The sequence below is a fragment of the Burkholderia sp. NLJ2 genome (assembly GCF_049487195.1).
In the GTDB taxonomy this organism is placed as follows: domain Bacteria; phylum Pseudomonadota; class Gammaproteobacteria; order Burkholderiales; family Burkholderiaceae; genus Burkholderia; species Burkholderia pyrrocinia.
The window spans coordinates 974,961-1,032,631 of sequence record NZ_CP137809.1 but is presented as its reverse complement, the minus strand read 5'-3'; the positions used below and the strand labels follow the sequence as shown (position 1 = coordinate 1,032,631).

Sequence of the window (57,671 nt, the reverse complement as noted above, 5' to 3'; positions counted from 1 at the left end):
TCGCTCCCATAAACGGTAACCATTTGATTTCCCCATAAAAGGTTACCTGTCTGCGGCTTCGAACCTGCCTATGGGAACAGGCAGCAGAGGGGCCTCTGTGAAATGCGAACGCTCGGGACAATTGCCCACCCATAAACGGGTACCTTCGAGATGCCCCATAAACGACTACCCGAAGAAAATCACTGTGCTGGCAGGCATTCATGAATCAAGAAAACCGCCCCATAAAAGGCTACCTGCCGGCGTTCCCATAGACGACTACCCAACGCGTTTCCGGGGGAATCTCCCATAACCGGGTACGGTTGCCCCATATCCACATCCCCGATTCCCCACAACACGGTACCCGAAACCCCAAATCCACAGACCTGAAACCCCAGACCCTTCCACCTGTGCTCCCATAAATGGGTACCGAACACCCCTCAAACCCTTGTCTGATAAGCCTGTGAGCCGTCTAAAAGTAGTTAAAGAAGTAAACGTGGTTTACCAAAGATGTAAACACACGTGTGCTGACACAGAAAAACAAGCCCCATAAACCGCTACCCATCGGATCCGTCTGAGGTCCGCCAGGCACCTCGATCCTCCGATTCATGCCTGCTGGACAGCAGCCTGGCGCCTCGTTCCACCAAGGTTTCAGGCCCGACAAGGCTTCCCGGAGAGGTGAGTACCTACTCACAAACACCTAAAAGTAGAAACCTATGGGAGGAAATCGGGCAGAACCCACCGGTTTCCACGTTCAGGTTCCCGTCTATGGGACCAAAAAGCCGGGGCTGCGACCACCCACGCTCCGGTGATCGACGGGCAAATCGGATCTACGACCGGGCGCGCGAACATCGTCGGTTTCACCCACAGCAGTTCGAAATCATCCTGGACTGCGCACGAGTGGATTTTTGTACTCATGCTTCCCGGTCTGTGGGCAAGTTTTTTGCCAATCGCCTATCGACGACACTCGTCATATTCAGCCTGCGAACTGTGCACAGCGGAAATAGATGCAACTTGCTCCGCCGCCCTGGGGTACCGCAACTTTCTACCTTTGGATCAACCGAAGAACAATGCTGTGCCCCTGGATGGCAACGAGACGCCAGCACAGCCTCCCGGAAACAAGCGTCGCAGCCTCCCCATCGTCGGCACAGGTCGCCGGTTCCTGGCCCGATCTCGTGGAAGTGACGAGCGAACGTGAGGATGCTGTCGTTGACGAAGCTCACCACAATCGAATTCGGGCAACGATCCCGAACATTCTCACCCTCGAAGGCTTCGCGATCCCGTAAAAGCTCACCGACAAGGCGCCCCCACAGGTATATGCAAGCTGTGAGGCCGTGGCACGCGCACGGGATACCCGACGGCCAAAATCGTCGAATGAAAAATCTGTGGCCCGTGTGCGCGTTGCCTGATGCATTCGTCAGCAGAGTGGGGCCGACCGCCAAGTGCTGCCGCAACGTCAACGCTATGCGCAACGTTCGTCGGGCGCGTGTCGCAACGCATGCCCGGCTCCCTCCGCGCATTCGTGAGGGAGTTCCGGTCAACGTCTTCACCCAACGCAAGACGTTTCTCGTTTTCGTCATACACACCGAACGACGATGAACTTCACCGGCCAAGGTAACCATGCACGTCACCGTGCAGCGACCGGTTCCCCGGCTGTTCACCACTCTGTGTGGCGATGCAAGACGACCGCATCGACCCGAACGAAGCGAATCGTGACCGTTTATGGGAGGAACCGTCGCTCGAGCCGCGTCGAATGGCAACGTGACGCACAGTTTGACAACTGCTGCGGTGACTGCGCTTCGCGTGATGAAGATCACGTCGAGCATGAGCGTGTCGCCAACACCACCTATGAAACTGCCATTGGCATGCGAGCACGACACGGCGAAACGAAGGTCATCGGAATCGGCATCTCTCATCTCACCGCGTGATCGATTCACTTTACCGACGCGCGCCGTACATCGGACGTTTCTACTGCCTCGACCACGCGATCTTCACGCGCGCGGCAACGGAGAAGCGACGCCCGCTTGTTCTCCCATACGTGTATCCCCAATTCCGTTTGCACGTTGGCGCCACATTTTTCGCGACGCGGTTATGATGCACTGGTCCCGATCGCGACATGACGACCGATCAGGACAGGGGCGGTATCTCGATGGTCTTTCAATCCGTGATAATCATCAGAAAAGAGAGTTCAGCGATGCAAATCCAGATCAAAAAACTCACGCTGGCTGCTACCGCAGCCGCGTTCCTGTTTGGCTCGGCAGTTCCTGCGTTTGCCCAGACCGACGCCAGCGCGCCCGCTGCACAGGACGCCAAGGCAGCGAAGAGCCAGGCACGCAAGGCGGCCAGGGCCCAACACAAAGCGGAGCGCAAGGCAGCGCGCGCGAAAAACAGCGCCGAGCTGAAGAAACTCGAAGACGCCGGTTACAAGCCGGCGGCCAACGACCCGAACTATCCGCAGAACCTGCAGAACGCGGAGAAGAAAGCTGCCGGCGCAAGCCAGTAAGCGCCGTTCGGCGGCAAGCCACGGTTCGATCCGCGGCTTGCCGCGTGTATCGCGATCACGCGATGCACATCAAAAGCAGAGTGCCCGTCATGAACGACCGCAAACCCGATCCGCGCGTTTGCGCCATTTGATTCGGAATCCTTCACTTCATGGCGGGCATGACCGACAGGTCGATCCGGTCAGTACCGCGCGCCCGATGCGGCTGCGTTCCCCGTCACCTTCAGCCAGTCCTTGAACGCGCGCACCGCATCGTCGTCCGCGCGCGCGGATGCCACGTACGTGAAGTAGCGCCATGGCGGCAGCGCCGGTTCGCTGAACGGCTGCACGAGCCGGCCTTCGGCGATGTCGTCCGCGACGAGCGCGATCGGTCCCATCGCGATGCCGAGCCCATCGAGTGCGCCTTGCAGCGTCAGGTAGAAATGCTCGAGCGTGAGCGAATGTCGCGGCGCGAGATTCGGATACCCGGCCGCCGTGAGCCATTCGGGCCACATGCCGGGATAGGTCGCCGCGTGCAGCAGCGTGAAACCGGTTAGATCGGCGGGCGTCAGCAACGTCCGGCCCTCCAGCAGCTTCGGCGCACACACCGGCAGCCGGACTTCGGACAGGAATTCCTCTGCGACGTAGCCGTCGATGGCCTGCGGGCCGCCTCGAACGATCAGGTCGACCTTGTCGCGCAGCTTCTCGATCGGCTCGTTCGACGTCGACAGCCGCACCTCGATCGTCGGATGGGCAACCTGGAACGACGACAGCTTCGGCACGAGCCAGCGCAACGAAAATGTCGCGGGTGCGCTGACGCGCAGCACGCGCTGCTGCGCGTGGCCGAAGTGCTGCGCGGTGGCGAGCGCGATCCGGTCGAACGATGCACCGACCTCGGCGAGATAGGCGCGGCCGGCGTCGGTCAGTTCGACCCGCCGGTTGTGGCGTTCGAATAGCGGCCGGCCGAGCCACGCCTCCAGTTGTTGCACGTGCCGGCTGATCGCGCCGTGCGTCACGCACAGCTCGTCGGCGGCAAGCGTGAAGCTGCCGAGTCGAGCGGCTGCTTCGAACGCGCGCAGCGAATTCAACGGGGGGAGACGTCGGGCCATTGCGTTGTTTCGCGTGATATTTACTCACGCGATAGTTCAGGTTTAATCGTTTGATCGGGCGGTCCAGCTCCGCCAATATGGCACACAAACGGCCGGCTCGGCCGAACGAGTGTCTGAATTTCTCACATGGAGTGCGGAGCATGCCGAACGTGGTGGTAGTGGGTGCCCAATGGGGCGACGAAGGCAAGGGGCGCGTCGTGGACTGGCTGGCGGCTCAGGCCGACCTCGTCGCTCGCTACAACGGCGGCCATAACGCGGGTCATACGCTGGTCGTCGGCGGCAAGACGTACAAGCTTGCGCTGCTGCCGAGCGGCATCGTGCGCGGCAAGCGCGGCGTGATCGGCAACGGCGTGGCGCTCGATCCGGAAGCGCTGCTCGCGGAGATCGCGCGGATGGCCGAACTCGGGCTGTCGGTGACGCCAGACAATCTGTCGATCGCCGAGAACGCGACGCTGGTGCTGCCGATTCACCACACGATCGACCAGGCGCAGGAGCGCCTGCGCCGCGAACCGATCGGTACCACGCTGCGCGGGATCGGGCCGGCCTACGAGGACAAGGTCGGGCGCCGCGGGCTGCGTGTCGGCGATCTCGCGGAACCCGGCCGGCTTGCCGACAAGCTCGACGTGCTCGTCGACCATCACAACGCGTGGTTCCGTGGCCTGGGGCTCGACGAATGTTCTCGCGACGCGATGCTGGCGACGCTCGTCGATATCGCACCGAAGATCCTGCCGTTCGTGCGCTCCGTCTGGGCCGACCTCAACGACGCGACCGAGCGCGGCGAACGCATCCTGTTCGAGGGTTCGCAGGCCGTGATGCTGGACATCGACTGGGGCACGTACCCGTTCGTGACGTCGTCGGGCACCGTCGCATCGGCGGCCGCGGCCGGTACTGGCCTCGGCGCGTCGAAGCTCGGCCACGTGCTGGGCGTGACCAAGGCGTATGCGACGCGTGTCGGCGGCGGCCCGTTCCTCACCGAGTTGACCGACGCGACCGGCGAAACGCTGCGTGCGCGCGGGCAGGAGTTCGGCGTCAACACCGGCCGGCCGCGACGCTGCGGATGGCTCGATGCAGCACAGTTGCGCCAGGCGGTCAGGATCTCGGGCATCGATTCGCTGGCGCTCACCAAGCTCGACGTACTCGACGGCTTCGAGTCGATCGAGCTGTGCGTCGGTTACGAACTCGACGGCGCGCGCGTCGACCATCTGCCCGCGAGCCTCGATGTGCAGTCGCGCGCAAAGCCGGTCTACGAACGGTTCGACGGCTGGCACGGCACCGTGAAGGGCGCGCGCGAACGTGCGGCGCTGCCGCGCGCCGCACAGGATTTCATCGCGCGCATCGAAGCGGTCGCGGGCGCGCCGGTATCGATGATCACGACCGGCGCGGAGCGCGACGACACGATCGTGTTGCGTAATCCGTTCGATGCGGCGGCTGCCGCGTAACGTGTCGTCGATGGCGTAAATTGCGGATCGGTATCGTGGTCGTTGGGTAGTTTTTGCCGACCCGATGCCGTTCGCGTGCCGGCGTGTTCGATCGCGTTCGCGCCCGGCCCGGACGCCGCGCGAAAGGCGGCTCCGCGACACGATTCGGCGTCCGGATCACGCCGCATACGGCGAACTGGACACGCCTGCAGCGCTGCTGTACTGTTCCGCACAATTCGCGCCAGACCGGCCTGCGCCGGAGCCGCCGGCACCACGGCCGCACGGCAGCGCGCCGTGATCTCAATCCCGGGGACAGGTCGATGGACACGTTACAGATGATGCGCATTTTCGTCCGGGTCGCGGAGGAGGGCAGCTTCACGAGCGCGGCCCAGCGCCTGGACATCACGACGGCGTACGCATCGCGTTCGGTCGCGCAGCTCGAAACGCATCTGCGCACGCGCCTGCTCAACCGCAGCACGCGCCGCATTGCGCTGACCGACGCCGGGCAGCGCTATCTTGATCGTTGTCAGCGCATCCTCGGGTATATCGACGAAGCGGAAGCCGAGGCAGCGGACGCACAGGCGAAGCCGTCCGGACGGCTGCATGTTCACGCGACGACGAGTTTCGGCCAGGCCTATGTGTTGCCCGCGGTCGTGCGCTATCGTCAGCGTTATCCGTCGGTCGCGGTCGAGCTGACGCTGTCGCAGCACGTGCCCGACATCATCGACGAAGGCTACGACGTGTCGCTGCAGTTGAGCACGACGGAGCTGCCCGATTCGGGGCTCGTGTCGCAGCGGCTCGGCGACGTGCACAGCGTACTGTGCGCGTCGCCCGCGTATCTGAAGGAGCGCGGCACGCCGCGCACGGTGCGCGAGCTCGAAGGGCATGCCTGCCTGCAGATGGTCACTTCGGTGTTCCCGCGCGATCGCTGGCATCTCGACGGCCCGGACGGCCACGAGACGTTTGCTCTGCCGTTGCCCGATTTCCAGGTGAACATCGCCGATGCGCTGGGCGGTGCATTGCGTGCCGGCCTCGGGATCGGCTCGCTGCCGATGTCGTCCGCACTGCCCGCGCTCGCGAGCGGTGCGCTGGTGCGCGTGCTGCCCGAATACCGGTTGCAGAAGCTGACGGTCTACACGCTGTATGCGTCGCGTCAGTACCTCGATGCGAAGATCCGTACGTTCGTCGATTTCCTGCGCGAATGCGTGCCCGAAATGCTGGCCGCCGACGAGGCCGCGCTGAACGCGTCCTGCAAATCCTGAGGCAGCACTGCCGCTGTACGAGTACTGCGCCTTGCTCTGAAAAACAAAATAATCCGTAGTCCTGCATTTAAGGCAGGCGTTGACGATGTGGTCGCGATCGACTCGGGAAGCGACGCCGTGCAACCGGCACGTCCGTATGAAAACGCTTGCTTTCGATATCGAACATCGTTGGTTCGATGCGCGGCGCCAACCTCCTAGAATCGGTTCGACCTGCTTCATCGCGTTCGCGCGGCGGTGTTTGCCTCCGCGCACCCGAAGCCCGCGTGCGCGAAGCCGCACCCTCTCCATCGAACCCGAAACGACATGGCAGATCGACTATTCACCACCCGCCGCCGGCTCCTTCATGCCGGCCTCGCGATCGCGGCGGGCGCCACCGCGCATCCCGGCTTCGCGCTGGCGAGCGCGGCCGGTGCGCGCACATTGCGCATCGGCTACCAGAAAGGGCCGCTCAGCCTGCTGAAGGCGCGCGGCACGCTGCAGGGCAAGCTCGCGACACTCGGCGTGAACGTTACGTGGACCGAGTTTCCGTCCGGGCCGCCGCAACTCGAAGCGCTGAACGCGGGATCGATCGACTTCGGCGATGTCGGCGAGGCGCCGCCGATCTTCGCGCTTGCGGCCGGCGCGCCGCTCGTCTACTACGCACAGACGCCGGCCGGCCCCGCGGCCGAGGCCGTGGTCGTCGCGAAGGATTCGCCGGTCAGGACTTTTGCGGACCTGCGCGGCAAGCGCATCGCGCTGGTGAAGGGATCGAACACGCACTTCCTGCTGGTCCGGCTGCTGCAGGCCGCGAAGCTCGACTATGCGGACGTCACGCCGGTCTGGCTGTCGCCGTCCGATGCGCGGGCCGCGTTCGAGAACCGATCGGTCGATGCGTGGATCATCTGGGATCCGTTTCTCGCGGTGGTCCAGCAGGCGTTCGATGCGCGCATCGTCGCGGACGGCACCGGGCTCGTCGAGAATCGCGGCTACTACTTCGCGTCGCGCACGTATGCGCAGCACAATGCCGACGTGCTGGATGCGGCCGTGTCGGAACTGACGACGGTTCAGCGATGGCTCGATGCGAACCGCGCGCAGGGCGCGGCCGAGTTCTCGAAGCTGTGGGGGATTCCGGAGCCGGCGGTGGCGCTCGCGTTTCGCCGCGCGCGCTTCGGCGTCGAGCCCGTCACGCGCGACACGCTCGCGTATCAACAGCGCATCGCGGACGTGTTCTATCGGGCCGGCATCCTGCCGAAACGCGTCGACGTCAGCCAGGCTGCGCCGCCCGCGCTTGCGTGACGGCGCAGCCGGCCCGGTGCGCGATCAACGGCGGAACCGCAGCGCGACGTCGTCCGGAATCGGGAACAGGTACGGCCGACCGCCGTGCCGCTCGCGGTACCCGGAAAACAAAAACGCCACGGAGGAAAGTCCGTGGCGTTTCTCATTGCGCAGGCTTGTCGCGAGCGCGCCGGCCGCGTATTACTGCGGCTTCGCCCAGAGCGTGCGGCCGAAGAACGTCAGCGTGCGATCCCACGCGATTTGCGACCACACCGGATCGAACTGCGTGGCGGAGATGCGGCCGGGGCCGACGGCCGTTTCGTTCGCAAATGCGTGATGCGCGAGATAGCGATGGAATTCGACACCGACCTTCGCATCGGTCAGCTTCTTTTCCAGCGCGTTGACCTGGTCGATCGCGAAGAATTCATCCTGCGTGGCCCAGTGGCCCATCAGCGGCACCTTGAGCTTCGCCGGATCGAGGTAGTCGAGCGGCGGGAAGCCGTACCATGTGACACCCGCGTCCGCGTCGGCGAACTGCAGCGACAGCAGCGTCAGTGCACCGCCCATGCAGAAGCCCGTCACCGCGACGCGCGGCGCCAGCGTCTTCAGATACGTGACGGCGCCGGGAATGTCCTGCGATGCAGCATCGCCGAAATCGAGGCCGGTCATCAGGTGGTGTGCCTCTTCTTCCTCGACTGTCGACTTGCCGCGATACAGGTCGGGCACGAGCGCGAAGTAGCCGCAGCGCGCGAGGCGATCCGCGACGCCGCGGATCTGGTCGTTCAGCCCCCACCATTCCTGGATGACGACGACCGCGGGCGCGCCTTCGGTCTTTTCCGGCCTGGCGAGATAGCCCTGCAGTTCCTGGCCGTCCGGGCGGCGAAACGTGATCATGGAACCGGATGCTTGAGACATGAAACCGCTCCTTTTCGAAAAATGCGATGAGTGCGGCATCGGGCCGGCCAGCGGGCGCGGTGACGATCCGGCATGCCGGGCGTCGTGGTTCCGCTCGCGTTAGTTTCGGCCGACGTCGACCACGCGGCCATTCTATGCGCAAACGCCGGCTGCCTGCGTGAACGGCACCGCGCGGCGCGCGATCGGCAGGTGTGCGTCGATCGACGGTCGCGATCCGGTCGCGGAGCGGATCGCCGAAAAACGAACACCCCGCCCCCGATGAACGGGATGAACTGACCCCACGAAGTTGGACGGTTAAAGGCTAAGCGCCGAAGGGCTGAGTCCTGTATTGCACGGGACTCAGCCCTTTCAGTTTGAGCTTGATACGTTCGTGGTTGTAGTAATGGATGTAGCGGGTCAGCGCATCGCGTAGCTGATCTACGCTGCTAAAGCGGCTGAGTCTGTAGCACTCGGACTTCAGCGTACCGAAGACGCTTTCCATCGCTGCATTATCAAGGCAATTTCCCCGACGGGACATGCTCTGAGTCAGCGCGTGCTGCGCGAGCAGTCGGCGGTAAGCGGGCATCTGATACTGCCATCCTTGATCGGAGTGCAATAGCGGCCGGTCCTTCTGCCCGAGTTTGGTCAGCGCCTTCTTCAACATGCCGCTGACCAATTCAAAGCTTGGCCGCTGATCCATTTGGTAGGCGACGATCTCCGCGTTGTACAGATCCATCACCGGCGACAGATATAACTTCTGGCCGCCGACGTTGAACTCGGTCACATCCGTTACCCACTTTTGATTCGGCCGCTCGGCATCGAACTGGCGCTGCAGCAGATTGGGCGCAACCCGGCCGACTTCACCTCGCCAGGAACGGTATTTCTTTGGACGTACCCGCGACTTCAACTGTAACTGCCCCATCAGCCGTTGCACCGTCTTGTGGTTGATGACGTGCCCTGCCTGCCGGATCGTGGCGGTGATCCGTCGATAGCCGTAGCGCCCTTGATGATGGTCGTACACGGTCCGGATCTTTGCTTTGAGCTCCGCATACCGATCACCGACGTCCAGCGCCTTGAGCTGGTAATAGAACGTGCTGCGTGCCAGACCTGCTGCCTTCAGAAGCGCGGCCACCGGATGGCGCTGCCTCAGCTCATGCACTATTTGCGCTTTTTCTTTGGCGCTGCCGCCTTCTTGGATTGCAGCAGCGCATCGAGTTTTTTTAGGTACGCCACCTCCGCGCGCAGATACTCGATCTCCTTGAGCAATTCCTCGCGGGGCCGCTCGTCCGGCGTGGGTTCTTCACTGGCAGATTGGGGCGGCAGAGATTCGTGCATGTTCCTGGGACGCCCGCGCGGACGGGGCGCCAAAGCGGCTAGACCGCCGTCATGATACAGGCGCTCCCATTGCCCGATGCACCCCGGGCTGCGGATGTCGAAGACGGCTGCCACCTGCCTGTACGACAACTCTGTCCGCCACATATGGAGCAGCACCGAGAGCTTGAACTGTGCATCGTACCGACTTGTCTTCCTGCGCAATCCGGCATCGCCATGCACATGGTAGGCCGTGATCCATTGGCGTATCGCCGATCGGCCAATACCGTGACGCTTCGCCAGTCGGATCGAGCCAAGCCCCTCCGCCAGATGCTCTTGAACAACTTGCCGTCGAAGCTCTTCGCTGTACTTCGTCATGAAAAAACACCCCAAAGGTCGGATCAGAATCCAACTTTTGGGGTGCAGTTCAGGAGCGGGGTGTTTCGTTTGCCGCGCGCGGATCGGAATGCGCGCGTGTGCGTCCGGCTTACTGGCCGAAATACACGGAGTCGCGGCCGTCCTGCTTGACTGCGATCGCACGGCCGGCACGCACGCCGGCCGCGGCTTGTGCGCCGTAACCGGCTTCATCGGCGTTCGTCACGCGGGCCTGCGCCGTCTGCAGCGCGCGCGGGTAGTACTGATCGGAGACTTCGGGCTTGTAGCCGGCCTGTTCGAGCTGGACGAGCTCAGCGCGCACCTGGGCACGCGTCAACTGGCCCGACGGGTTCGATTGTGCGAATGCGCCGTACGAGGCGGACAGGGCGGTTGCGGCGACGACAGCGTAGATGAACGACTTCATGATGACCTCCGGTTTCGTTGATTTCGCGCTTCGCTTGTTGCGTTCAGCGGTTGATTGCATCGTAGCGATCGCGTTACCGGTCGGAAATACGCGTTCCAGCGAATAATTATTGCAACTGGGTAAACGATCCGTGGGGATTCTCGGCTTTGTCTGATGATTGTCGGCGTGCCGGATGGCCGGACAGCCATGTCGACTCACGCTCCATGGGGACGTCAGGTGCAGCCATTCCGGCCTCGATGTGGTCGATCGGCCGGCGGTCGCGCGACGATCAATTGAATCGTATTCCGAAGCATTTGAACGGGATGGTCGGCGTTGCTCGTGCGGCATCGCGCATGCCCGCCCGCGTCACTCGGCCAGGATTGCCTGCCGCTTCCGGTATTCGGCGGGCGTGATCCCGACGTGCCGCGTGAATGACCGCCTGAGCGTATCGACGTTCGCGAAGCCGCATTTCGCGGCGACCTGTTTCGGCGTGTCGTGTCCGTTCTCGAGCAAGTGGCGGGCTGCCGAGATGCGGGTCGCTTCGACCCACGCGGCCGGCGTCATGCCGACTTCCGCGCGGAACAGCCGCGCGAAGTGGCGCGGGCTCATGCCCGCATGCTTCGCCATGTCGGCCACCGAATGCTCGAGTTCCGGATTCGCCGCGATCCAGCGCTGGACTTCCTGCAGCACCGAACGTCCGGCGGGGCGCGCCTCGCCCTTGCGGCTGAACTGGAGTTGCCCGCCCGGGCGCTTGAAGAACATCACCAGTTGCGCGGCGACGTGCCGCGCGATCTCGCGGCCGAGATCTTCCTCGACCAGCGCCAGCGCGAGATCGAGCCCGGCCGTGACGCCGGCGCCGGTGCGCAGTTTGCCGTCGCGTACATACAGCGCGTCCGCATCGACGGCGAGCGACGGATAGGCTTCGGCCAGCGCGTCGGCGGCTGCCCAGTGCGTGGTCAGGCGACGCCCTTTCAGCAGGCCGGTGGCCGCGAGGATGAACGCACCGGTGCAGATCGAGCCGTAACGCTTGCTTTGCACGGCGGCCGACCGCAGCCATGCGAGGACGTCGGTGCGGAGCGCGATCCGGCTGGCGTTCGGTGCGCCGGCAACCAGCAGCGTGTCGATGCGCTCCGGGATCTTGGGAACGATCCAGTCGGGCAGTAGTTGCGCGCCGGATGAACAGCGGATCGGACCGGACTCGCTTGCGATGATCCGCAACGTGTAGAACGGTTTCCCGTATTCGGCGTTCGCTTGCGCGAAGACGTCGAGCGGCGCGGAGACATCGAGCAGCTGGACGCCCGGTACGGCGAAAATACCAATGACCTTCGGCATGATCGGTTGTGTGTCGTGTCGAACGTGACGCGTAGCAGTATAGAGGCGCCAGTGGCACATGGAGCGGGGCGGCCGGGCATATTTCCGGCGCCTTTCCATCGCGCACGCATCATGTCCGTCCGTCGCGCAAAATGGCAGGATTTGACGTGACACGTCTATTGAAGACGGCTATCGGGCTCCGGAGAATCGAGGGTGTTTCCAATGGAGGTCGATCATGACTGAGAACGTTGCAGGCATCACCATTCCCGATAGCCAACTGACGCGCGAGATCACCGAACTCGTTCGCGATACCGCGTCTCCGCTGCTGTTCCATCATTCCAGCCGCGTCTACTATTTCGCGGCGCTTGCGGGCCAGCGTCGCGGGCTCAAATACGATCCCGAACTGCTCTACTGCGGCTGCATGTTTCACGACATGGGGCTCACGCACAAGCACAGCAGCGCATGCGAGCGCTTCGAAGTGGATGGTGCCAACGCGGCCCGCGATTTTCTGAAGGGCAAGGGCATCTCGCAGCAGGATATCGATGTCGTGTGGGCCTCGATCGCGCTGCATACCACGCCGGGGATTCCGCAGCACATGCATCCGGTGATCGCGCTCGTCACCGCGGGCGTCGAGATGGACGTGCTGGGGCTGACGTATCCGGAATACAGCGACGTCGAACGCGAGGCCGTCGTCCGTGCGCATCCGCGTACGCCGCACTTCAAGGAAGACATCATCCAGGCGTTCTACGACGGGATCAAGCACAAGGCGGACACGACATTCGGCAACGTGAAGGCCGACGTGCTCGCGGACAAGGATCCGCATTTCAACGCCGGCAATTTCTGCAGCGTGATCCGCGCGTCCGCGTGGGCCGGCTGACCGCCGTCGGTATGACGCGCGATCCCTGGCGCTGGCGCGGCTGGCTGCGGAGGCGAAGTAAGTGAGGCGGCCCGGCGATGCGGCACAGACCGCATTTCCGACGGCAAGGTACCCGCATATGGGGGCGGGTCGTTGGACATCCGGAATCGGGTGGTGTCGCTGGTGCGATTCCGGGCGCGTTGACGCTTGGAGACGGTGCCGTCGAAAGCGGAACGGGCGTGTAGCGGCCAATGCTCCGTCGAAGCGTACTCGAGAACGCTTCGCGAACACCGCCGCGGGCAGAAGCGACTTAAATCAGTAGAAGAGTTGTTACGTGACAATCGCAAGAAGCTTTCCTGGACTTTATATACTGAACGATTGCCCTCCCTCACCCAGGCGAATCTTCGATTCGCGACCCCCGGAATCTGCTGCCAGACAGACAGACAGGCGGGCGACCTCCGCTGCCACCTTTTCCGACACCTTGGCGGACAGGCCACAGACGCTCTCCCGAGCCTGTTCCCGCAAGTCTCCGGCAAAACGCCTATAATGATTGGGCAAATTGCCGGAGAGAGGTCATGAGCACCATTGCTTTCCATCCTTCAGGCGTCGCGCATCCGCGTCAGGCCGAATTCACGATTCTCGAGCAGCTGCTGGCGATCCGCGTCCGATCGGGCGCCGATCTTGCCGAGCTGGCGAGCGCACGCGTCGACGTCTCGGTGATCGACCGGCTGTCGGAGCGCGGGCTGAAATCGGACGAGCTGGCTTTCATCATCCCGCGTCGCACGCTGAGCCATCGTCGCCAGGCGCACGAACGCCTGTCGCCGGAGGAATCCGACAAGGCGATCCGCCTCGCGCGCATCGTCGCACAGGCGACCGCCACGTTCGGCGACCAGGACAAGGCGATGGCGTGGCTGCGCAACGGGCTTCAGCGCTTCGGCGGTCGCACGTCGCTCGACATGGCGAGCACCGAGCACGGCGCGCGGCTCGTCGAAGAAGTCCTCACGCAGATCGACGAGGGGTACTTCGCTTGACGACGCTGTGGCGGATCAGCAATTACGCCGACCTGAAAGGCATCGGCGGGTTGCGCGCCGGCGGGCGCTGGCATTTTGCCGGACAGCCCGTCGTGTATCTCGCCGAGCATCCGGCGCTCGCGCTGCTCGAAACGCTCGTGCATTTCGAAATCGCTACCGTCGCGCAATTGCCGAGCGGATACCAGTTGCTTCGTATCGAGGTGCCGGAATCGGTGGACGTCGCCGAAATCGCGGAAGGCGACGCGCCGGACGACTGGCGAACGAACGTCGACTGGACCCGCAGCGCCGGCACCGAGTGGCTGCAAACGCAGCCGAGCGCGCTGCTGCGCGTCCCGAGCGTCGTCGTGCCGCACGCGCACAACTTCCTGCTGAATCCGTTGCATCCCGCCGCGTCCGAGGTCCGTGTCGCGGAAGTCATGCAATCGCCGTACGACACCCGGATTCTGCGGCTGATCGAGTCGAAGCCGGGCGAATAGGGAACAAAAAGGAATCGGGCCCGTGCTGTGAACTCGTTCAACGCTCGTGTGCGGCGCGATCCGCGGCCGCATCGGGCGGTAGCGTCTGCCGGATGCGCGTAACCGTTCGCGTACTGACGAGACCGAGCATGGCGCTGACATCGGCGTGCGCGTGGCCGGCGAGCAACTGGCGGCGCGCATATGTGTTACGCAGCACACGCGGGCTCATGTCCGCTGCATGGAAACCGATCGAGGTCAGCGCGTCGCGCACCACGAGCAGCAGAAACATGTCGTTCATCGCGCCACCGCCGCGCGGCGCGGGAAACAGCAGCGCCGATGCCGGTGCGTCTGCCGAGCGCGCGCGCCATGCGGCGAGCGGTGCCAGCGCGAACGCGGCGAGTTCGATCCGGCGTGCCGGCCGCGCGCGATCGCGCGGCACGGACAGCGCCGGCGGCAGCGCGTCGAGATCGGGCGCGTCATGCGTCGTCGCGCGAATCTCGGCGGACGTGATGCCGCTCGCGAGCAGCAGCGCGACGATCGCGCGATTCCGGCAGTCGGCCGGCGTGTCGTCCGAGCGCGGTTGCGCATGGCGCTGCAGCGCCACGTCGGCATCAGGCGGCAGGTAGCATGGTTCGGGCTCGCCGTCCGGCCACGCGAGATGGCGCGTCGTCCGGCCGGCCGGATGGATCGCCCGCACGCCGGTGTCGACCAGATGCCGGCCCAGCCGGTCGATCAGCTTCGCGTAGCGCACGCGCGTCGATGTGCCGGGCGCGCACGTGCGCTCGAGTTCCGCCAGGAAGGCCGCGACGTGGTCGGGCCCGAACGTGGCCAGCGACACGCGGTGCGCGATCAGATGGCGCAGGAACCGTTCGAACATCGCGACGTGCTGCACGACCGAGCGCGGCGCGAACGGCCGGCGGCCGGCGCCGGTCGCGGCGGTTTCCTGCCACGCGCGAAAGGCGCCGACGGGGTCGTGAATCCAGCGATTCGTATCCATCCACGATTTATAGCCGGACGCGGTGACGCCGGCAATCGTCCCGATGTCCATCCCCATCCGGCCGGTTCGTGCAATGCAACCGGCGCGTCAGTGCGCGGCACGCGTCTCGTCGATGCCGTCGTTGCGCATCGTCAGGTCAACAAGCACGAGCAGCAGCGTGATGAAGAACCGGAATGCATCCGGCACGCCGTTCCATCGCTTCGACATCCGCATTCCGGACCAATCGCCGCCGACCGACACGAACCCGACCTGCCACGTGAGGAGGCCGAGCGTCGGGCCGGCGATCGCATACGACCTGTTGCGCGGAACGCCACATATCACGCTCCGCGTCGCGTGAAGGTGCCTGCGACGCAGGCATTCCCGCGCGTTTGCCCGCTCAGCCGCGCGAGCGCGGCGAACGCCAGTTGCGTCGCGATGGCCGCGAGCGCCAGTTGCGTCGCGATGGCCGCGAGCGTGTACTGGTTGGCGCGCGTGTGCAGGTCGAAGCCGGAGAGCAGCCGGATGCTCATCACGCCGATCATCGTGAACACGACCAGCGCGGTTTCGACAACGCGCTGACGCGGGTCGAGGACCTTTGCGCGCCGATGCAGTGCAGCAAGTGAACCCTCATGCCGGTTCGATGGCGTTGCGCATGCAACGGTCGACCGGATTGCTTCATTTCTTTATTGCGGAAAAAAATTTGTTCATGGGACTATCGAACGCATTGCCCGCGCCCCGAGGGGGGCGCAGGCAGCGCGATGCCCATCGCAACGACCTAAAAGAACATCAACAGACAATGAACAGAACAGCGATTTTCCCGTATGCATCCGCGTTGCTCGCGGCCGCCCTGCTGACGGCATGCGGCGGCGACGTCGAGACTGACGCGGGCCGCACGCCGACACCTTCAACCGATACGAGCTGCCTCGCGGTCGACAACAGCGGCGCGACGGTCGTGGTGGGCTCGAACCAGCCGGGCGATCCGTCGCTGCCGGAAGCGTCGTCGGGCTATCGCACCGGAATGAAGCCGGTCTATGCGAAGACCTACCTGGTGGCGACGTCCAACGCATACGCGAGCGCGGCCGGCTGCGCGGTGCTGAAGAAAGGCGGCACGGCCGCCGACGCGGCGGTCGCCGTGCAGGCCGTGCTCGGCCTGACGGTGCCCGAGGCGACGGGCCTCGGGTCGGGCGGCGTGCTGCTCTACTACGATGCGCGCGGCAAGACGCTGCAGGCGTACGACGGCCGGGAAACCGCGCCGGCCGCCGCGACGGAGAATTACCTGCGCTACGTCGACGACACGACCGACCATTCGGTGCCGCTGCCGAACGCGCGCGCGAGCGGCCGCTCGATCGGCACCATCGGCGTACCGCGGCTCATCGAGGCGCTGCAGCAGGATCACGGCCGGTTGCCGTGGCAGAACCTGTTCGGCGATGCGATCACGCTCGCGACCAACGGTTTCCCGATCGGCGGCCGGCTCGCCGACGCGATCGCGGCGAACGCCGCGAGCCTGAAGCGCGATCCCGAGGCGGCCGCGTATTTCCTGAATGCCGACGGCTCGCCGAAGACGCTCGGCACCGTGCTGAAGAACCCCGCGTACGCGCACACGCTGACACTGATGGCGCAATCGGGTGCGAACGCGCTGTACACGGGGCAGATCGCGCAGGACATCGTCGCGAAGATCGCGACGACGAAGGGCGCGGACGGCTCGACGCTCACGCCGGGCAAGACGACCGTCGCGGATCTCGCCGCGTATCAGGCGAAGCGCCGCGCCCCCGTGTGCACGACCTATCGCAGCTACTGGGTATGCGGGATGCCGCCGCCGTCGTCGGGCGGTATCGCGGTCGCGTCGGCGCTCGGCATTCTCGAGAACTTCGACCTGAAGTCGCTGAAGCCGACGGCGATCGATCTCGAAGGCGGCAAGCCGACCGTCGCGGGCGTGCACCTCGTCACCGAGGCCGAACGGCTCGCGTATGCCGACCGCGACAAGTATGTGGCCGATACGGATTTCGTGCCGCTGCCGGGCGGCACGTGGGACACGCTGCTGAACAAGCCGTACCTGAAATCGCGCGCGGCGCTGATCGACACGACCAAGAGCATGGGCACCGCGCAGCCCGGCAATCTCGGCGCGGTGCCGCTCGGTGTCGACACGACGCTGATCGAGCACGGCACGAACCAGTTCACGATCGTCGACGGCGACGGTAACGTGCTGAGCGCGACGACGACGGTCGAATCGAGCATGGGCTCGTTCCACATGACCAACGGCTTCCTGCTGAACAACCAGTTGACCGACTTTTCCGCGAACCCGGTCGACAGCGCCGGCAATCCGGTGGCCAACCGCCTGCAGCCGGGCAAGCGGCCGCGCAGCTCGATGGCGCCGACGATCGTGTTCGGGCAGGCCGCTGACGGTTCGCGCGGCGATTTCGTGATGGCGACCGGTTCGCCTGGCGGCGGTACGATTCCGCAATATGTGGTCAAGACGCTGGTCGGTGCGCTCGACTGGGGGCTCGATGCGCAGCAGTCCGCGGGGCTCGTCGACTTCGGCGCGAGCAACAGCCCGACGACCACAATCGGCGGCGAGCATCCGAACGTCAATGCGGCCAACAACGGTGCGAACGATCCGCTGATCACGGGCCTGCTCGCACTTGGGCACAAGGTGTCGACCTCCGCGCAGGCGAGCGGCGTCAACACCGTGATGCGCGTGACGGTCGGCCAGTCGCCCGCGTTGCAGGGTGGCACCGATCCGCGTCGCGAAGGCGTGGTGCTCGGCGATACGTTCCGGCCGTAACCGGACGGAACGCGCACGGCCCCGATCTGCCTGTATCTGCCAACAGGCGATCGGGGCCGTGTTCCTTGAAGGGGCTGCAATGACGAACGCACACCTGCTTGAAATGGACGCAGTCCTGTCGGCGCCGGGCTTTTTCGATTTCCTCGGCGACGTCGATTGCGACAGCGCGCTGGACAGTCGCGATGCCGAGCCGTTCGATGCGCAGTGGATGGCGGCATTCGACGCAATCGACGGCGATCCGGGTACCGCGATCGACAGGCCGGCAGTGGACGCGTTGCGCGAGAAGGCGTTCAAGCTCGCCTTCGGTGCATCGGGCAACGCCGGCGTTGCGGCGTGCGTATCCGACGACATCGAACTGATCGCGAGGAGTCGTTTGTCGGGCCGCTCCGACGGCTGGCCGACACAGATGCTTTGGGATGCTTATAAAAACGGCCGGTTTCCCTGCTAGTCGTTTCGTCTGCATGGTTTCCCGATGCGTGGCGATAGGACGAATCTTGATCGCGGGACGACCCGCGCCGCACACCACCGGATTCGCGCCTGCCCGTCGGCAAATACGCCATCCGTCCCGTCGCAAGCCCCCGATTGTCAAACAGTGTGAGTCAATCGTCAGCATTTGCAACGGAAGTAACAGTCCCCGCAAATCGATCGTTTTGCCCGTCGACGCCGCTACATTAGCTCCACCTGCCGCACTTCGCGGTGAGGCATGCGACAGGCCGCACGAAGGCGGCCCGCAGCAACAACGTCTTTGGGGAGAATGACCATGAACAAGATTCGTACGATTCTGCTGGGTGCCGCACTGACGGCGATGGCGACGTCGGCTGCTTTCGCACAGACGGCCCAGACCGGTGCCGAGGGTTCCGCAGGCGTCGGCGCACAGGTCCAGACGCCGCTGCTCGGCGGCGGCGTGGGCGTGCAGGCTGGCGCCGGCGCGAATGCGGCAGGCTCGGGTTCGGGTGCGGGCAACCTCGTCGGCGGCGCGCTGAATGGCGTCGGCAAGACGGTCGGCAGCGTCGGCTCGGCAGCCGGCAATGCGGTGGGCGGCGCGACCCAGGCGGTGGGCTCGGCAGCGGGCACGGCGAAGGATGCCGCGGCATCGGCCGTACACTCGACGAAGTCGCACGTGAAGCACGTCGCAGGCACGGCGAAGAGCCACGCACAAGGCGCGGTGTCGACGGCGGGTGACGTCGCGGGCGGCGCGAAGGCGAAGGCCGGCGAAGCGCTTGAAGGCGCGACGAACTCGGTGCAGGGCGGCGCGTCGGTCGGCCTGAAGGGTTCGGCGTCGGCGCAAGGCGGCGCGCTGTAAGCAGCACGCATCCCGTCACGGCCCGGCCCGCTTCGAAGCGGGCCGGGCCGTTTTTTTATCGGCGCGCACGGCGCGTCGTTCGACGTTCTTCGAAATACAGTGATGCATCGAAGTTCGCCGCGAATCCGACGACGCGATGGGCACGTTCGCGTGACCGGATGCCCCGGGCACGAGCCTGCGGCAAGCGACGCGCGCGGCCCCTGCCCATTGCCCGCCCGCCATGCTTAAATAGCGGGGCTCACGGTTGCCGGGCCGCCGCGATGGCAGCGCCGGCCGACGCGGGCAAGCATGTCCGATCGACAGCGTGACGACAGACGACACCAAAACGCCGTTCCGGCTGGCCCGGCGCGGTCCGATAACATTCCGAGGCATCACGTCATGACCATCCTGTTCCGTCTTCTCGCGCTCGCCTGCGCGCTCTGGCTGGCCGCCTGCGCAGCGCCGCCCCCGCCGTCAGGCAGTATCGGCGCGTCTGCGGCTGCACCGCAGGCTCCGGACGCCAGCGAACGCCGCGGGCTCGGCACCGCGTGGGGCGAATCGGTGCGATCCGAAACCCGCAATGTCGAATTCGAACGCGCGGATCCAGCGAAGCCGACGGATCTCGCGTCGGTCTACTACAACGACGCGCTGCCCGGACATCTTCCCGCATCCCAAATGCGCCGGCTGCCGACCCGCGTCGCGCTCGCGAACGGCGACATCGCACTGTCGTTTACGGACGAGAAGGGTGCGCCGCTGCGTCTTGCGCGCAGCAACGGCCGCTGGCACATGGCGGGCGTCGAGGGTTCGCGCTACATGATCGTGTTGCGCAACCAGGGGCGCCGCACGTTCGAAGTCGTGTCGACCGTCGACGGGCTCGACGTGTTGTCGGGGCGGCCGGGCAGTTATACGAACGGCGGTTACGTGCTGTATCCGGGCCGCACGCTGACGATCGAGGGCTTCCGCAAGAGCCGCGATGAAGTCGCCGCGTTCCGCTTCGCGGCGGTGCCGGACAGCTATGTCGCGAACTCGAAGTACGGCGATGCCGCGAACGTCGGCGTGATAGGCGTCGCGCTGTTCGCGCAGAAGGAGAACGACGAGGAAGCGTTGCGCCGCAACGCGAATCCGTTCCCCGACAACGACAACGGCTTTGCGCCGCCGCCCGTGCCGCGCGGCGAGTGATGGCACACAGCGGATCGGCCGCGTTCGTCGCGATGAGCGACGCACGCGGCGCGATCCGGAAACGGTATCGCCCGGGCGGCATGCCGGCGCATACGACGAACCCCACGACGATCCCGCGCGATCCATGCGAATACGAAGCCGCCGGACGATATCGGTTGCGTTGAAGACCGCAGTGCGGGCGCTGTCGGTCTCCAGCGTTTCAGTCGCATGCGCCGAAACGCCGGCGCCCGAATCGGTGCGTCTCGCCAACGGCCATGCGATCGCGTGGTGCGACGCACCGGCCGGCATCGACATCCGGTGGGAATATCTCGCGCACGGCGGCGCAACGCATCGTGTCTATCGTTTCGTGAACGGCACGTTTGCCGAAGTCGAGGTTCCGCGGTAATACAGTTGCGCCACGGCACAATGGCCGTTCGAATTCGCATCGCGTGCTGGCCCGCCATCCGGACCGACGGAGATCACCATGTCGTTACCTGCTTTCAGGTACCATCCCGACCCGCTGGCAACCGGCAGCGTGATCCGGTCGGACGCGCGCTGCGTGCATTGCGGCGATGCGCGCGGCTACGTCTACGCCGGGCCTGCGCAAGCGGCGTCGCCATTCGTCATGAAACCGAGGAATCTTCGTGAAGTTCATCCACGCGGCAGACATTCACCTTGACAGTCCGTTGCACGGCCTGAGCGCGTATCCCGACGCGCCGGCCGCGCAGTTGCGCAACGCGTCGCGCGAGGCGCTGCGGCAACTCGTGGATCGCGCGATCGAAGAGGAAGTCGCGTTCCTTGTGATCGCCGGCGACCTGTACGACGGAGACTGGAAGGATCACAACACGGGCATCTTCTTCGGCCAGCAGATGGGGCGCCTGCGCAAGGCCGGCATTCGTGCGTTCGTCCTCGGCGGCAACCACGATGCCGAAAGCGAGATGACGAAGAAGCTGACGCTGCCCGACAACGTCACCGTGTTCGGCCATCGCAAGCCGGAAACCCACAAGCTGCCGGAATTCGACGTCGCGCTGCACGGGCAGAGCTTCAAGGACAAGGCCGTCGTCGACAATCTCGCGATCGGTTATCCGGACCCGGTGCCCGGGTACTACAACATCGGCGTGCTGCACACGGCGCTCGAAGGTTATGCGGCGCACGCGAACTACGCGCCGTGCACGCTGGCCGAACTGCACGCAAAAGGCTACGACTACTGGGCGCTCGGCCACGTGCACGAATTCCAGCAATGGTCGGGGCCGTCCACCGTCGTGTTTCCCGGCAACCTGCAGGGGCGCCATATCCGCGAGACGGGCCGCCGCGGCGCAGTGCTTGTGACGGTCGAGCAAGGCCGCACGCAGGTCGAGCGCCTGTATCTCGACGTGCTGCGCTGGGAAGCCGTGTCGGTCGATGCATCCGATTGCTTCACGGTCGCAGACTTGTCGAGAAAGATCGGCCAGTCGCTCGAGGCGTTGCTGAACGTCGACGGTCACGTGCCGCGCGCGGTGCGTGTGACGGTCACCGGGCGCACGCCCGCGCATGGGCTCTTTTTCGGCCGCGCGCCGCAGTTGCGCGCGGAAGTGCTGAACCAGATCGGCATCATCGGCAACGAGCGGCTGTGGCTGGAGAAGGTCCGGCTCGCGACGTCCGCCGCCGATCATCAGCAGGGCGAGAGCGAGCAGCTTGAAGCGCTGGAGGATTTGAAGCAGATCCTGGCCGAAGCCGCGCACGATCCGGATTTCCTCGCGCTGCTCGAACGCGACCTGAAGCCGTTCGTCGGCAAGGTGCGCAGCGATGTAAAGGAGGACGTGCCGTTGCTGACGATGGCGCGCACGGGCGAGCTCACGGCGCTGGTCGAGCAGGTCGGTCCCGCACTGCTCGCGCGACTGGCAAGGGGGGAGTAAGCGATGCGCATCAGTCAGCTCGATCTGATCAGGTACGGCAAGTTCACCGACGAGACGCTGCGGTTCCCGTCGGCCGGCGAGGATTTTCATGTGATCGTGGGGCCGAACGAGGCCGGCAAGTCGACGATCCGCACGGCCGTGTCGGAGCTGCTGTTCGGGATGAAGCTGCAGACGCCGCTTGATTTCCTGCACAGCACGCCTGAACTGCGTATCGGCGGCGTGCTTGAGAGCGGTACGGGCGAGCTCGCGTTCCACCGCGCGCGCGGGCGCAGTCCGTTGCGCACGCCTGCCGACGACAAGCTGCCCGACGACTATCTGGCCGCGATCCTCGACGGTGCGACACGCGAGTTCTTCGAGCAGATGTTCGGGCTCGATCACGGGCGGCTGGTCGACGGCGGCCGGAGCATTCTCGACGCATCCGACAAGCTCGGCCAGGTGCTGTTCGAATCGGCCGCCGGTGTCGGCAGTCTCGGGCCGGTGCGCGAGGAGCTCGATGCGCGTTCGGTCGAGCTCTGGGCGCCGCGTCGTAGCGGCAGCGCGTTTGCGCTGGCCGAAACGTCGTTCAACGAAGCCGTGACCGAACTGAAGACGGTCCAGGTGCGCACGCGCGACTGGGTCGATCGCAAGGATGCGCGCGAAGCGGTCGAACAGCAGATCGAGCACGCGCGCGCGGAGCAGCGCCAGCTCGAAGCGCTGCGCTCGAAGCTCGAACGCGTGCGGCGGCTGGCGCCGTACCTGAAGGAGCTGACGGTCAAGGATGCGGCGCTGGCCGAACTCGGTGCGGTCGTCGAATTGCCGCCGACCGCGTATGCGGATTTATTGAAGGCGCAGGGTGATCTCGCGGCCGAACAGAAGGTGCTCGAGGAACGGCGTACCGACCTGCTCGCGAAACGGCAGGCGCGCGATGCGATCGATGCCGACGCCGACACGCTGGCGCTCGAAGCCGATATCGAAGCGCTCGATCGGCTGCGCGGCGCCTGCATGAATCACGCGCAGGATCTGCTGCTGCTCGGCGCCGACGTCGAGCGGCACCTGTCCGCCGCGTTTTCGGCGGCCGCCCAGCTCGACTGGCCGACGGACGAAGCGACGCTGCGCGCGGCGCTGCCGACGGCGCTGTCGCTGAAGACCGTCGCGAACCTGCTGCGCGAACACGGCGCGCTGCACCAGGCACTCGCCGGTGCGCGCGAATCGCTCGACGAACGCACACGCGAGCTTGCGCAGGTGCAGGAGCAACGGGCGCGCCTGTCGACCGTCGACGTGCCGGAAGCGCTGCGCGCGGCGCTCGCCGATGCGCAGGGCTTTCGCAACAGCGGCCAGCGCGAACAGGCGCTCGAACACGAAATCGCCGCCGCCGAACGCACGCTGACCGGCGCGCTCGATGCGCTCGGCCAGTGGCGCATGCCCGTCGACACGCTGCGCGCGCTCGACGTGCCGTCGGCGGCGCGGCTCGGTGCGCTGCTCAAGGAAGACAGCGAGCGCGCAAGCGCGGCTGCTGCCGCACGCGACGCGCGGGACGGCGCACTCGAAGAGCTCGAGCGGCTTGAACTGCAGGAGAAGCATTTCGCGGAGAACCACAAGGTCGTCACGACCGCCGACGTGCTGGCGGCGCGCGCACGACGCGACGGCGCATGGGGCGATATCCGCAGCGGTGCTGTCGACCTCGCAACAGGCGCGCCGGCGGTCGACGATGCGATTCGCCTGGCCGACGAACTGGTCGATGCGCAACTTGGTGCGACGCAGGCGGCGGCGACGCTGCAATCGCTGCGTCAGCAGGTCGAATCCGCGCGAGCCGGCGTGGCGCGCAGGCAGGCTGCGTTGGACGAGCGCGAACGCGAACTGGCGGCGCACCGCGGCGCATGGGCCGAACTTGCGACGACGGCCGCAGTGCCCGGCATGCCGCTGGCGGCGATGGGCGACTGGCTCGCGAAGCGCGACACGGTGTTCGCCGCGCAGGCCGATCTCGACCGTCAGCGCCGCGAATTCGACGCGATTCGCGCCGCGCGGGCCGGTGCCGAAGCCGCGTTGCGTTCGGCGCTGCATACGGTGTCGCGAGGCAGCGATACGGACGGACTGGCGGCACTCGTCGCCGCCGCCGAGACTTTCGTGCAGTCGGCCGAGAAAGCAATCGCGCAGAAGGACAGCCTCGACGATCGCGCGCGGGAAGCCGAACGCGGATGCGCGACGGCGCAGTCGCGGGCCGGCCATGCGCAAGCAGCCTACGACGCGTGGCATGCGCAATGGCGCGACGCGCTGGCCGACGCGAAGCTTTCCGCGAGCGCGGTGACGCTGGCCGCGGCGGAAGGCGCGCTCGGGCTTGCGAATGCGGTGACGGCCGAACTGGCCGATGCCGATGCGCCGCGCAACCGGATCGCTGCGATCCTCGCCGAGCTGGCCGCGCTCGAGGCCGGTGCGCGGCGGCTTGCCCAAGCGCTTGCGCCGGAATGGCTGACGAGCGGCGACTGGCCGGACGTTGCACGCAGGCTGGCGACGCGTCTCACGGCCGCCAGGGAAATCGCGCGCGCGATCGAGCGTGCCGACGAGGCCGTGAGACAGGCGGGCGGCAAGGTCACGGATGCGGCCGCCGCGGTGGCCGGTGCCGGTGCGCGCATTCAGCCGCTGCTTCATCTGGCTGGCGTGGCGTCGATCGATGCGGCGCTGCCGCTGGCCGAACGCTCGGATCGGCAGCGCCAGCTTCGGCAGGCGGTCGATGTCGCGCACGAGGCGCTGGTGCGTGACGGCGACGGGCTGTCCCGTTCGGCTGTCGAGGCTGAGGTTGCGGAACAGGACATCGCCGACGTGCCGGCGCGACTGGAGGCTGTGAAGCAGTCGCTGGGCGATGTCGGCAAGCGGCTGAACGAGCTCGCGCAACGGCAGGTCGTGGCCGACCAGGCGTTTGGCGCGATCGACGGTCAGGCGAACGCGGCCGTCGCCGAATCGAAGCGCCAGGAAGCGCTGGCGGCGATGGGCGACGCGGCCGAACAGTATCTGGAGGCGGCCACCGCGAGCCGGTTGCTGAAGTGGGCGACGGACCGCTATCGCGACCAGAAGCAGGGGCCGATGCTCAGGCGGGCGGGCGAGATTTTCGCCGTGCTCACGCTGGGAGAGTTTGCGAAGCTGACCGTCGATACCGAACGGACGCCGCCCGCGCTGTATGCACGGCGGACGAAGGGAACGTCGGTCGAGGTCGCCGGGTTGAGTGAAGGGACGCGCGACCAGCTGTTCCTCGCGCTGCGGATCGCGGCGCTGGAGTTGCAGCTCGGCAGCAGGACCGCGCTGCCGTTCGTTGCCGACGACCTGTTCATCAACTTCGACGATGCGCGTGCGAAAGCCGGGCTCGACGCGCTGCGCGATCTGTCGACGCGAACCCAGGTGCTGTTCCTGACGCACCACGACCACCTGCTGCCGCTCGTGAAGGACGTATTCGGCGCGCGGGTCAACGTGGTCGAACTGCAGCGCGCGACGGCCGGCGTGTGATGCGGGGCGCGAAGGGGTGCCGGTGCGCGGGAAGCGTCATCGCGTGCAGGTAGTATGTGCGGTTCCGAAAGACGCGCGGCCGGTTTTGCCGGTCGCGGGACTGGCCACACGAGGGGGGAACATGAAAAAGCTGGTAGCCGCCATCGCGTTCGCGGCGGACAAGCATCGCAATCAGCGGCGCAAGGACGAAGAAGCGTCGCCGTACATCAATCATCCGATCGCGCTCGCCGACGTGCTGGCCAACGAAGCCGGCGTCGAGGACGAACGCGTGATCGTCGCGGCCGTGCTGCACGACACGATCGAGGATACGGAGACGACCGAGCAGGAGCTGCTGCGGCTGTTCGGCAAGGATGTCGCGGACATCGTGATGGAGGTGACCGACGACAAGTCGTTGCCGAAGGACGAGCGCAAGCGCCTGCAGGTCGAGCATGCGGCGACGATCAGCCGGCGCGCGAAGCTCGTGAAGCTTGCCGACAAGATCTGCAACCTGCGCGATATCGCGCGCCATCCGCCCGCGGACTGGCCGCTCGAGCGCAAGCAGGCGTACTTCGACTGGGCGAAGTCGGTCGTCGATCCGATGCGCGGCGTGCATCCCGGTCTCGAGGCGATTTTCGACGCTGCGTACGACGCACGGCCCGCTGACTGAGGCGCCGGCATGCGATCGGCCCGATCCATCGGATCCGCCGCGCGGCAATCGCCTGCCGTGGCGGGTGTCGACGTCGGGGGCGACAGGAAGCTATGCGATCTCGTGATCCTGCGCGGGTCGACGGTCGTCTGTCGCGAACAGCGGATCGCGCCCGAGGCGCTGCCTGCGCTGTGCCTCGCCCATGACGTCGTGGCCGTCGGTGTCGACGCACCGAGCCTGTGGTGGGCGGGTGTCGGACGCCGGGCAGCCGAACAGGCGCTCGCGCGCGAACGGATCTCGTGCTTTCCGACGCCGTCGCGGGAGCAGGCCGTTGCGAGCACGTCCGGCTTCTTCGACTGGATGTTCATCGGGGAGCGCGTGTACCGGGCGCTCGCGGACACCTATCCGCTGCTGACCGGCGCGCGCTATGCGGGCGGGCGCGCGAGCTTCGAAACCTATCCTTACGCGATTACCTGCGCGATGCTGGGCAAGGCGGTTGCGTCGGCGAAGCAGAAGCGCAACCAGCGCCGGCAATTGCTGGAGCGACTGGGGATCGACGTGTCGACGCTGCAATCCGTCGATGCGCGAGACGCAACCCTGTGTGCGCTGACGGCGCAATACGTCATCGACGGGAACGCGCACGCGTATGGCGATGCGGACGGCGGATATATCCGTGTGCCGATCGTGAGCGAGACGATCGTGCTCGACTCACTGTAGTGGCGGCGCGCGGCGATCGCAGGACAGCTGCCGCGACAAGGTGAGCTTTTGCGGGAGAGGCGCGGTTTGCCTGACGTCGACGGAGTCAGGCAGCGATTGTCGACCGGCAAACATGTGGATGGCGGGCGCACACGAGATGAAGCCGGTGCGCCGCGCGATCCCGAGCGGCACTGCTCAATCCTCGAGGATGGATTTCGGCACGCTGGACAGATCGCAGGCTTGCGCCTGGTCGAAGTAGTCTTCCGCATCGTCGATCATCACGACCGCGACGTCGATCAGTTCGTCGAGCCGTTGCAGCAGCGATTCACGCCACTCGATGTCTTCGTCGCGCTCGGGCGTCTTGTCCATCTGCTCGATGATCGAGTCGGCCGTCTGCAGGAACGGAATCGCCTGCTGATAGTTTTCGATCGAAACCAGCGCCGCATTGCGTGCGCCGATGAGCCGTTCGCGATGCTCGTCCGCGAGTTCGGATTCGCCGCTGATCCGCGGCAATACATCCGAGATGCGTTGCAGAAGTGGCGGGGCCTGTTCTTCGAGCAGGATGGCGCGTTCGCGCAGCGCTGCATATTCGTCGCGAAGATCGGCGTCGCCGGGTTGAATGGTGCTGTCCATCGTCGATGTGAGTACGTGGTTCGGTCGCGGCATGATACTCGACAGTGCGAGCCCCCTTGTCCGATCCTCAGGACAGGGTTGCGAAACCCATGAAGGCGTGAACGCGCGACGTTGCAGCCGGGCAGTGCGGCATCGCGGTCGGCAGCCCGTTGATTGACGGACCGCGGAACCCGGAGCGCGCCTGGGAAGGGCATGCCGACCGCCTCGTATATATGTGAGGAAAGAGATGCTTGCTTGGTATCTATGGCGGGCGGTTTGCGTTGCGATGCAGGGCCCGTCGAGCCCCAAGCCTCCATGCGCGCCAGTGCTCGGAGGTTTTCTCAAAATATTTTCACAAAGGGGCTTGCGGAGATGGAGGCGGGTGCATAGAATCACGCCTCTTTCGCGCTAACGGAAACGCGGCGCGGGAGAGGGGAAGCGAAGTCGGTGGTGTGCAGCAGGTTGCCGCGCACGGCTGGCGAAGGAAGAAGAACCCCGCAGTCGCAACGAAGCAGTTAAAAAGTTGTTGACGATCTGCGAAACACGGTTCATAATTTCACTTCTCTGCTGCTGAAAACGCAGCGCTGCTGAGAAACTTCAGGTTTCTTGCAGAAATGCTCTTTAAAAATTAACAGCCGATAAGTGTGGGCGCTTGATGGCAGCGAGCTGATCTTCGGATCAGAAAGCGAAAGTATCAAGAGTCTCACACTAAAGTAAGTCAGGTTTATGAAGCAATTCATATTCCTGTCAGCTTTGAGTGAGCGACCGGTTCTTAACCGAACCGAAAACAGTAACAGGTTTAAACTGAAGAGTTTGATCCTGGCTCAGATTGAACGCTGGCGGCATGCCTTACACATGCAAGTCGAACGGCAGCACGGGTGCTTGCACCTGGTGGCGAGTGGCGAACGGGTGAGTAATACATCGGAACATGTCCTGTAGTGGGGGATAGCCCGGCGAAAGCCGGATTAATACCGCATACGATCTACGGATGAAAGCGGGGGACCTTCGGGCCTCGCGCTATAGGGTTGGCCGATGGCTGATTAGCTAGTTGGTGGGGTAAAGGCCTACCAAGGCGACGATCAGTAGCTGGTCTGAGAGGACGACCAGCCACACTGGGACTGAGACACGGCCCAGACTCCTACGGGAGGCAGCAGTGGGGAATTTTGGACAATGGGCGAAAGCCTGATCCAGCAATGCCGCGTGTGTGAAGAAGGCCTTCGGGTTGTAAAGCACTTTTGTCCGGAAAGAAATCCTTGGTTCTAATACAGCCGGGGGATGACGGTACCGGAAGAATAAGCACCGGCTAACTACGTGCCAGCAGCCGCGGTAATACGTAGGGTGCGAGCGTTAATCGGAATTACTGGGCGTAAAGCGTGCGCAGGCGGTTTGCTAAGACCGATGTGAAATCCCCGGGCTCAACCTGGGAACTGCATTGGTGACTGGCAGGCTAGAGTATGGCAGAGGGGGGTAGAATTCCACGTGTAGCAGTGAAATGCGTAGAGATGTGGAGGAATACCGATGGCGAAGGCAGCCCCCTGGGCCAATACTGACGCTCATGCACGAAAGCGTGGGGAGCAAACAGGATTAGATACCCTGGTAGTCCACGCCCTAAACGATGTCAACTAGTTGTTGGGGATTCATTTCCTTAGTAACGTAGCTAACGCGTGAAGTTGACCGCCTGGGGAGTACGGTCGCAAGATTAAAACTCAAAGGAATTGACGGGGACCCGCACAAGCGGTGGATGATGTGGATTAATTCGATGCAACGCGAAAAACCTTACCTACCCTTGACATGGTCGGAATCCTGCTGAGAGGCGGGAGTGCTCGAAAGAGAACCGATACACAGGTGCTGCATGGCTGTCGTCAGCTCGTGTCGTGAGATGTTGGGTTAAGTCCCGCAACGAGCGCAACCCTTGTCCTTAGTTGCTACGCAAGAGCACTCTAAGGAGACTGCCGGTGACAAACCGGAGGAAGGTGGGGATGACGTCAAGTCCTCATGGCCCTTATGGGTAGGGCTTCACACGTCATACAATGGTCGGAACAGAGGGTTGCCAACCCGCGAGGGGGAGCTAATCCCAGAAAACCGATCGTAGTCCGGATTGCACTCTGCAACTCGAGTGCATGAAGCTGGAATCGCTAGTAATCGCGGATCAGCATGCCGCGGTGAATACGTTCCCGGGTCTTGTACACACCGCCCGTCACACCATGGGAGTGGGTTTTACCAGAAGTGGCTAGTCTAACCGCAAGGAGGACGGTCACCACGGTAGGATTCATGACTGGGGTGAAGTCGTAACAAGGTAGCCGTATCGGAAGGTGCGGCTGGATCACCTCCTTTCCAGAGCTTCTCGCAAAGTTGAGCGCTCACGCTTATCGGCTGTAAATTAAAGACAGACTCAGGGGTCTGTAGCTCAGTCGGTTAGAGCACCGTCTTGATAAGGCGGGGGTCGTTGGTTCGAATCCAACCAGACCCACCAATGTCTTGTCTGATGGTAGGTACCTGAGGAATCTGTACTCATGGGGGCATAGCTCAGCTGGGAGAGCACCTGCTTTGCAAGCAGGGGGTCGTCGGTTCGATCCCGTCTGCCTCCACCAATCACCAACGCTAAGGGCTTGGTTCAGACACTGAACCGAGAATTTTGCATTGGCGATTGAGCCAGTCAGAGTGATACGTAGGTTGTATCGGCTGTCGTTCTTTAACAATCTGGAAGAAGTAAGTAATTTGGATAGCGGAAGCGTCTCGAGATGGACGTGGAAGTTATCCGGGTTGTGATTGTATCGATGTATCTCAAGATGATTCGGGTCTACTCCCTTCGGGAGTGGGGCCAGCGTAAGCGCTAAAGCGCTAACGCCGGACCGACATCAATTGGAATACGGCACAACGCGAAAACTCAACCTGTAACGACTGTCGGAGAGACAGACTCGTTATAGGGTCAAGCGAACAAGTGCATGTGGTGGATGCCTTGGCGATCACAGGCGATGAAGGACGCGGTAGCCTGCGAAAAGCTACGGGGAGCTGGCAAACGAGCTTTGATCCGTAGATGTCCGAATGGGGAAACCCGGCCCTTTTGGGTCATCCTAGACTGAATACATAGGTCTAGTGAAGCGAACGCGGTGAACTGAAACATCTAAGTAACCGCAGGAAAAGAAATCAACCGAGATTCCCAAAGTAGTGGCGAGCGAAATGGGATGAGCCTTGCACTCTTTATTTGTATTGTTAGCCGAACGCTCTGGAAAGTGCGGCCATAGCAGGTGATAGCCCTGTAGGCGAAAACAGTATGAAAGAACTAGGTGTGCGACAAGTAGGGCGGGACACGTGAAATCCTGTCTGAAGATGGGGGGACCATCCTCCAAGGCTAAATACTCGTGATCGACCGATAGTGAACCAGTACCGTGAGGGAAAGGCGAAAAGAACCCCGGGAGGGGAGTGAAATAGATCCTGAAACCGCATGCATACAAACAGTCGGAGCCTCGTAAGGGGTGACGGCGTACCTTTTGTATAATGGGTCAGCGACTTACGTTCAGTAGCAAGCTTAACCGTATAGGGCAGGCGTAGCGAAAGCGAGTCCGAATAGGGCGTTCAGTTGCTGGGCGTAGACCCGAAACCAAGTGATCTATCCATGGCCAGGATGAAGGTGCGGTAACACGTACTGGAGGTCCGAACCCACTAACGTTGAAAAGTTAGGGGATGAGCTGTGGATAGGGGTGAAAGGCTAAACAAACTTGGAAATAGCTGGTTCTCTCCGAAAACTATTTAGGTAGTGCCTCGTGTCTCACCTTCGGGGGTAGAGCACTGTCATGGTTGGGGGGTCCATTGCGGATTACCCCGCCATAGCAAACTCCGAATACCGAAGAGTGCAATCACGGGAGACAGACATCGGGTGCTAACGTCCGGTGTCAAGAGGGAAACAACCCAGACCGCCAGCTAAGGTCCCCAAATATAGCTAAGTGGGAAACGAAGTGGGAAGGCTAAAACAGTCAGGAGGTTGGCTTAGAAGCAGCCACCCTTTAAAGAAAGCGTAATAGCTCACTGATCGAGTCGTCCTGCGCGGAAGATGTAACGGGGCTAAGCTATATACCGAAGCTGCGGATGCGTGCTTTGCACGCATGGTAGGAGAGCGTTCCGTAAGCCTGCGAAGGTGCGTTGAAAAGCGTGCTGGAGGTATCGGAAGTGCGAATGCTGACATGAGTAGCGATAAAGGGGGTGAAAGGCCCCCTCGCCGTAAGCCCAAGGTTTCCTACGCAACGTTCATCGGCGTAGGGTGAGTCGGCCCCTAAGGCGAGGCAGAAATGCGTAGCTGATGGGAAGCAGGTCAATATTCCTGCACCATTGTTAGATGCGATGGGGGGACGGATCGCGGAAGGTTGTCCGGGTGTTGGAAGTCCCGGTCGCTGCATTGGAGAAGGCGCTTAGGCAAATCCGGGCGCGGAATTCAAGGGTGTGGCGCGAGCTCCTTAGGGAGCGAAGCAATTGGAAGTGGTTCCAAGAAAAGCCTCTAAGCTTCAGTCTAACGATGACCGTACCGCAAACCGACACAGGTGGGCGAGATGAGTATTCTAAGGCGCTTGAGAGAACTCGGGAGAAGGAACTCGGCAAATTGGTACCGTAACTTCGGGATAAGGTACGCCCTTGTAGCTTGATGCCCCTGCGGGCAAAGGGTGAAGGGGTTGCAATAAACTGGTGGCTGCGACTGTTTAATAAAAACACAGCACTCTGCAAACACGAAAGTGGACGTATAGGGTGTGACGCCTGCCCGGTGCCGGAAGATTAAATGATGGGGTGCAAGCTCTTGATTGAAGTCCCGGTAAACGGCGGCCGTAACTATAACGGTCCTAAGGTAGCGAAATTCCTTGTCGGGTAAGTTCCGACCTGCACGAATGGCGTAACGATGGCCACACTGTCTCCTCCCGAGACTCAGCGAAGTTGAAGTGTTTGTGATGATGCAATCTACCCGCGGCTAGACGGAAAGACCCCATGAACCTTTACTGTAGCTTTGCATTGGACTTTGAACCGATCTGTGTAGGATAGGTGGGAGGCTATGAAACCGGAACGCTAGTTTCGGTGGAGCCGTCCTTGAAATACCACCCTGGTTTGTTTGAGGTTCTAACCTTGGCCCGTGATCCGGGTCGGGGACAGTGCATGGTAGGCAGTTTGACTGGGGCGGTCTCCTCCCAAAGCGTAACGGAGGAGTACGAAGGTACGCTAGGTACGGTCGGAAATCGTGCTGATAGTGCAATGGCATAAGCGTGCTTAACTGCGAGACCGACAAGTCGAGCAGGTGCGAAAGCAGGTCATAGTGATCCGGTGGTTCTGTATGGAAGGGCCATCGCTCAACGGATAAAAGGTACTCTGGGGATAACAGGCTGATACCGCCCAAGAGTTCATATCGACGGCGGTGTTTGGCACCTCGATGTCGGCTCATCTCATCCTGGGGCTGTAGCCGGTCCCAAGGGTATGGCTGTTCGCCATTTAAAGAGGTACGTGAGCTGGGTTTAAAACGTCGTGAGACAGTTTGGTCCCTATCTGCCGTGGGCGTTGGATATTTGAAGGGGGCTGCTCCTAGTACGAGAGGACCGGAGTGGACGAACCTCTGGTGTACCGGTTGTCACGCCAGTGGCATCGCCGGGTAGCTATGTTCGGAAGAGATAACCGCTGAAAGCATCTAAGCGGGAAACTCGCCTTAAGATGAGATATCCCTGGGGACTAGATCCCCTTGAAGGGTCGTTCGAGACCAGGACGTTGATAGGTCAGGTGTGTAAGCGCAGTAATGCGTTCAGCTAACTGATACTAATTGCCCGTAAGGCTTGATCCTATAACAAGTCTGTCTCGATAGCCGTTAGCGCTTCAGCGCTTTACGGATATCGAGCGTCGAGTGCGAGGCACTCGACGTACGACGGTTGAGCAACCGCGTACGTGTGAGATACAGCTCACAACCCAAAATTACTGCTTCTTCCCGATTGGTCGCGTTGCGAAGCAGCGCGACAACCCTCTTTGCCTGATGACCATAGCGAGTCGGTCCCACCCCTTCCCATCCCGAACAGGACCGTGAAACGACTCTACGCCGATGATAGTGCGGATTCCCGTGTGAAAGTAGGTAATCGTCAGGCTCCCTAAGCCAGGAACCCCCGCCCGAAAGGCGGGGGTTTTTGCATTGGCGCGGACAACATGCAGGTTGGCCGGGCAACGGGCAGCGCGCTCGGAGCCGGGGTGCCGAAGGCATCATCAGGTCGACAGTCGGGCCGATCAAACACCCGGCCACTGATCCGCTGCAACTTCACTCGCAACCGTCGGTCGCTTCGGTTCTCTCGAGCACAACGCCACGGTGCGTCATATCGCATTCTTCCCCCTCACCCATCAGATCAAAAACGCACGCTTTGCGCGGTTACATGACCTGCGACGCATGCCCGGCGACGACGCGCCAGTCCGCACCCGATCGACGCCACAGGCGCGTATAGGCAAACGTGCCGTCGAATGCCGCGCCATCGAAACGGCCGACAAGTGTCGCCTTCGTCGTGGTCAGGATCATCTCGCCAACCGAGCATGCCCGCGTTTCGTGGAAATCGAGTCTGTCGAGGCGCAGAAGCTTCGCGCGATGCGTGGACAGATCGTCTTCCTTCGAGATGACTTGGCCGGTCGGGACGGTGAACACCAGATCGTCGTCCAGCAACGCATCGAGCGCGTCGACATCGTTGGCCAGCATCGCAGCCCGAAGCGCGGTTTCGTAGGGTTCGATGACTGTACGGATTGCATCCATATCGGGACCTCGCATCATCTTTGAAGATTTGTGGTTTCGCTCATCGATTGTGACCTGTTGCAGCACGCAACGTGTTCCGTGACGACGTAGATCCGGTCGCAATACTCGAATCCACCGAACGGCAACGCGTCGATCTGGCCGTTCCAGGGGCGCGAATCTTCTTCGGTGGATTCCTCGGCCAGTTCGAGTTCGTGGTCGATCCAGCCCTGCAGGTCGCGGTAGCCGTTGCTGCCGTTGTAGAACAGTTCGCCCCAACTGATCCCTTCGACAAGACCGTTCATCTCGAGCGTCAGGTCGTAGTCGAGGCTGTCGCCGGCCGTCGTGTGCTCCACAGTTCGAGCAACGACGGCGGGAGCTCGTCGTGACAGCAGGCCTGCACGGCTGCGATCTGGTCGGCCGGCATCGGCGGCTGCGCGTCGAAGATCACGCGATCCGCAAACAGCACGATGCCGTGCGCGCGCAGGTCGGCCAGTTCAGTGTCGGAAAAGACGGTTGCGTGCAGCGGAGCGGGAACGGGTGTGGTTTGTTGGCCGTCTGCCGTCATGCATCGGTCACGGACCGCAGCCGAAGCTTTGCATCGTATCAGCGTCGCGCGACGGGATCTCCGCATCCGCTGCGTATGCCCCGGATCATCGGCGCGCGCTTCAAGATTCCGGATTCGCCGCATGCACGTCGCGCCGAAACGCGCCGGGGCTCGTGCCCGTCCATTTCCGGAACGCGCGATGAAACGCGCTAGGCTCGGTGAAGCCGAGTTCGGCCGCGATCTCCGCGACGCTGAGCGCGTGCCCGCGCAACAGCGATTGGGCCAGTGCGCCGCGCAGCTCGTCCTTGATCGCCGCGAAGCTTTGCCCTTCGCTGCGCAGACGGCGTCGCAGCGTCGCGGGCGTCGTGCCGAGGCGCACAGCCAGCGAATCGAAGTCGGGCCACTCGGCGGCCGGCAGCGCCTTCAGGTGCGCGCGCGTCTTCGCGACCCAACCCGTGTCGTGCCGGTAGCGGACCAGCAGGTTGCCGGGCGCGCCGCGCAGGAAGGTCTTCAGCGCCTGCGCGGAGCGGATCGTCGGCAGCGCGAGGTACGCGGCGTTGAATGCGAGCCGGCTGTCGGGGCGATCGAAATGCACGGGCACGCCGAAGAACTGGTGATAGTCGCTGCGCTGGTCGGGGCTCGGGCACGCGAAATCGATGCGTTGCAGCGGGATGCGCCGGCCGGTCAGCCAGCACGCGACGCCGAGCACGATCAGCCAGAACGTCCGGTACGCGAATGCCGGGTACGGCGCGCCTGACTGCGTCAGCACGATCTGCGCCTGTCCGTCGGCCACGACGAGCTCGCCGTGCGGCTCGTCGAGCACCACGCGCAGAAACTGCAGCGCCCGCCGCAGCGCCTTGTCGAGCGTGCCGGCGTGCAGTACCGCATGGCACAGCAGCGTGAAGCTGCCTTGCCGCATCGGGCGTGCGGCGAGCCCGAAGAATTCGTCGTCGATCGTGCCGGCGATCGCGAGCCACAGGCGGCCGTACTGTTGCGGCGTGACGGGCTCGCGCACGGCGGCCGGCAGGCCGGCGGCGCGCAGCACGGGCTCCGTCGCGATGCGTTGCCGGCGCAGGCACGCGAGCGCGTCGTCGACGAAATCCGGCGAAATCATCTGCGGCCCCATTTTCCTGCGTCCTCCCGACATGGCAAAAGCGATCACGATTCTAGATTCTGTTTGTCATTGATTGCAATGTGCCGGCTGTCTACTATCGATGTATCCCCCGTCGCGCCTAGGCTCGCCGGCGGTCATAACGAACAGGAGACACGCATGCCTGATGGAGCAACCGCCCGGGCGGTGCCGGCCTACGCCGACGCCGTGGCCCGGTTCAGTATCGAGACCGCCGCCGCGCATCTGCATGGCGACCTGGAGCGTGGCCTGAACGCGTGCGTCGAATGCTGCGACCGGCACGCATCAGCGGACGCGATCGCGCTCGACTGGATCGACGCCGGCGGGCAGCACCGCCGCTTCACGTTCGCGCAGATGCAGGCGCTGTCGGCACGCGTGGCGAACCTGCTGGTCGCGCAGGGCGTGCAGCCGGGCGACGTGGTGGCCGGCCTGTTGCCGCGCACGCCCGAGCTCGTCGCGACGATCCTCGGCACGTGGCGCGCGGGCGCTGTCTATCAGCCGCTGTTTACCGCGTTCGGCCCGAAGGCGATCGAGCACCGTCTGCGGATGAGCGACGCGCGCCTGGTCGTGACCAATGTCGCGAATCGCGCCAAGCTCGACGAGATCGCCGGTTGCCCGCCGGTCGCGACGGTGCGCGAGCCGGGCGACGCGCTGCCGGAACGCGACATCGATTTCCGCGTGGCGCTCGACGCCCAGCCCGACACGTTCGAACCGGTGCTGCGCAAGGGCACGGACCTGTTCATGATGATGTCGACGTCGGGCACGACGGGCCTGCCGAAGGGCGTGCCGGTGCCGCTGCGCGCGCTGCTCGCGTTCGGCGCGTACATGCGCGACGCGGTCGACCTGCGCGAAGGCGACCGGTTCTGGAATATCGCCGATCCGGGCTGGGCGTACGGCCTCTATTACGCGATCACGGGCCCGCTGCTGCTCGGCCACGCGACGACGCTCTACGAGGGCGGCTTCACGGTCGACAGCACGTACGACGTGATCGAACGGCTCGGCATCACGAGCCTCGCCGGCTCGCCGACCGCGTACCGGATGCTTATGGCAGCAGGTACGGAAGCGGCGGTGCGCGCGAAGGGCACGCTGCGCGTCGTCAGCAGCGCGGGCGAGCCGCTGAATCCGGAAGTCGTGCGCTGGTTCGACGCGGCGCTCAATGCACCGATCTACGATCACTACGGCCAGACCGAACTCGGGATGGTCGTGAACAATCATCACGGCCTCGCACACGTCGTGCACGCCGGTTCGGCCGGCCTCGCGATGCCCGGCTATCGCGTCGCGGTGCTCGACGAAGCGAGCCGCGAGCTCGGCCCTGGCGAGCCCGGCAACCTCGCGATCGACATCGCGCGCTCGCCGCTGCTGTGGTTCCACGGCTACTGGCAGCAGGACACGCCGGCGATCGCGGGCGGCTACTACCGGACCGGCGACAACGTCGAACTGGAGCCGGACGGCACCGTGAGCTTCATCGGCCGCGCAGACGACGTGATCACGTCGTCCGGCTACCGGATCGGCCCGTTCGACGTGGAAAGCGCGCTGATCGAGCATCCGGCCGTCAGCGAAGCCGCCGTGATCGGCGTGCCCGATCCGGAGCGCACGGAGATCGTGAAGGCGTTCGTCGTACTGTCGAAGGGCTTCGACGGCACGCCGGCGCTGGCCGAGGAGCTGAGCCTGCACGTGAAGCGGCGGCTGTCCGCCCACGCCTATCCTCGCGCGATCGACTTCGTCGACGCGCTGCCGAAAACCCCGAGCGGCAAGATCCAGCGCTTCGTGTTGCGCAAGATGGAAGCCGAGAAGGCCGCTCAACCCTGAATACGGACTGCGAATGAATATCAAGGATCGCGTTTTTCTGATTACGGGCGCCGGTTCGGGCCTTGGCGCCGCAGTGGCGCGCATGGTCGTCGCGGAAGGCGGCAAGGCCGTGCTGCTGGACGTCAATGACGATGCCGGCGCAAGCCTCGCGCACGAGCTCGGCGCGGCCGCGCGCTTCGTGAAGACCGACGTGACGAGCGAAGCCGACGGGCAGGCGGCCGTGGCCGCCGCGCGCGACGCGTTCGGCCGCATCGACGCGCTCGTCAACTGCGCGGGCGTCGCGCCGGGCGAGAAGGTCGTCGGCCGCGACGGTCCGCACTCGCTGGAGCGCTTCGCGCGCGCGGTGTCGATCAATCTCGTCGGCACGTTCAACATGATCCGGCTGGCCGCCGAAGCGATGTCGAAGCAGGATGCCGACGCGGAAGGCGAACGTGGCGTGATCGTCAACACCGCGTCGGTCGCGGCGTTCGACGGGCAGATCGGGCAGGCCGCGTATGCGGCGTCGAAGAGCGGCGTGGCCGGCATGACGCTGCCGATCGCGCGCGAACTCGCGCGGTTCGGCATTCGTGTCGTGACGGTTGCGCCCGGCATCTTCGCGACGCCGATGATGGCCGGCATGCCACAGGACGTGCAGGACGCGCTCGGCAAGAGCGTGCCGTTCCCGCCGCGGCTCGGCCGCCCGGAAGAATTTGCGGCGCTGGTGCGCCACATCGCCGAGAACACGATGCTGAACGGCGAAGTCATCCGTCTCGATGGCGCGTTGCGCATGGCACCGCGCTGACACTGGAGGAAGCGAATCATGACGACTCAGGATCCGATCGTAATCGTTGGCACGGCGCGCACGCCGATGGGTGGTTTTCAGGGCGACCTGGCGGCGGCCAGCGCGAGCGAGTTGGGCGCGGTAGCGATTCGCGCGGCGCTCGAGCGCGCGAACGTGCCGGCGGAGCGCATCGATGAAATCGTGTTCGGCTGCGTGCTGCCGGCCGGGCAGGGCCAGGCGCCGGCGCGGCAGGCCGCGCTGAAGGCCGGGCTGCCGCTTTCGGCAGGCGCGACCACGGTCAACAAGATGTGCGGCTCCGGGATGAAGGCCGCGATGTTCGCGCACGACCTGCTGCTGGCAGGTTCGGCGGGCGTGGCCGTCGCCGGCGGGATGGAAAGCATGACGAATGCGCCGTACCTGCTGCCGAAAGCGCGCGCGGGGATGCGGATGGGCCACGGCCAGGTGCTCGATCACATGTTCCTCGACGGGCTCGAGGACGCGTATGAAAAGGGTCGCCTGATGGGCACGTTCGCGGAGGATTGCGCGCAGACCTACCAGTTCACGCGCGAGGCACAGGATGCGTTTGCGATCGCGTCGCTGACGCGCGCGCAACGCGCGATCGCTGAAGGGCATTTCGTGTCGGAGATCGCACCGGTGACCGTGAAGGCCGGCAAGACCGAAACCGTCGTGTCGATCGACGAGCAGCCGGGCAAGGCGAAGCTCGACAAGATCCCGACGCTGAAGCCGGCATTCCGCGACGGCGGCACGGTGACGGCCGCGAACGCGTCGTCGATCTCGGACGGTGCTGCGGCGCTCGTGATGATGCGCCGCTCGGAAGCGGAACGCCTGGGCCTCACGCCGAAAGCTGTGATCGTCGGACATTCGACTTACGCGGACAAGCCGGGCCTGTTCGCGACCGCGCCGATCGGCGCGCTGCGCAAGCTGTCGGAGAAAACCGGCTGGAACCTGCGCGATGTCGATCTGTTCGAGATCAACGAAGCGTTCGCGGTGGTGCCGATGGCTGCGATGCGCGATCTCGACCTGCCGCACGAGAAGGTCAACGTGCACGGCGGCGCGTGCGCGCTCGGGCATCCGATCGGCGCATCGGGTGCGCGCGTGATGGTGACGCTGCTGGCCGCGCTCGAAACGTATGGCCTGAAACGCGGCATCGCATCGCTGTGCATCGGCGGCGGCGAGGCGACGGCCATCGCGATCGAGCGTATTGTGTAACGCGAAGTACGCACGCTGCGACGCGGGCGACGGGTATCGCGCAGACAACCTCTGCGCATTACCCGTCGCCCGTTTTTCATGCGGCGGATCGCCAGGTACATCAGCGCATGCGCGTCGATCGGCGCGAGCAGCCCGTGTGCAAATCAGCCTTCGATCACCTTCACGCGCGTGTCGGCCAATCGACCGGCACGAAAGCGGCTATGACATCGCTATGCCATTGCGCTGCGCGACCTTCACAAGCTCGACCATATTCGGGGCATTGAGTTTGCTCATAAGACGTACCTTATAGGTACTCACTGTCTTGTGACTGAGCATCAACGTACGCCCGATTTCCTGGTTATTCATTCCCTTGACCAACAGACCGAGGATCGTCATTTCGCGATCGGTGAGCCCATCGAGCTCTGCGGCAGGGCTTTTGCCGTCGTACGTCGAAACCTCGTGCAAGTTTTCGCGAAGCATATCGGTGACTATTCGCGGGAAGTACGAATAGCCGGCAAGCACGGCCTTTACGGCTTCGGATACTTCATTCAGCCCGCCGTCCTTGCAGACAAATCCGGACGCGCCGGCTTGCAGACAACGCATCGCATAGTTGCGCGTGTCGCCGGAGGTGAGCACCAGGATGCTGGAGGCGAGCTTGGCGCCGCGCAGGCGCTCCATGACCGAGAACCCGTCCAGATCGGGAATGACCAGATCCAGGATCACCAGATCGGGCTTAAGCGTGCGAACGGCCTGAACGCCGTCCACCCCCGTTTGGCATTCTGCGACGACTTCATAGCCGTCACGCTCCAAAACCGCTCGCACGGCCATTCGAATCAGCGGATGGTCATCCACGACCACGATACGAGGATTCACGGTCCCCTCTACTCCCAATCGATCTCATTTGGCCGAACGTGCCATCCATAGCCTTGCAGCCCCGTTGGTTTTCGGTTGATGCCATTGCCGAATCGGCACCAGTTCTCCCCTAGCAGGCTGTTGAAAAGCGCCTCGTTTTGACGACCGGGGTGCTATTTAGAAAGGTTTCGTATGCGATTGGCCGCTGAGTTGCAGACGTATCGTGCCGGATGCCCCGCTGGCGAGCGGGCCAGCTGGTGCGTTGCCACGCAATGGCCGCGCTCGGGCGGCTCATCGCATCGCTCCCTGCGGCACCGCTGCCAGTATTCGGGCCATTCGAGTCAGGTTACTCGCCAGCATCGTCAGCTTGAAGTGCTGGTCGACTCGTTTGATGCCGCGATACGCGGTCTGTCGAATCCTGCCGACGGTCTTGCCCCAACCGAAGTGCTCCTCGATGCGTTTGCGAATCACTTGGCTGATGCCATAACCGACGTGCCGCGAGGTGCGGCCGTCAATCGCGCTGCCACCTTGATGCGCGTCGTTGCGCGCAACGTGTGGCGTCACTTTGCGCGCTCGGCAATCCCGGACAAAGTCACGCATGTCGTAACCCTTATCGGCCCCGAGCGTCTTGGCGTGACGACCCGGTACGCAATCGAGCAGGCGCAACGCACTCGCTCGTTCGCCGAAACCGTCAGCGTGGCTGACCACTGCGCCGACCACCAAGCCCGATCGGTTCTCCATCAGGATGTGCCCCTGGTAACACAGGATGGACGGCGTGCCTTTGCTCTTCCTAAACAGCCGCGCGTCCGAATCGGTACTCGATTCATGCGTGTCGTTGCTGCGCCGCTTGCCCTTCCAGTCGGTGTCGACATTGCGGCCACCGCCGGCCGGCGGATCGTCCGAGCCATCCTTGGGCCGGAAGCTCTTGTGGCTGGCCCACGCCTGAATCAGCGTGCCATCGACCGAAAAGTGTTCTCTGGACAGCAGCCCTTGCTTGTCGGCCAGGCTCATGACTTCGGTAAAGAACGCTTCGACCACTTCATGCTCGAGCAGACGATCGCGGTTCTTCGAGAACACCGAGTGATCCCAGACGGCATCTTCGATCGCGAGGCCGACGAACCAGCGGAACAGCAGGTTGTAGCGCATCTGTTCCATCAGCATGCGCTCGCTGCGCACCGAGTAAAACACTTGCAACAGCAGCGCACGCAGCAGTTTCTCGGGCGCAATCGATGCTCGGCCGCTGTCCGCGTAGATCGTGCTGAACAGCCCATTGAGTCGCTTCAGCGCTTGATTGACCAGCAGCCGAAGCGGCCGCAACGGGTGATCGGCCGGCACGAAGTCTTCCAGCTTCACCGTCGTGAACAGCGGTTCTTGCATCTCGTCCATTCCGCGCATCGCTCTCGTCTGCCCAAGTTCATGAACACGATATCTCTAACGCACCGCCCTCAGGGCCCGTTTACACCGTATTCAATTTCAACAGCCTGCTAGGCGCTATGCGGGGCACCGAGCGGTCGTTCGGGCGACTTTGCCGCTAACGATACTTGAATGCGGATTGAGGGCGAATGCGCTGAGTGGCCGGTCAGATAGTTCTCGGCGAAAAACAGAATCTTCCGAATAGCCTGAACGGGCACAGGGTCGGCAAACTTGTCGACGTGGTGGCGCAATGGGCTTTCTGGTAGCAGCACGCTTGGTGCACGCCATCATTTTTCGGTTCATTTGTTATTGGAGCAAGGCGATGAAGAAGAAACTAGCAGGACTGGGGCTGGTTGTTGGTGCATTGGTTGTTGCCGGTCAGGCGCAGGCACAAACTGCGGAAATCAAGGTCACTGGCAAGATCGTGCCCGACGCGTGCCAATTCACGATTGGCAACGGCGGCGTCTATGATTTCGGCACCATCGCGTCGGACAAACTCAGCCAGGATGCCACGACGACACTCGACGCCAAGACGCAGAACGTGGCTATCTCATGCAACGCGGCCGCCAAGGTCGCGTTGAACGTGCGGGACAATCGCTCGGGTGCGGCCGTCGGCGGCAAGGGCGACGACTATGAGTTCGGCCTGAGCAAGGAGAAGGCAGGTTATTACACGCTGGCACTGAGTAAAGCTGTCGGCGACAGCAACGCGCTGGACGTCCTGGCGGCGCCCGCTGGCTCCGACGCGTGGGCGCTCGACGGCACAGGATTAATGGCGAACGGCTCGGCGCGTAAATCGTTCTCGGAATCGGGCAGCACGGCGCCCGGGGCATACAAGACCATCTCGGCCGATCTGACCGTCACCCCGACGATCAACAAGCTGTCGGAGCTGGATCTTTCCAATGGCGGTGTCGAGCTGGACGGTTCCGCGACCGTCGAACTGACCTATCTGTAAAAAAGGCGATCGAAGTTGGCCGAAGCGTTGGACGGCTGCGACGGCTGACGCCCTCCCTAATGTATATGCCCTACTCGACATCAATGGAGAATCTGTGAATTTCAAGCCTCTGCTTGCCCTCGCCTTACTTTCGGGCGCCATGGGCGTCGTAGTCAGCGATGCGTCCGCCGCTGACCTGAGTGTGAAAGGCCAAATCAAGCCCGTTGGCTCCTGCAGTCTGACGTTGAGCAATGCCGGTGTCATCGACCTGGGTGAGCTGTCGCGCCAGACCCTAGACAAGCATGCGGGCGCAGATCGCGATATGTCGTTGGCGGTCAACTGCGCGTCTCCAACCAAGGTTGCAATCAAGGTGGTCGATAATCGAGAAGGCTCGAGCTTCTACGGCGGCTGGCTCGGGTTGGGCACTCCGAATATCGGCAGTTACACCATTCGCGGGGATGACAAAAAGGGCGGTCTCGATGGAAAACAGCCGATCACCCTTACGAGTTGGGATGACGGTAGTAGTTGGAGCCACGGTAGAGGCGGCGGGTTAGCCAACGATTCCCATTCTGGATCTCCTCTCACTTCGAGGGGCGACCCTGATCATGCCTTCCCTCGCTTTCCTGTCGCGTTCAGAACGTTCACAGCTGCGCTGCAAGTAGATGTGTATATCCACACGCCCGAACTGGATTTCCAGGATGAGATCGCACTTGACGGCTCCGCGACCTTGGAACTCGTGTACCTGTAGCGCACGGCATTGGATCCATCCACTTCAAAGAGTCAGCGATGAGAAATCGGATCGCCGACGCTACGTGCATCGTCACGACATGAAGGGCCGTGCAATTGGCGGACATTCCGGCTCGGGGCTTCATGACATTGAAGCTGAGCATCCGTCGGCGCGCGTGCTGACGCGATATGCATTAGTCCATGCCGTTCAGAATGAGAGATATATGCGTATGAGCTTGAAGCAGTGGTGTGTTGTTTTCGTGCTGGCCAGCACCTTGTCGAGCGTGGGCGTGACGTCGGCGGCCGACCTCAGCGTCAACGGGCATATCGAATCGAGCAGCGCTTGCAACATGGCGTTGGGCAACAGCGGCGTTGTCGACCTAGGCAGTCTCTCGAGAAAGAATGTCCTCGAGAGATACGTGTTGAATCGCTACATGTCGTTGAGGATTGACTGCCAGCACCCGACCAAGGTCGGCATCGGCGTGATCGACAATCGAAAAGGTACGGTGCCGCCATCGGAAGCTGTTTTTGGAGATCAGCATTTCGGCCTAGGCAATCCTGCAATCGGCAGCTATGTCATTTCTAGCCTCGATCGTCCCCAGGCAGATGGAGGAAAGGCCTTTTGGATTTGGAGAAGCGGTCAAGGCGGAATTACTTGGGACGATAAGGGGACGAACTACGTCTGGAGCGGCAGCAAGATCCTTTCGTGGGACGTGGATGGGTCGCAGACGGAGCCAGTGGCGTTCAAGACGCTGACGAACACATTGAGCATCACGGTCACTTTGAGGCGAGACATCCCGTTTACCGACGAAATGGAGATCGATGGTTCCGCGACATTGGAACTCGTATATCTGTAGCGCACGCGTGTCGCTGGGTTCCCCCATTTCAACGAGTCCGCATTGCTGTTGTTCGCCGGCCTGTTGCTTGGCGGCGACTGTCAAGTCGCTGGGCGTTGGTGGGCGCGTCGGGCCGAGCGTCGGTTGATCGCGTTGTCGAGCCGGGCAAGCAGGGGGATTCGAACAGTCTACGTTATGCGCGCCGTCCCGATTTGAAGTGAATTTCGATAGGCCGACATCCGGTTAGGGGCTTCACGACATTGGATCGGAGCATCAGTCAGCGTGTGTGCTGTCGCGACATCCGTTTGCCTGTGCCGTCCAGAATGAGTGAGATATTCAGATGAGCTTGAAGCAGTGGTGTGTACTTTCCGTTCTGGCCTGCACGTTGTCGAGTGCGGGCGTGACGTTGGCTGCCGACCTCAGTGTCAACGGTCATATCCGATCAGGCGGCGCTTGCAGCATGGCGCTGGGCAATGGCGGTGTCATCAACTTGGGCAATCTATCGCGCAAGGATTTTCACGTTGACCTTAGCGAGATACCCTTGACGATTAACTGCCAGCACCCAACCAAGGTTGGGGTTAACTTGATCGACAATCGCGACGGTACGCAGCCCTCTGGCTATTCTGGGTTCGGTATGGGCAATCCTGCCATCGGCTCCTACTTTATTCGTTCCAATTCGGCGGGCCGCGAGGCCGATGGGAGGCGCGTCGTGACGATTTACCGCAGCCAAGGAGGGGCTTGGGGTTTGGCTGCTGATGACATCAACGGCGTGACTGAACCCAGCTGGAGCTGGAAATCCGGCGGGATCACTTCGTGGGCTTTGTGGGGGGCGGAAGAGCTGGATGAGCCGCTGGCGTTCAAGATACTAAAGGACACGTTACGGGCTGAGGTCAAATTCAGGGACGACATCGCGTTCACCGACGAGCTCGAAATCGACGGTTCCGCGACGTTGGAACTCGTGTATCTGTAACGCCCGCGAGTACTTAGTCACCCCATTTCAAAGAGTCTGAATCATGCAGATGATGAGGCACGTGATTGCTCCGGCGGTGCTCGCTTTCACGATGGCAAGCGCCGTTCCATCCCAGGCTGCCGACCTCAGCGTCAACGGTCAAATCCGATCGGACGGTGCTTGCAGCATAGCGCTGGGCAACGGCGGCGTCGTCGACCTGGGCAGTCTGACGCGCAATCAGCTTTCTCCCCCCGGTGAGCTCAGGGTGTACGAGGGGCGTGAGATGTCGTTGATGATTAACTGCCCGCACCCGACTAAGGTGAGCGTTACCGCGACGGATAATCGCGAAGGTACGGCGCACCCCGGCTATTACGATTGGCACGGTTTCGGCCTGGGAAATCCCACCATCGGCTTCTACTTCATTCGCATCAACGAGACTCCGTCAATGGCCGATGGAAGGGATGCCTTCGTGATTAAGCCCACTTACTCTGTCGGTTGGTACGACCCCGGGAATGGGGACACCATGGCACCCTGCACTACCATTTCGTGGGGCGTGGATGGGCCGCCGCTGCCGGAGGCGTGGCAGAAGGAGCCTGTGGCGTTCAAGGCACTGACGAGCACGTTGGGGATCAATATCGCTATTGCTCTCAGAAAAGACGTCGGATTCATTGACGGGATGGAACTCGACGGTTCCATGACCTTGGAACTCGGGTACCTGTAGCGTGTGCATGTCACTCTAACTTTCCGATCCAGAAAGATTGAATCAGGGCTGCGACGGGGCGCCTGATTGCTCCGGCCGTGGTCGCACCGATAGCCTAGCATCGCTCCATCCCGGGGCGTCGCCGGATAGTCAGCTGGAGTCGGCCGTCCGGCCGGCGCAGCGATCGATTCCGCCCCCCATCGGATTTTCTGAAATCCCGAGCACAACGCACATAACCATCCGTCAAATTCAATAAAGTTGGATTCCTAAATATGCTGAGCTGCTTACTGCGTTGCCCGTCAGAATCTCTTTCTCAACCCCAATATTTTGCGTCGCGCCGACGCGTTCTAATGAGGGCTATCCTGACGACCGGACTACCGGTATGCCTGAGCGTGCCGGCCGTCATTGCTCAGGCTTCCGGCGTCCTTCCCGAATCTTCCGTGGTGATCCTGAACGAAGCGGACGGCGAAACCACGATGAACGTGAAGAACACGGAGTCGATTCCGCTGCTGCTGCATACGTCCATCCAGAATACGCCGGAAGACCAGGAATTGCTGGTCGTGGCCGTGCCGCCGGTGAGCCGGGTGGAAGGCCAGGACACGCAGCTGGTGCGTTTTCTGCTGCAAAGCCCGGCGCCGCTGCGGGTGCAGCGGCTCAAGCGCGTGACGTTCGAGGGCATTCCGCCGAAGGGCCCGGACGGCAAGGCGCGCATCAGCATGACAATCCGCCAGAACCTGCCGCTGATCGTGAATCCCGCCACGCTCGCGAAGCACACGTCGCCGTGGACGCTGCTGCAGTGGTCGGTGGCGGACGGCAAGCTGCGCGTGCGCAACGACAGTCCGTATGTGGTGCGTCTGGGGCAAGGCGTGCAACTCCTGCCGGACAAGACCGCCGTGGATCTGGGCAAGACTTATGTGCTACCCGAAAGCACTGTGGAAGTCTCGTTGCCGCAGGGGGCGGGTGCGCGGGCAACCGGGGTCAAACTGTCGCCCGCGACGATCTACGGCTACGAGGTCGACTCCTACGACGCCCCGCTCGTCAACGCCGCGACGCAACCGTAATGCGGCTCGACCGTGCCACGCGCCGAGTGCGGCGCCAACGTGAATCGAAGGTGTATCGCAACGGGACGGCCGCGTCGCTGTTGATGCTGTTGGCTGGCGCCTATCCGCCACGTGCGCACGCGCAGGCGGTCGCGGCGCCTGACGCGGAACCCGCCGCGCAAACAACGGCTGCACAAACCGCAGTCGATTCGGCCGCCGCCGATGCCGCCTTCGACACGAGCATCCTGCAGCAGCGCGGGCTCGATCCGCAGATCGCCGACTATTTTCGCTCTGCGCCTCGTTATCGGCCTGGCCGAAGCCGCGTTGTTGTCTACGTCAACGATATTCGGCGAGGGCGGATCAATACGCGCTTCGACGAGGAAGGTGCGCTGTGCTTCGACCGCGCATTTCTGAATGCGGCCGGGCTGGTGGTGCCCGACGCGAAGTACGCAATAGATGGCGATTCCGAGGCCGGCACCTGCTACGACTTCGCGCGGGCTTTCCCCGGCACGGACGTGACGCTCAAGCCGGGGCGGGAAGAAGTGCGTCTGGTCGTGCCGACCACGGCGTTGCGTCGTGCGGTGGCGGACTTCTCCGGCTACAGCCGGGGCGGCAACGCGGCGCTGCTCAACTACGAGCTGATGGCCATGCGCAGCGAGGCGAGCGGCATGCCGGGCTCCAACTTCCTGTCGCTCAATTCCGAACTCGGCGTGAACGCCGGCGACTGGATCCTGCGTAGCCGCGCCTACTCGCAAAATCAGGATCACTCAGGGTTCCAAAGCCGACACCTCTACGCCTACGGCCAGCGAACCTGGCTGCGATGGGGCGCGACGGTGCAGGGCGGACAGATCAACATCGCCAACTCGGTGCTGACCGGCGCGCCGTTGACCGGCATCCAGGTGTTTCCCGATGCGGCGCTGGGCAAGCAGGAGCGCAACGTCGTCATGGTCGAGGGTGTGGCGCAATCGCAGGCGCGCGTCGAGGTGCGCCAGGCGGGCGGGTTGATCTATACCACCGTCGTGCCGGTCGGCCCTTTCGCACTCACCGACCTGCCGCTGCTCAACAACAGCAGCGACCTCGAGGTGACCGTCATCGAATCCGACGGCGCGCGGCGCAGCTTTATCGTGCCCGCAGCTTCGATCAGTGCGGGGACGCTGGGGCAGCGGCCGGGCTATGCTTTCGCGTTCGGCAAGAGTCGCAATCTCGACGGCAACAAGGCCCGTAACCCGTGGGTGGCGAGCGCGAGCGGCAACTGGACGCTGGGCAGGCGCGGCAACGTCGGTGCCGCCGCACTGTTCGCTCCCGGATACCAGGCCGCCAGTTGGGGCGTGGATATGCGCGTGTCGCGGTCGAGCAGCGTCAAGCTGCAGCAGCGCGCATCGCTGCAGGCGAGGAAGTCGGGCACGCAGATCGAGGTCTCGGGCATTTTCGGCGGCCTGCACGAGAACCTGACCATGAGTTTCAGCAGTGCGTACCAGAGCAACGGCTACCGCACGCTGGACGACTTCACCGTGGATGCCGGCCAGCCCAGGTTTGCTGCGTCGCGCTTCCGGAGCCGGCATACCGCGGCCGTGGCCTGGTCCGATTCCAGGCTGGGCGGTTTGACGTTCGGCTACGCATTCTCCAACCAGCAGAACGGGGAGCGCACCCAGCGGCTGAACTTCTCCTGGGGAAAGAGCTTCGCCTTCGGCACCGTGTCGCTAAACGTGGAGCGCGACCTCAGCCCCCGCCGGGAGGCTCGGTATTACGGCAGCAGAGCCTACGACAGGCCCGACAACACCTATTACGTGTCACTGAGCATCCCGTTCGGCAAGCGCAGCGTCCGTACCTATGCAAGCAACACGAGCGGCTATACGCGCTTTGGTGCCAACTACAACGAGCGGATTGGCGATCGCCTGAATTACTCGCTGAATGCGGAGCGCAACACGCGCGACCGGAGCAATGCCGTGTCGGGTCAAGCGGCAGCGACGTCGCGCGTTGCTCAAGTCAACCTGGGGTTTTCCGATACCGGCAAGCGTGCCCGCTCGTATTACGGCGGGGCTTCGGGCGGCGTGGTGGTGCACGCAAACGGGGTGACGCTTTCGCCCTATCCGGTGCAGGACACGTTCGGCATCGTGTCGGCATCGGGCGTATCGAACGTGAAGATCAACACGCCGCAGGGGCCGGTATGGACCGACCGCTGGGGGCATGCCGTGGTGCCTCGGCTCTCCCCGTACAGCAGCAATCGTGTGGAGGTGATGACCGGCACCTTGCCGCGCAACGTCGACATCGGCAACGGCTTCCAGCAGGTCGACCCCGGGCGCGGGTCGGTGAACCGGATCGACTTCGAGCTCACCCGCGTGCGTCGGGTGCTGCTCAACGCTCGTGACTCCGAGGGCAATCCGCTGCCCTCCGGCGCCTATGTGCTGGATGGCCGCCAGCAGTATGTCGGCACAGTGCTCGAGCGGGGGCAGGTATTCCTCAATAACGGCGCCGGGAGCGATGCGCTGACGGTGGCTTTGCCGGACGGCAGGCAGTGCTTATTGGAGTACGTGCTGCCCGAGCGGGCTCGCCCCGGCACTCTGTTCGAAAGTGTCGATGCCCGTTGCGCACTTCAATGAGACCGCAAGCCTTGAGAGACGATATGTTGCGACAACTGAAGCTTGCCCGCCGGTGCGCGTGGACGATGTGCGTGGGTATGAGCCTGAGCAGCGTCGCGATGGCGGCGGACAATTGTCAGGTGCACGCCGTGCCTGCGCAGCTGGACTACGGCGCTCAGTACCGGCAGACCATTCTGGGGCAGCCCGCATCGGCCCAGGGGCATTCGTTGGGAAAACACCTGGTTTCCGTGAACGTTGTTTGCAAGGCCCCGGTGCGCATGGCGATTTTCCTGCGCGGCGATGCGCTGGATCAGAGCGCGTTCCGGCTTGGTTCGCGGGGTGTGCTTTCAGTGGTGGCCGGCGACGCGAATCTGGATGGCAGGTCCGTTGCATTGGGCAGCGTGGAACATGCCGGCCAGCAACCGTCGGAGCAGGCCGGCAAAGCCAGCTTGCATCCGAACAGGGGCGTCGTCGTGCTGGAGCAAGGCGTGCCGGCGACGGGCAGCCGACTGGCCTTGCAACTCGAATTGGATCCCATGATTCCCCACGCCTCGATCGAGGTCGTCAGCAACGAATCCGTCTGGTCCAGTAGCCACTTCCTGGAGCTGGTCCCGTTCTGAAGCCGATCGGGCTTCGGGCGTGCATGTGTCGGCGGAGCGACGAGCCAGGCACCGCGCGGTGCATGCCGAAGTGTTCATGCCTGTCGTTCCGCATCCGGCGACACCGCGCCGCACGCGCGAATCACGAGCTGCACGACCTGTTCGGTCTTCTCGTCGAACGCCTTCCGCGTGAACGTGCGCTTGCCGCTCAGCGCGCGGATCTGCGCATCGAAATCCGCGTAGTGCTGCGTGGTCGCCCAGATCAGGTACATCAGCGCGTGCGCATCGATCGGCGCGAGCAGCCCGCGTGCGATCCAGCCGTCGATCACCTTCACGCGCGTGTCGAACCACGGCTTCACGCGTTCCGACAGGATGTCCTGCATGTGCTCCGCGCCGTGGATGATTTCGTTGGCCCAGACTTTCGAGCCGAGCGGTCGCCGTCGCGACAGATCCATCTTCGCGCGCACGTAGCCGCCGATCGCTTCCACCGGATCGTCACTGGCCTCGAACGAGCCGGCCGCGCGATGCCAGTCCTCGAACAGGTCGTCGAGCACGCGGCGGTACAGCGCGAGCTTCGTCGGGAAGTAGTAATGCAGGTTCGCCTTCGGCAGGCCGGCGCGTTCCGCGATCATCGCGGTGCTCGCGCCGTCGAGCCCGCGCTCCGCGAACACGGCCTCCGCACAGGCGAGCAGATGCGCTTCGTTGGACTCGCGGATGTGTGCCTTGCGTCGCCGCAAAGGCGCGGACGTTTCGTCGCTGTCGGTCGCTTCGGCTGCCGCCTCGTCATGTCTCATCGTTACCCTCGCGCGGCGGGCATGCCGCGTTGGGCTTCATTCTAGCCGCTGATCCGCGTCGAACGCACGCGTGCGGAAACCGCGCATCCGCAGTGATGTTGCGTTGCGATGGCACGTTTCTCGCTCTATCGATCTGCGAAAGAAAGACATTGCTTTGGTCATTTTGATCGTCTAAAACCTGTCCAATCGGACAGGATTCGGCGAGCGGCGGAAGGCAGTTCCGGCGATTCGTCGGGCGACCTTCGCGCACGACCAGGGCATGCACCGCACATGGGCGGGTACGCCCCAGAACAGGCATTGCATGCACCGGCACAGACCGGTCTGACGACATCACCGACCCCACAGGAGCGATGCGAATGAACGCGGTATCGGAAGCAGTGAAGCGGCCGGTCTTCGACCCGTCGATCAAGGTTGACGGCAAGCGGTTGTGGGACAGCCTGATGGAAGTCGCGAAGATCGGCGCGACGCCGAAAGGCGGGGTGTGCCGCCTCGCGCTGACCGATCTGGACAAGGCCGGCCGCGACCTGATCGTCGGCTGGGCGAAGGCCGCCGGCTGCACGGTGACGGTCGATACGATGGGCAACGTGTTCATGCGCCGCGCGGGCCGCGTGGCCGACGCGGAGCCGGTCGTCACGGGTTCGCACGCGGATTCGCAACCGACGGGCGGCCGCTTCGACGGCATCTACGGCGTGCTCGGCGGCCTCGAGGTGATTCGCAGTCTCAACGATCGCGGGATCGAGACCGAGCATCCGGTCGAGGTCGTGATCTGGACCAACGAGGAGGGCTCGCGCTTCGCGCCCGCGATGGTTGCGTCCGGTGTGTTCGCGGGGGTGTTCCCGCTCGAATACGGGCTGTCGCGCAAGGACGTCGACGGCAAGACGATCGGCGAGGAGCTGGCGCGCATCGGCTACGCCGGCGACGTGCCGTGCGGCGGGCGCAAGCTGCACGCGGCGTTCGAGCTGCATATCGAGCAGGGACCGATTCTCGAAGCGGAATGCAAGACGATCGGCGTCGTGACCGATGCGCAGGGGCAGCGCTGGTACGAGATCACGTTCACCGGCCAGGAAGCGCATGCCGGGCCGACGCCGATGCCGCGCCGCCGCGACGCGCTGCTCGGTGCGTCGCGCGTGGTCGATCTCGTCAACCGGATCGGCCTCGATCACGCGCCGTTCGGCTGCGCGACGGTCGGCATGATGCAGGTCCACCCGAACTCGCGCAACGTGATTCCCGGCCGCGTGTTCTTCACCGTCGATTTCCGTCATCCGGACGACGCGGTGCTCGCGAGGATGGATGCCGCACTGCGCGACGGCGTCGCGCGCATCGCGGCCGGCATCGGGCTCGAAACGGAACTCGAGCAGATTTTCTACTACAAGCCCGTCGCGTTCGATCCGGCGTGCGTGGAGGCCGTGCGTGGCGCGGCCGATCGCTTCGGCTACTCGCACCGCGACATCGTGTCGGGCGCGGGGCACGATGCATGCTATCTGGCGCAGGTCGCGCCGACGTCGATGGTGTTCGTGCCGTGTGTCGACGGCATCAGCCACAACGAGATCGAGGACGCGACGCCCGCGTGGATCGAGGCCGGCGCGAACGTGCTGCTGCACGCAATGCTGTCGCGCGCGTGCGAGCCGGCTTCATGACGAATCGACCGTAGCAGCCGGCAGGCTGCGCATCGCCTGACCGTAGCATTCCTAAGCGTGACCGCCCCGACTGTGCATTCGCAGCCGGCGGGGACGGCTTTGTCTCCACCCAGTCGAAGGAACGCGTATGACCACCAAGCCAACCGGCGATATCGCCGCGCATCGCCTGTCGTCCACGCAACTCTCGTGCGAATTCGCCGACATCGCGCCGCTGCTCGATCCGACTGCCGCGGCGGCCGCTGCCAGCCGCTGCCACTACTGCTACGACGCGCCGTGCGTGCAAGCGTGCCCGACGCAGATCGACATTCCGAGCTTCATCCGCAAGATCGGCAACGGCAACCTGAAAGGCGCGGCGACGGACATCCTGTCCGCGAATCCGCTCGGCGGGATGTGCGCACGCGTGTGCCCGACCGAGATCCTGTGCGAAGGCGCATGCGTGCGCAACCATCAGGATGCGCAGCCTGTCGCGATCGGCGCGCTGCAGCGTCATGCGACCGACTGGGCGATGGCAGCCGGTGCGGTGCGCTTCACGCGTGCGCCCGATACGGGCCGCCATGTCGCGGTGGTCGGTGCGGGGCCGGCCGGGCTCGCGTGCGCGCACCGACTCGCGCTCGCCGGGCACCGCGTGACGCTGTTCGACGCACGCCCGAAGGCCGGCGGCCTCAACGAATACGGGATCGCCGCGTACAAGACCGTCGACGATTTCGCGCAGCGTGAAGTCGAATGGCTGCTGTCGGTCGGCGGTATCACGCTGAACACGGGCGTCGCGCTCGGACGCGACATGACGCTCGACACGCTGCGCGAGCAGCACGACGCGGTGTTTCTCGCGATGGGCCTCGGCGGCGTGCGTGCGCTCGCGATCGATGGCGAACACCTGGCCGGTGTGATGAACGCGGTCGACTTCATCGAGCAGGTGCGGCAGGCCGATGGGTTGGAGAACGTGCCGGTCGGGCGGCGCGTGGTCGTGATCGGCGGCGGAAATACGGCCATCGATGCGGCCGTGCAGAGCCGCAAGCTCGGCGCCGAGCGCGTGACGATGGTTTACCGGCGCGGCGTGGATGCGATGAACGCGACGTGGGCCGAACGCGAGTTCGCGCAGAAGAGCGGCGTCACGCTCGTCACGCACGCGAAGCCCGTGCGCATCGCGGGTGCGAACGGGCAGGTGACGGGCGTCGAGTTTGAAGCGGCATCGGGTGAGCGCTTCACCGTCGATGCGGACATGGTGCTGAAGGCGATCGGCCAGACACTGGTGCCCGACGGCATCGCGGCCGCGTTGCTGACTGCGGACGGCTCGCGCGTCGCGGTCGACGCGAACGGGCGCACGGCACTGCCCGACGTGTGGGCCGGCGGTGACTGCGCGGCGACGGACGGCATCGACCTCACGGTGCAGGCCGTGCAGGACGGCAAGCGCGCGGCCGCGTCGATCGACGCGGCACTCGCGCAGCGCGACGCGAAGGCGGCATAAGCGCACACGCACGCATCCACGCATCCACGCATCCACGATAGCGACCCCACTCTCACGGAGCCGAACATGGCCGACCTTCGCTGCACCATCGCGGGCATCACTTCGCCGAATCCCTTCTGGCTCGCGTCCGCGCCGCCGACCGACAAGGCCTACAACGTCAACCGTGCGTTCGAGGCGGGCTGGGGCGGCGTCGTCTGGAAGACGCTCGGGCTCGATCCGCACATCGTCAACGTCAGCTCGCGCTACGGTGCCGTGCAGTGGAACGGCCAGCGCATCGCGGGGCTGAACAACATCGAGCTGATCACCGACCGCCCGCTCGACGTGAACCTGAGAGAGATCGCGCAGGTCAAGCGCGACTGGCCGGACCGCGCGCTGATCGTGTCGCTGATGGTGCCGTGCAACGAGCGCGACTGGAAATGGATCCTGCCGCTCGTCGAGGATACGGGCGCCGATGCGGTCGAGCTGAACTTCGGCTGCCCGCACGGAATGAGCGAGCGCGGGATGGGCGCGGCCGTCGGGCAGGTGCCCGAATACGTCGAGATGGTCACGCGCTGGGTCAAGGAAGGCACGAAGCTGCCGTGCCTCGTGAAGCTCACGCCGAACATCAGCGACATCCGGATGGGCTCGCGCGCCGCATACAAGGGCGGCGCGGACGGCGTGTCGCTGATCAACACGATCAACTCGATCGTCGCGGTCGATCTCGATCACATGGCGCCGATGCCGACCGTCGACGGCAAGGGTACGCACGGCGGTTATTGCGGCCCGGCAGTCAAGCCGATCGCGTTGAACATGGTCGCGGAGATCGCGCGCGATCCGGAAACGCCGAACCTGCCGATCTCCGGTATCGGCGGCATTTCGACCTGGCGCGACGCGGCCGAATTCATCGTGCTCGGCGCCGGCAGCGTGCAGGTGTGCACCGCGGCGATGCATTACGGCTTCCGGATCGTGTCGGATCTCGCCGACGGGCTGTCGAACTGGATGGACGAGAAGGGCTACGCGACGCTCGACGACGTGCGCGGCCGCGCGGTGCCGAACGTGACCGACTGGAAATACCTGAACCTGAAATACGACATCAAGGCGCGCATCGACCAGGATCGCTGCATCCAGTGCGGGCTGTGCCATATCGCGTGCGAGGACACGTCGCACCAGGCGATCACGGCGACGAAGGACGGCGTGCGGCACTTCGAAGTGATCGATTCGGAGTGCGTCGGGTGCAATCTTTGCATGCATGTGTGTCCGGTCGAGCAATGCATCACGATGGAGCGCGTCGACTCGGGCGAGTACGCAAACTGGACCACGCATCCGAACAACCCGACGCGTGCCGACGCGGGCGCGAGTGCGGGCCCGGCGGCGGCGCCCGATAAGCACGCGAAGGCGGCTTGACCGGCGTCCGGCGGCGCGGGATATCAGGCGCCGCCGTTTTTCGTTCCCGTGGGCCGGCATCGCGCGATGCCGGCGCTGACGTTTACGTGGAGTGCCTTCGATGAAACCAGCAGCGACCCCCGCCGATCCCGACAGCGCCGCGGCGCAGGGCGGCAGCCTGTACAACGACGACCTCGCGCCGACGACGCCGGCGCAGCGCACGTGGAAGTGGTATCACTTCGCGGCGCTGTGGGTCGGGATGGTGATGAACATCGCGTCGTACATGCTCGCGGCCGGGCTGATTCAGGAAGGCATGTCGCCGTGGCAGGCGGTGATGACCGTGCTGCTCGGCAACCTGATCGTGCTCGTGCCGATGCTGCTGATCGGCCATGCGGGCGCGAAGCACGGGATTCCGTACGCGGTGCTCGTGCGCGCGTCGTTCGGCACGCAGGGCGCGAAGCTGCCGGCGCTGCTGCGCGCGATCGTCGCGTGCGGCTGGTACGGCATCCAGACCTGGCTCGGGGGCAGCGCGATCTACACGCTGCTGAACATCCTGACCGGCAACGCGCTGCACGGCGCGGCGCTGCCGGTCGTCGGCATCTCGTTCGGGCAGCTCGCGTGCTTCCTCGTGTTCTGGGCGCTGCAGATCTACTTCATCCTGCACGGCACCGATTCGATCCGCTGGCTCGAGAGCTGGTCCGCGCCGATCAAGGTCGTGATGTGCGTGGCGCTCGTGTGGTGGGCGACGTCGAAGGCGGGCGGCTTCGGCTCGATGCTGTCGGCGCCGTCGCAGTTCGCGGCGGGCGGCAAGAAGGCCGGGCTGTTCTGGGCGACCTTCTGGCCGGGCCTGACCGCGATGGTCGGCTTCTGGGCGACGCTCGCGCTGAACATTCCCGATTTCACGCGCTTCGCGCATTCGCAGCGCGACCAGATGATCGGGCAGTCGATCGGGCTGCCGCTGCCGATGGCGCTGCTGTCGGTGGTGTCGGTCGTCGTGACGTCGGCGACCGTCGTGATCTACGGCAATGCGATCTGGGACCCGATCGACCTGACGAGTCGGATGACGGGCATCGGCGTGGGCATCGCGCTCGTGATCCTCACGCTCGATACGATGTGCTGCAACCTCGCCGCGAACCTCGTCGGCCCCGCGTACGACTTCTCGAGCCTGTGGCCGAAGGCCATCTCGTACCGCGCGGGCGGGATGATCACCGCAACGATCGCGATCGTGATGATGCCGTGGAAGATCCTCGCGACGACGGACGGTTATATCTTCACCTGGCTCGTCGGTTATTCGGCGCTGCTCGGGCCCGTCGCGGGCATCCTGATGGTCGATTACTTCCTGATTCGCGGCACGCAGCTCGACACGCGCGCGCTGTTCGACGAGCGCGGCGGCTTCAGCTATGCGCGCGGCTGGAACCCGGCCGCGCTGGCCGCACTCGCGGTCGGCGTGCTGCCGAACCTGCCCGGCTTCCTGCACACGGCATTTCCGGCGTCGTTCCCGAACGTGCCGGCGTTCTTCAACACGCTTTACACGTACGCGTGGTTCGTCGGCCTCGTGCTGGCGTCGGGCGTGTACGGCACCTGGATGAAGTGGCGCGCGGGACAGCGCGCGCAGATCGCGAGCGCATGACGCGTGCAGTGCATGTGACCCAAGCGCCGCATGCGGCACCCGACAGTCAACGAGGAGGCAACCCAATGGCAATCCTGATTCGCGGCGGCACCGTGGTCGATGCGGACCGCTCCTACCGTGCGGACGTGCTCTGCGCCGACCCGCAAGACGGCGGCACGATCCTGCAGATCGCGGAGAAGATCGACGCGCCGGCCGGCGCGAGCGTCGTCGACGCGCACGACCAGTACGTGATGCCGGGTGGCATCGATCCGCATACGCACATGGAACTGCCGTTCATGGGCACGACCGCGAGCGACGATTTCTACTCGGGCACGGCGGCCGGGCTGTCGGGCGGCACGACGAG

49 protein-coding genes, 2 tRNA genes, 3 rRNA genes and 1 pseudogene (1 of these 55 only partly in view) are annotated in these 57,671 nt (G+C 64.0%); 39 read left to right on the top strand and 16 right to left on the bottom strand.

Annotation, left to right across the window (positions count from 1 at the left end; genetic code table 11):
• Positions 1–1,571 precede the first annotated feature (1,571 nt).
• Together R9B84_RS21270 and R9B84_RS21265 are read left to right on the top strand one after the other, a co-directional pair.
• A complete protein-coding gene (locus tag R9B84_RS21270; protein ID WP_423760313.1) occupies positions 1,572–1,904 on the top strand; it encodes a hypothetical protein in 333 nt (110 codons plus the stop codon).
• A 266-nt stretch (positions 1,905–2,170) separates the two neighbouring features.
• Positions 2,171–2,479, top strand: coding sequence for a DUF4148 domain-containing protein (locus R9B84_RS21265; protein ID WP_423761015.1), 309 nt, complete (start codon positions 2,171–2,173; stop codon positions 2,477–2,479).
• Positions 2,480–2,658: 179 nt separating this feature from the next.
• On the opposite strand, the gene gcvA is transcribed toward R9B84_RS21265, so the two are convergent.
• A complete protein-coding gene (gene gcvA / locus R9B84_RS21260; protein ID WP_423760312.1) occupies positions 2,659–3,564 on the bottom strand; it encodes a transcriptional regulator GcvA in 906 nt (301 codons plus the stop codon).
• Positions 3,565–3,704: 140 nt separating this feature from the next.
• Here gcvA and R9B84_RS21255 point away from each other — a divergent pair, with 140 nt between their 5' ends.
• The 3 genes from R9B84_RS21255 (at position 3,705) to R9B84_RS21245 (ending at position 7,519) form a co-directional block, all read left to right on the top strand.
• Positions 3,705–5,003, top strand: coding sequence for an adenylosuccinate synthase (locus R9B84_RS21255; RefSeq protein WP_423760311.1), 1,299 nt, complete (start codon positions 3,705–3,707; stop codon positions 5,001–5,003).
• 299 nt (positions 5,004–5,302) lie between these two features.
• On the top strand, positions 5,303–6,244 hold the full coding sequence (locus tag R9B84_RS21250) for a LysR family transcriptional regulator (RefSeq protein ID WP_423760310.1): 942 nt from the start codon (positions 5,303–5,305) through the stop codon (positions 6,242–6,244).
• A 303-nt stretch (positions 6,245–6,547) separates the two neighbouring features.
• Positions 6,548–7,519 carry an aliphatic sulfonate ABC transporter substrate-binding protein gene (locus R9B84_RS21245; protein WP_423760309.1) on the top strand — a complete coding sequence of 324 codons (972 nt, stop codon included), beginning with the start codon at positions 6,548–6,550 and terminating at the stop codon, positions 7,517–7,519.
• A 180-nt stretch (positions 7,520–7,699) separates the two neighbouring features.
• Here the strand turns inward: R9B84_RS21245 and R9B84_RS21240 are convergent, their stop codons facing one another.
• The 4 genes from R9B84_RS21240 to R9B84_RS21225 form a co-directional block, all read right to left on the bottom strand.
• Positions 7,700–8,413, bottom strand: coding sequence for a dienelactone hydrolase family protein (locus R9B84_RS21240; protein ID WP_423760308.1), 714 nt, complete (start codon positions 8,411–8,413; stop codon positions 7,700–7,702).
• A 301-nt stretch (positions 8,414–8,714) separates the two neighbouring features.
• A protein-coding gene (locus tag R9B84_RS21235; RefSeq protein ID WP_423760307.1) for an IS3 family transposase occupies positions 8,715–10,081 on the bottom strand; the annotation gives its coding sequence in 2 pieces (ribosomal slippage) (positions 8,715–9,607 and positions 9,607–10,081; 1,368 coding nt in all).
• A 109-nt stretch (positions 10,082–10,190) separates the two neighbouring features.
• Positions 10,191–10,502 carry a DUF4148 domain-containing protein gene (locus R9B84_RS21230; RefSeq protein ID WP_027792214.1) on the bottom strand — a complete coding sequence of 104 codons (312 nt, stop codon included), beginning with the start codon at positions 10,500–10,502 and terminating at the stop codon, positions 10,191–10,193.
• A gap of 345 nt (positions 10,503–10,847) precedes the next feature.
• Complete coding sequence (locus R9B84_RS21225) at positions 10,848–11,813, bottom strand: GlxA family transcriptional regulator (RefSeq protein ID WP_423760306.1); 966 nt, start codon at positions 11,811–11,813, stop codon at positions 10,848–10,850.
• A 214-nt stretch (positions 11,814–12,027) separates the two neighbouring features.
• Between R9B84_RS21225 and R9B84_RS21220 the strand changes: the two genes are divergently transcribed.
• The 3 genes from R9B84_RS21220 (at position 12,028) to R9B84_RS21210 (ending at position 14,155) form a co-directional block, all read left to right on the top strand.
• A complete protein-coding gene (locus R9B84_RS21220; RefSeq protein WP_423760305.1) occupies positions 12,028–12,669 on the top strand; it encodes an HD domain-containing protein in 642 nt (213 codons plus the stop codon).
• A gap of 554 nt (positions 12,670–13,223) precedes the next feature.
• Positions 13,224–13,679, top strand: coding sequence for a type II RES/Xre toxin-antitoxin system antitoxin (gene parS, locus R9B84_RS21215; protein WP_031403156.1), 456 nt, complete (start codon positions 13,224–13,226; stop codon positions 13,677–13,679).
• The gene (locus tag R9B84_RS21210) at positions 13,676–14,155 is read left to right on the top strand and encodes an RES family NAD+ phosphorylase (RefSeq protein ID WP_423760304.1); all 480 of its coding nucleotides are present in this window, start codon (positions 13,676–13,678) and stop codon (positions 14,153–14,155) included. Before parS ends, R9B84_RS21210 begins: the two co-directional genes overlap by 4 nt.
• Before the next feature lie 37 nt (positions 14,156–14,192).
• Here the strand turns inward: R9B84_RS21210 and R9B84_RS21205 are convergent, their stop codons facing one another.
• The 3 genes and pseudogenes from R9B84_RS21205 to R9B84_RS21195 form a co-directional block, all read right to left on the bottom strand.
• A complete protein-coding gene (locus R9B84_RS21205; protein WP_423761014.1) occupies positions 14,193–15,131 on the bottom strand; it encodes a site-specific integrase in 939 nt (312 codons plus the stop codon).
• An 87-nt stretch (positions 15,132–15,218) separates the two neighbouring features.
• Positions 15,219–15,422, bottom strand: a pseudogene (locus R9B84_RS21200) (DUF2165 family protein); the annotation flags it as partial.
• Positions 15,423–15,448: 26 nt separating this feature from the next.
• Complete coding sequence (locus tag R9B84_RS21195) at positions 15,449–15,652, bottom strand: hypothetical protein (protein ID WP_423760303.1); 204 nt, start codon at positions 15,650–15,652, stop codon at positions 15,449–15,451.
• 254 nt (positions 15,653–15,906) lie between these two features.
• Between R9B84_RS21195 and R9B84_RS21190 the strand changes: the two genes are divergently transcribed.
• The 10 genes from R9B84_RS21190 to R9B84_RS21145 all read left to right on the top strand — a co-directional run bounded on the left by R9B84_RS21190 (position 15,907) and on the right by R9B84_RS21145 (position 27,043).
• The gene (locus R9B84_RS21190; protein WP_423760302.1) at positions 15,907–17,892 is read left to right on the top strand and encodes a gamma-glutamyltransferase family protein; all 1,986 of its coding nucleotides are present in this window, start codon (positions 15,907–15,909) and stop codon (positions 17,890–17,892) included.
• Positions 17,837–18,340 (top strand): hypothetical protein, encoded by a 504-nt coding sequence (locus tag R9B84_RS21185; RefSeq protein ID WP_423760301.1) that lies wholly within the window; start codon positions 17,837–17,839, stop codon positions 18,338–18,340. The genes R9B84_RS21190 and R9B84_RS21185 overlap by 56 nt, the downstream gene beginning before the upstream one ends.
• A gap of 312 nt (positions 18,341–18,652) precedes the next feature.
• Positions 18,653–19,195 (top strand): hypothetical protein, encoded by a 543-nt coding sequence (locus R9B84_RS21180; protein WP_423760300.1) that lies wholly within the window; start codon positions 18,653–18,655, stop codon positions 19,193–19,195.
• Between the two features lie 378 nt (positions 19,196–19,573).
• Positions 19,574–20,353 carry a hypothetical protein gene (locus R9B84_RS21175; RefSeq protein WP_423760299.1) on the top strand — a complete coding sequence of 260 codons (780 nt, stop codon included), beginning with the start codon at positions 19,574–19,576 and terminating at the stop codon, positions 20,351–20,353.
• A gap of 160 nt (positions 20,354–20,513) precedes the next feature.
• Complete coding sequence (locus R9B84_RS21170) at positions 20,514–20,738, top strand: hypothetical protein (protein WP_423760298.1); 225 nt, start codon at positions 20,514–20,516, stop codon at positions 20,736–20,738.
• A gap of 78 nt (positions 20,739–20,816) precedes the next feature.
• Positions 20,817–21,011: a CbrC family protein gene (locus tag R9B84_RS21165; protein ID WP_423760297.1), complete on the top strand. Its 195-nt coding sequence runs from the start codon at positions 20,817–20,819 to the stop codon at positions 21,009–21,011.
• Positions 20,977–22,227: a metallophosphoesterase family protein gene (locus tag R9B84_RS21160; RefSeq protein WP_423760296.1), complete on the top strand. Its 1,251-nt coding sequence runs from the start codon at positions 20,977–20,979 to the stop codon at positions 22,225–22,227. The genes R9B84_RS21165 and R9B84_RS21160 overlap by 35 nt, the downstream gene beginning before the upstream one ends.
• 3 nt (positions 22,228–22,230) lie before the next feature.
• Positions 22,231–25,701, top strand: coding sequence for an AAA family ATPase (locus tag R9B84_RS21155; RefSeq protein ID WP_423760295.1), 3,471 nt, complete (start codon positions 22,231–22,233; stop codon positions 25,699–25,701).
• A 121-nt stretch (positions 25,702–25,822) separates the two neighbouring features.
• A complete protein-coding gene (locus R9B84_RS21150) occupies positions 25,823–26,347 on the top strand; it encodes an HD domain-containing protein (RefSeq protein ID WP_423760294.1) in 525 nt (174 codons plus the stop codon).
• 9 nt (positions 26,348–26,356) lie between these two features.
• Positions 26,357–27,043, top strand: a complete 687-nt coding sequence (locus R9B84_RS21145; protein WP_423760293.1) for a DUF429 domain-containing protein — start codon at positions 26,357–26,359, stop codon at positions 27,041–27,043.
• Between the two features lie 174 nt (positions 27,044–27,217).
• Here the strand turns inward: R9B84_RS21145 and R9B84_RS21140 are convergent, their stop codons facing one another.
• The gene (locus R9B84_RS21140; RefSeq protein ID WP_423760292.1) at positions 27,218–27,688 is read right to left on the bottom strand and encodes an ATPase; all 471 of its coding nucleotides are present in this window, start codon (positions 27,686–27,688) and stop codon (positions 27,218–27,220) included.
• Between the two features lie 747 nt (positions 27,689–28,435).
• Between R9B84_RS21140 and R9B84_RS21135 the strand changes: the two genes are divergently transcribed.
• The 5 genes from R9B84_RS21135 (at position 28,436) to rrf (ending at position 33,738) form a co-directional block, all read left to right on the top strand.
• Positions 28,436–29,968 (top strand): 16S ribosomal RNA (locus tag R9B84_RS21135).
• Positions 29,969–30,030: 62 nt separating this feature from the next.
• A tRNA-Ile gene (locus R9B84_RS21130) sits at positions 30,031–30,107 on the top strand.
• Positions 30,108–30,149: 42 nt separating this feature from the next.
• Positions 30,150–30,225 (top strand) — tRNA-Ala (locus tag R9B84_RS21125).
• Positions 30,226–30,561: 336 nt separating this feature from the next.
• Positions 30,562–33,443 (top strand): 23S ribosomal RNA (locus tag R9B84_RS21120).
• A gap of 182 nt (positions 33,444–33,625) precedes the next feature.
• Positions 33,626–33,738, top strand: a 5S ribosomal RNA gene (gene rrf / locus R9B84_RS21115).
• Together the 16S, 23S and 5S rRNA genes with 2 tRNA genes alongside form the textbook arrangement of a ribosomal RNA operon.
• 275 nt (positions 33,739–34,013) lie before the next feature.
• Here rrf and R9B84_RS21110 read toward each other — a convergent pair.
• The 4 genes from R9B84_RS21110 to R9B84_RS21095 form a co-directional block, all read right to left on the bottom strand.
• The gene (locus tag R9B84_RS21110) at positions 34,014–34,385 is read right to left on the bottom strand and encodes a nuclear transport factor 2 family protein (RefSeq protein ID WP_423761013.1); all 372 of its coding nucleotides are present in this window, start codon (positions 34,383–34,385) and stop codon (positions 34,014–34,016) included.
• Positions 34,386–34,399: 14 nt separating this feature from the next.
• Entirely contained in the window at positions 34,400–34,717 is a 318-nt protein-coding gene (locus R9B84_RS21105) for a hypothetical protein (RefSeq protein WP_423760291.1), read from the bottom strand.
• Positions 34,675–34,929 (bottom strand): hypothetical protein, encoded by a 255-nt coding sequence (locus R9B84_RS21100; protein ID WP_423760290.1) that lies wholly within the window; start codon positions 34,927–34,929, stop codon positions 34,675–34,677. The genes R9B84_RS21105 and R9B84_RS21100 overlap by 43 nt, the downstream gene beginning before the upstream one ends.
• 100 nt (positions 34,930–35,029) lie before the next feature.
• Complete coding sequence (locus R9B84_RS21095) at positions 35,030–36,034, bottom strand: AraC family transcriptional regulator (protein WP_423760289.1); 1,005 nt, start codon at positions 36,032–36,034, stop codon at positions 35,030–35,032.
• A gap of 144 nt (positions 36,035–36,178) precedes the next feature.
• Here R9B84_RS21095 and R9B84_RS21090 point away from each other — a divergent pair, with 144 nt between their 5' ends.
• From R9B84_RS21090 to R9B84_RS21080, 3 genes are read left to right on the top strand one after another with little or no spacing between them, the layout of a single operon-like run.
• Positions 36,179–37,846 carry an acyl-CoA synthetase gene (locus R9B84_RS21090; protein ID WP_423760288.1) on the top strand — a complete coding sequence of 556 codons (1,668 nt, stop codon included), beginning with the start codon at positions 36,179–36,181 and terminating at the stop codon, positions 37,844–37,846.
• A gap of 13 nt (positions 37,847–37,859) precedes the next feature.
• On the top strand, positions 37,860–38,627 hold the full coding sequence (locus R9B84_RS21085; protein ID WP_423760287.1) for a 3-hydroxyacyl-CoA dehydrogenase: 768 nt from the start codon (positions 37,860–37,862) through the stop codon (positions 38,625–38,627).
• 18 nt (positions 38,628–38,645) lie between these two features.
• Complete coding sequence (locus R9B84_RS21080) at positions 38,646–39,836, top strand: acetyl-CoA C-acetyltransferase (protein WP_423760286.1); 1,191 nt, start codon at positions 38,646–38,648, stop codon at positions 39,834–39,836.
• Between the two features lie 198 nt (positions 39,837–40,034).
• Here R9B84_RS21080 and R9B84_RS21075 read toward each other — a convergent pair whose 3' ends face one another.
• Both R9B84_RS21075 and R9B84_RS21070 read right to left on the bottom strand, forming a co-directional pair.
• Positions 40,035–40,688 (bottom strand): response regulator, encoded by a 654-nt coding sequence (locus R9B84_RS21075; RefSeq protein ID WP_423760285.1) that lies wholly within the window; start codon positions 40,686–40,688, stop codon positions 40,035–40,037.
• A gap of 270 nt (positions 40,689–40,958) precedes the next feature.
• Positions 40,959–42,053 carry an IS5-like element ISButh5 family transposase gene (locus tag R9B84_RS21070; RefSeq protein ID WP_423759388.1) on the bottom strand — a complete coding sequence of 365 codons (1,095 nt, stop codon included), beginning with the start codon at positions 42,051–42,053 and terminating at the stop codon, positions 40,959–40,961.
• 349 nt (positions 42,054–42,402) lie between these two features.
• Here R9B84_RS21070 and R9B84_RS21065 point away from each other — a divergent pair, with 349 nt between their 5' ends.
• The 8 genes from R9B84_RS21065 to R9B84_RS21030 all read left to right on the top strand — a co-directional run bounded on the left by R9B84_RS21065 (position 42,403) and on the right by R9B84_RS21030 (position 50,461).
• The gene (locus R9B84_RS21065) at positions 42,403–43,032 is read left to right on the top strand and encodes a DUF1120 domain-containing protein (protein ID WP_423760284.1); all 630 of its coding nucleotides are present in this window, start codon (positions 42,403–42,405) and stop codon (positions 43,030–43,032) included.
• 94 nt (positions 43,033–43,126) lie between these two features.
• On the top strand, positions 43,127–43,759 hold the full coding sequence (locus R9B84_RS21060; protein ID WP_423760283.1) for a DUF1120 domain-containing protein: 633 nt from the start codon (positions 43,127–43,129) through the stop codon (positions 43,757–43,759).
• A gap of 79 nt (positions 43,760–43,838) precedes the next feature.
• Positions 43,839–44,594 (top strand): DUF1120 domain-containing protein, encoded by a 756-nt coding sequence (locus tag R9B84_RS21055; protein WP_423760282.1) that lies wholly within the window; start codon positions 43,839–43,841, stop codon positions 44,592–44,594.
• Between the two features lie 319 nt (positions 44,595–44,913).
• The gene (locus R9B84_RS21050; protein WP_423760281.1) at positions 44,914–45,543 is read left to right on the top strand and encodes a DUF1120 domain-containing protein; all 630 of its coding nucleotides are present in this window, start codon (positions 44,914–44,916) and stop codon (positions 45,541–45,543) included.
• Between the two features lie 43 nt (positions 45,544–45,586).
• Positions 45,587–46,243: a DUF1120 domain-containing protein gene (locus R9B84_RS21045; RefSeq protein WP_423760280.1), complete on the top strand. Its 657-nt coding sequence runs from the start codon at positions 45,587–45,589 to the stop codon at positions 46,241–46,243.
• A 329-nt stretch (positions 46,244–46,572) separates the two neighbouring features.
• Entirely contained in the window at positions 46,573–47,283 is a 711-nt protein-coding gene (locus tag R9B84_RS21040) for a fimbria/pilus chaperone family protein (protein ID WP_423760279.1), read from the top strand.
• Positions 47,283–49,862, top strand: a complete 2,580-nt coding sequence (locus tag R9B84_RS21035) for a fimbria/pilus outer membrane usher protein (protein WP_423760278.1) — start codon at positions 47,283–47,285, stop codon at positions 49,860–49,862. The genes R9B84_RS21040 and R9B84_RS21035 overlap by 1 nt, the downstream gene beginning before the upstream one ends.
• Positions 49,863–49,939: 77 nt before the next feature.
• The gene (locus tag R9B84_RS21030) at positions 49,940–50,461 is read left to right on the top strand and encodes a hypothetical protein (RefSeq protein WP_423760277.1); all 522 of its coding nucleotides are present in this window, start codon (positions 49,940–49,942) and stop codon (positions 50,459–50,461) included.
• Between the two features lie 74 nt (positions 50,462–50,535).
• Here R9B84_RS21030 and R9B84_RS21025 read toward each other — a convergent pair whose 3' ends face one another.
• Complete coding sequence (locus tag R9B84_RS21025; RefSeq protein WP_423760276.1) at positions 50,536–51,234, bottom strand: TetR/AcrR family transcriptional regulator; 699 nt, start codon at positions 51,232–51,234, stop codon at positions 50,536–50,538.
• A gap of 356 nt (positions 51,235–51,590) precedes the next feature.
• On the opposite strand from R9B84_RS21025, the gene R9B84_RS21020 reads away from it, so the two are divergent.
• From R9B84_RS21020 to hydA, 5 genes are all read left to right on the top strand, one after another.
• Positions 51,591–52,871 (top strand): Zn-dependent hydrolase, encoded by a 1,281-nt coding sequence (locus tag R9B84_RS21020; RefSeq protein WP_423760275.1) that lies wholly within the window; start codon positions 51,591–51,593, stop codon positions 52,869–52,871.
• 127 nt (positions 52,872–52,998) lie between these two features.
• Positions 52,999–54,336: an NAD(P)-dependent oxidoreductase gene (locus R9B84_RS21015; RefSeq protein WP_423760274.1), complete on the top strand. Its 1,338-nt coding sequence runs from the start codon at positions 52,999–53,001 to the stop codon at positions 54,334–54,336.
• Positions 54,337–54,402: 66 nt separating this feature from the next.
• A complete protein-coding gene (gene preA / locus R9B84_RS21010) occupies positions 54,403–55,719 on the top strand; it encodes an NAD-dependent dihydropyrimidine dehydrogenase subunit PreA (protein ID WP_423760273.1) in 1,317 nt (438 codons plus the stop codon).
• Between the two features lie 100 nt (positions 55,720–55,819).
• On the top strand, positions 55,820–57,328 hold the full coding sequence (locus R9B84_RS21005) for an NCS1 family nucleobase:cation symporter-1 (RefSeq protein WP_423760272.1): 1,509 nt from the start codon (positions 55,820–55,822) through the stop codon (positions 57,326–57,328).
• Between the two features lie 65 nt (positions 57,329–57,393).
• Positions 57,394–57,671, top strand: the start of a protein-coding gene (gene hydA / locus R9B84_RS21000) for a dihydropyrimidinase (protein ID WP_423760271.1). Its footprint extends 1,180 nt past the window's final position; 278 of the gene's 1,458 nt are visible here — the first part of the coding sequence; its start codon is at positions 57,394–57,396; its stop codon lies beyond the right edge, outside the window.

Bases quoted from the DNA above. Each gene is read 5' to 3' on its own strand.
- R9B84_RS21270 (WP_423760313.1), top strand. From the start codon at position 1,572: ATGAACTTCACCGGCCAAGGTAACCATGCACGTCACCGTGCAGCGACC.
- R9B84_RS21265 (WP_423761015.1), top strand. From the start codon at position 2,171: ATGCAAATCCAGATCAAAAAACTCACGCTGGCTGCTACCGCAGCCGCG.
- gcvA (WP_423760312.1), bottom strand. From the start codon at position 3,564: ATGGCCCGACGTCTCCCCCCGTTGAATTCGCTGCGCGCGTTCGAAGCA.
- R9B84_RS21255 (WP_423760311.1), top strand. From the start codon at position 3,705: ATGCCGAACGTGGTGGTAGTGGGTGCCCAATGGGGCGACGAAGGCAAG.
- R9B84_RS21250 (WP_423760310.1), top strand. From the start codon at position 5,303: ATGGACACGTTACAGATGATGCGCATTTTCGTCCGGGTCGCGGAGGAG.
- R9B84_RS21245 (WP_423760309.1), top strand. From the start codon at position 6,548: ATGGCAGATCGACTATTCACCACCCGCCGCCGGCTCCTTCATGCCGGC.
- R9B84_RS21240 (WP_423760308.1), bottom strand. From the start codon at position 8,413: ATGTCTCAAGCATCCGGTTCCATGATCACGTTTCGCCGCCCGGACGGC.
- R9B84_RS21230 (WP_027792214.1), bottom strand. From the start codon at position 10,502: ATGAAGTCGTTCATCTACGCTGTCGTCGCCGCAACCGCCCTGTCCGCC.
- R9B84_RS21225 (WP_423760306.1), bottom strand. From the start codon at position 11,813: ATGCCGAAGGTCATTGGTATTTTCGCCGTACCGGGCGTCCAGCTGCTC.
- R9B84_RS21220 (WP_423760305.1), top strand. From the start codon at position 12,028: ATGACTGAGAACGTTGCAGGCATCACCATTCCCGATAGCCAACTGACG.
- parS (WP_031403156.1), top strand. From the start codon at position 13,224: ATGAGCACCATTGCTTTCCATCCTTCAGGCGTCGCGCATCCGCGTCAG.
- R9B84_RS21205 (WP_423761014.1), bottom strand. From the start codon at position 15,131: ATGGATACGAATCGCTGGATTCACGACCCCGTCGGCGCCTTTCGCGCG.
- R9B84_RS21195 (WP_423760303.1), bottom strand. From the start codon at position 15,652: ATGATCGGCGTGATGAGCATCCGGCTGCTCTCCGGCTTCGACCTGCAC.
- R9B84_RS21190 (WP_423760302.1), top strand. From the start codon at position 15,907: ATGAACAGAACAGCGATTTTCCCGTATGCATCCGCGTTGCTCGCGGCC.
- R9B84_RS21180 (WP_423760300.1), top strand. From the start codon at position 18,653: ATGAACAAGATTCGTACGATTCTGCTGGGTGCCGCACTGACGGCGATG.
- R9B84_RS21175 (WP_423760299.1), top strand. From the start codon at position 19,574: ATGACCATCCTGTTCCGTCTTCTCGCGCTCGCCTGCGCGCTCTGGCTG.
- R9B84_RS21165 (WP_423760297.1), top strand. From the start codon at position 20,817: ATGTCGTTACCTGCTTTCAGGTACCATCCCGACCCGCTGGCAACCGGC.
- R9B84_RS21155 (WP_423760295.1), top strand. From the start codon at position 22,231: ATGCGCATCAGTCAGCTCGATCTGATCAGGTACGGCAAGTTCACCGAC.
- R9B84_RS21150 (WP_423760294.1), top strand. From the start codon at position 25,823: ATGAAAAAGCTGGTAGCCGCCATCGCGTTCGCGGCGGACAAGCATCGC.
- R9B84_RS21145 (WP_423760293.1), top strand. From the start codon at position 26,357: ATGCGATCGGCCCGATCCATCGGATCCGCCGCGCGGCAATCGCCTGCC.
- R9B84_RS21140 (WP_423760292.1), bottom strand. From the start codon at position 27,688: ATGCCGCGACCGAACCACGTACTCACATCGACGATGGACAGCACCATT.
- R9B84_RS21110 (WP_423761013.1), bottom strand. From the start codon at position 34,385: ATGGATGCAATCCGTACAGTCATCGAACCCTACGAAACCGCGCTTCGG.
- R9B84_RS21100 (WP_423760290.1), bottom strand. From the start codon at position 34,929: ATGACGGCAGACGGCCAACAAACCACACCCGTTCCCGCTCCGCTGCAC.
- R9B84_RS21095 (WP_423760289.1), bottom strand. From the start codon at position 36,034: ATGGGGCCGCAGATGATTTCGCCGGATTTCGTCGACGACGCGCTCGCG.
- R9B84_RS21090 (WP_423760288.1), top strand. From the start codon at position 36,179: ATGCCTGATGGAGCAACCGCCCGGGCGGTGCCGGCCTACGCCGACGCC.
- R9B84_RS21085 (WP_423760287.1), top strand. From the start codon at position 37,860: ATGAATATCAAGGATCGCGTTTTTCTGATTACGGGCGCCGGTTCGGGC.
- R9B84_RS21080 (WP_423760286.1), top strand. From the start codon at position 38,646: ATGACGACTCAGGATCCGATCGTAATCGTTGGCACGGCGCGCACGCCG.
- R9B84_RS21070 (WP_423759388.1), bottom strand. From the start codon at position 42,053: ATGGACGAGATGCAAGAACCGCTGTTCACGACGGTGAAGCTGGAAGAC.
- R9B84_RS21065 (WP_423760284.1), top strand. From the start codon at position 42,403: ATGAAGAAGAAACTAGCAGGACTGGGGCTGGTTGTTGGTGCATTGGTT.
- R9B84_RS21055 (WP_423760282.1), top strand. From the start codon at position 43,839: ATGAAGGGCCGTGCAATTGGCGGACATTCCGGCTCGGGGCTTCATGAC.
- R9B84_RS21050 (WP_423760281.1), top strand. From the start codon at position 44,914: ATGAGCTTGAAGCAGTGGTGTGTACTTTCCGTTCTGGCCTGCACGTTG.
- R9B84_RS21045 (WP_423760280.1), top strand. From the start codon at position 45,587: ATGCAGATGATGAGGCACGTGATTGCTCCGGCGGTGCTCGCTTTCACG.
- R9B84_RS21040 (WP_423760279.1), top strand. From the start codon at position 46,573: ATGAGGGCTATCCTGACGACCGGACTACCGGTATGCCTGAGCGTGCCG.
- R9B84_RS21035 (WP_423760278.1), top strand. From the start codon at position 47,283: ATGCGGCTCGACCGTGCCACGCGCCGAGTGCGGCGCCAACGTGAATCG.
- R9B84_RS21030 (WP_423760277.1), top strand. From the start codon at position 49,940: ATGAGCCTGAGCAGCGTCGCGATGGCGGCGGACAATTGTCAGGTGCAC.
- R9B84_RS21025 (WP_423760276.1), bottom strand. From the start codon at position 51,234: ATGAGACATGACGAGGCGGCAGCCGAAGCGACCGACAGCGACGAAACG.
- R9B84_RS21020 (WP_423760275.1), top strand. From the start codon at position 51,591: ATGAACGCGGTATCGGAAGCAGTGAAGCGGCCGGTCTTCGACCCGTCG.
- R9B84_RS21015 (WP_423760274.1), top strand. From the start codon at position 52,999: ATGACCACCAAGCCAACCGGCGATATCGCCGCGCATCGCCTGTCGTCC.
- preA (WP_423760273.1), top strand. From the start codon at position 54,403: ATGGCCGACCTTCGCTGCACCATCGCGGGCATCACTTCGCCGAATCCC.
- R9B84_RS21005 (WP_423760272.1), top strand. From the start codon at position 55,820: ATGAAACCAGCAGCGACCCCCGCCGATCCCGACAGCGCCGCGGCGCAG.